Source organism: Cellulomonas sp. KH9 (genome assembly GCF_900114185.1).
In the GTDB taxonomy this organism is placed as follows: domain Bacteria; phylum Actinomycetota; class Actinomycetes; order Actinomycetales; family Cellulomonadaceae; genus Cellulomonas.
Map to the genome: position 1 here is coordinate 57,672 of NZ_FOSE01000004.1, position 55,125 is coordinate 112,796.

Genomic DNA, 55,125 nt, shown 5'->3' on the forward strand with positions numbered 1-55,125 from the left:
CGCTCGCCACGCCCACCCCGCTGGTCCCCGCGCCGTCACGCACCGGCACCACCCCCGCTGTCCGGGGGCCGGCCGCCGAGGCGACGGCCGTCGCGCAGACCCGGGTCCCCGCTCCGGGGTACCCGGGGCTCGACCTGGTCGTGGGCGTCGAGGACGTCCGCGTGCGGGGGGCCGTCACCGAGCTGTCGCTCCTCGTCGAGCTCGCGGGTCCGGGCGTCGCCGCGATCGACAGGCCGGGGCTGTTCGGTGCGCTCGACCAGACGTCGTGGGACGTGACCCTCGTCGACCGCGCCGGGCTCCTCCAGTACCCCGCGCTGACCCTCGTGTGGGGCGTCATCGAGTGGGAGGGCGAGGGGGACGTCGTCAGCTCCGACATCTCCTCCGTCCACCGGTTCGTCGTCACCTTCCCGCGCCTGCTCGCGGAGGAGGGGACCGTGGACGTCGTCCTCGACCCCGCCCTGCCGGTGATCGCGGACGTCCCCGTCACACGCGAGTGAGCGCGTCCGGCCCCCGGGACGCACCGGCGCGCACCGGGCGATCTCGGGCAGAGTGACCCGATGGCACAGGTGCACGAGCAGATCACCGACCGGATGCGCGCCTGGCTGCTGGCGCAGCACGTGTTCTTCGTCGCGACCGCGCCGAGCGGGCCCGACGGGCACGTCAACGTGTCGCCCAAGGGCGTCGGCGGCACGTTCGCGGTGCTCGACGACCGCACGGTCGCGTACCTCGACCTCACCGCTTCGGGGTCGGAGACCATCGCGCACCTGCGCCAGAACGGCCGCATCACGCTGATGTTCTGCGCGTTCGACGGCCCGCCGGACATCGTGCGGCTGCACGGCCGCGGCCGGTTCGTCACGCTGTACGACGAGGGGTTCGACGACCTGCTCGCGCGGTTCGACGGCGGGCTGGACGAGTCGCGCGGGGTGCGCGCCGTCGTCGTGGTGGACGTCGACCGCGTCTCCGACTCGTGCGGGTACGGCGTGCCCCTCATGGACTACCGGGGCGAGCGCGACCTGCTGCCGCCGTACATGGCCCGCAAGGGCGCCGACGGGCGCGCGGCGTACCGCCGGCTGAAGAACCGCACCAGCATCGACGGGCTGCCGGCGTTCGACATGGACCCGGAGCCGGACCTGGCCTGACCCTCGCCGACCCGCCCGCGCGCCGGGTCAGCGTGCCAACCGCTCGACGACGGCCCCGAAGACGCCGGGCAGGCGCCGCGCCGTCGGCACGAGCGCCCCGCGCAGCGGCGACGACGCCCACGCGACCAGGCCCGACGTCAGCACCCGGTAGTCACGGGTCGCCGCCCACCAGGCGCGCTCGTACCCCGCGGGGTCGTCCAGCGTCGCGACGGCCGCGCGCGCCTGCGCGAACCCCACGCGCAGGCCCTCGCCGGTGAGGGCGTCGACGTAGCCCGACGCGTCGCCGACCAGCCGGACCGGTCCGGCCGTGCGGCGCGTGCTGCGCTGCCGCAGCGGGCCCGCCCCCCGGACGGGGCCGGCGGTCGCACCGTCGAGCCGCTCGGCGAGCTCGGGCAGCGCGGCGAGCGCCGCGGTCAGGTCCGCCCCGCGCGGCCCCAGCAGCGCCACCCCGACGAGGTCCGGCGCCACGGGCGTCACGTACGCCTCCGCCACGGGCGACCAGTGCACCTCCACCAGGTCGGTCCACGGCGCGAGCCGGTAGTGCCGACGCAGCCCGTACCGGCGGCGGCCGGGGCGTGCCGTCGCCGGCGCCTCCAGGCCGAGGCGCCGCCGCACCGTCGAGTGCAGGCCGTCGCACGCGAGCAGGTACCGCGCCGAGACGCCGCCGGCGACGACGCCCCCGGGCACGGTGCGGACGTCCTCCACGCGCCGCGCGACCGTCACCGCACCCAGGTCGGCAGCGCGCTCGCGCAGGGCGTCGTGCAACGTCGTGCGACGCACGCCGCGCCCGGCCGTGCCGCGGAACCGGTGGTCGACGTGCCCGGCGGGGGAGCGGTAGCTGATGCCGGTGATCGGGTGCCCCGCGGGGTCGACGTCCCACTCCCGCAGCAGCGCCATCGCACCGGGCATGAGGCCCTCGCCGCACGCCTTGTCGACGGTCCCCGGGCGGGGCTCGACGACGACGACGTCGAGCCCGTGGCGCCGCGCCTCGATCGCCGCCGCCAGCCCCACCGGGCCGCCGCCGACGACGAGGACGTCGGTGTCGGCCACGTGTCAGGCGGTCACGGTCGCCGCCTGCAGCGCGCGCTCCTCCGCCGGGATGCGGAAGCGCAGCAGGAGGACGGCGTTGAGCACCGTGAACACCAGGGCCGTGACCCATGCGGTGTGGACGAGCGGCAACGCGATGCCCTCGACGACGACCGCCACGTAGTTGGGGTGCCGGAACCAGCGGTACGGGCCGCGGTCCACCAGGGACAGGCCCGGGACCACGATGACGCGGGTGTTCCAGCGCGGCCCGAGCGTCGCGATGCACCACCAGCGCAGCGCCTGGCTGGCGACGACCAGCGCGAGGGCCGGCCAGCCGAGCCACGGCAGGAACGGCCGGTCGGCCACGAGCACCTCGACCACGCACGCGACGAGCAGCGCCGTGTGCAGGGCGACCATCGCCGGGAAGTGTCCCAGCCCGCTCTCGACGCCGCCGCGCTCGATCGACCACCGCGCGTTGCGCTGCGAGACCACGAGCTCGAGGAGACGTTCCACGGCCGTCAGGCCGACGACCACGAAGTAGAGGGTGAGCACGTCGTCAGCCTTCCGTCGAGGACCATCGCAGGAGCACCGTCTCGGCACTCACACCGGGACCGAACGACACCAGCACACCCGCCGACCCGGGCGGGGCGCCGTCGCGCAGCGTGCGGTCGAGCACGTCCAGCACCGACGCGGACGACAGGTTGCCGACCGCGGCCAGGGACGCGCGGCTGGCGTCGAGCGCCTCGGGCGCCAGGCCCAGCGCGTCGCCCACCGCGTCGAGGATGCGCGGCCCGCCCGCGTGCACGACCCAGCGCGTCACGTCGTCGACCTTCAGGCCGTGGGCCGCGAGCAGGCCCTCCACGTCCGCGCCGACCTCCGTGCGGATGACGTCCGGCAGCGCGGACGACAGCACGATGCGGAATCCCGACGACCCGATCTGCCAGCCGAGCGCACCCTCCGTGCCGGCGTACAGGCGGCTGCGGGTCGCCACGACCTGCGGTCCGGCGGCCGTCGGGGCGGCGGGGTGCGCCTCGCCGACGACCACGGCGGCGGCTGCGCCGTCGCCGAACAGGCCGCTCGCGACGAGCGACGCGGGGCCGCGGTCGCCGTGCTGCAGCGTCAGGGAGCACAGCTCGAGGCACACGAGCAGCGCGGTGTCGTGCGGGTGGCCCGCGAGGTAGTCGTGGACGCGGGCGAGGCCCGCGGCGCCGCCGCCGCAGCCCCAGCCGAACGACGGCATCCGGCGGACGTCGGTCCGCATGCCGAGCCGCCGGACGAGCGACACGTCCACGGACGGCGCGCCGATACCCGTCACGGACGTGAACAGGATGAGGTCGACCTCGTGCGCGGCGACGCCCGCGCGGGCGAGCGCGTCGGCGGCCGCACGCTCGGCGAGGTCGGTGCCGACACGCAGGTACAGGTCGTTCGCGTGGCCGAAGTCGCGGATCCCGGCGTACTCCTCCGGGGCCAGCGCCAGGTGCCGCGTCGCGACGCCGCTCGCCGCGTGCACGCGCCGCAGCAGGCGGGCGGCGGCCGCGTCCGAGCCCGTGACCAGCGGGGCGACGATCTCGCTGATCGTGCCCTGGTCGTGCGCCGGTCCCGGCAGAGCGGGGGCGACGGCCACGACACGCGACATGTCCGGAATCGTGCCACGCCCTCCGGCCGACGGCGCGGGGAGGCTACCGTCGCCCCGTGCCCGACACCTCGACCGACCCCGGCCGTGCCGCGGGACGGCCGCGCGCCGGGCGCCGTCTCACCGCCCTGCTGCTCGCGTCCCACCTCGGCCCGACGGTCGTCGTCACGGCACTGTGCACGGCGCTCGCCGTCGCCGTGGGTGCGCCCGCCGGCACGGTGCTGCTGGTGCTCGGCACCGTCCTGGCGGGCCAGCTGTCGATCGGCTGGTCGAACGACTGGCTGGACGCCGCGCGGGACGTCGCCGTGGGCCGTGCGGACAAGCCGGTCGTGTCCGGTGGTGTGACCGCGAGCGGGCTGCGGACCGCCGCGTTCGTCGCCGTCGCGGCGAGCGTCGCGCTGTCCGTGCCGGCCGGCGCCGCGGCCGTCGTCGCGCACCTGGTGGTCGTCGCGATGGGCTGGGCCTACAACCTGGGGCTCAAGTCGACCGTCGCCTCGTGGCTGCCCTACGCGGTGGCCTTCGGTGCCCTGCCCGCGTTCGTCGTGCTCACGCTGCCCGGCGACGCACGGCCGGCGGGCTGGCTGGTGGCGGTCGGCGCGCTGCTGGGCATCGGTGCGCACCTGGCCAACGTCCTGCCGGACCTGGACGACGACGCCGCCACCGGGGTGAGCGGGCTGCCGCACCGGATGGGGCGCCGCGCGACCGCCGTCCTGGCACCGGCGACCCTCGCGGTGGCCGTCGGTGTGGCGGTCGTCGGTCCGCCCGGGCCACCCCGCGGCGCGACCGTCGTCGTGGGCGTGCTCGCGGTGGCGGTGGCGTGCGTGGCGGGCGTGGTCGCCGTGGTGCGGCCGCGCAGCCGCGCGCCGTTCCCGCTCGTCATGCTCGTCGCCGCGCTGTGCGTGGGCGCGCTCGTCACCACCGGGCTCGAGGGGGCGGTGGTCCACCCCTGATCGGGTGGCGCCGTCGCCCGGCCGGGTGACGGGTCCGTCGGCCGCGGGGGTCGGCGTGTAGCGTGACCGCCGCGATCCCGGCGAAAGGTGCGTGCGTGAGGCGGAGTGTCGTGCGGGGCGCGGGGCTGGGTGCCCTGCTGCTGCTCGCCGGGTGCACGGGCGGTACCCCCGCGGACGTGGGGGACCCCGTCGTGGAGTTCACGGCGCCCCAGGGTCGCCGGTACGACGGCGAGGTGCGTGTCGCCGTGCACCCGCTGCACGTCGAGGGCGACGCGATGGAGCTGCGGCTGACGCTGACGCCGCTCGGCGGCGACGAGGCGCTCGACCACCGGCCGATCCGCGTCGACCAGCTGCTCGACCGCACCCCGGTCCTGAGCGACGTCCGCACGCTCACGACGTACGACGTGCTCGGGGCGCCGTCCGAGCCGCGGCACACCGCGATCCTGGATGCGGAGACGGTCGTGGGCGAGCCGGTCGTCTACCAGGCGTGGTTCGCCGCGCCCGGCGACCAGGTGCAGACCCTGGACCTCGTCGTCGACCCGTCCTGGGGGTCGGTCGCGCGCGTGCCGGTGGTGCGACGGTGAGGCGCCGGCACCTGGTCGCGGCCCCGCTGTGCCTGCTGCTGGTCGCGGCAGCGCCGACACCGCCGGGGCCCATGAGCCTCGGTGAGCTGCCCGCCGTCACGGCGAAGGTGCGCGAGAAGTCCGTGCGGGTCGGCGACCCGGAGAGGTTCCGCTTCTCCGCGGACGACTACAGCGGTCTCTCCCTGCGCGTCACCCCTCTGGCGACGCGGGACGAGGAGGACGGGGAGACGGTCGTGGCGCTCGCGGCCGACCTGCTGTTCGCCGGCGACGACGCGTCGCTCTCCGACGCCGCGCGGGCGGAGATCGGCCGCCTGGTGTCCGACGTCCCTGACGGCGCCGAGGTCGCCGTCGAGGGGCACACCGACTCCGTCGGCACGCCGGAGCGCAACCAGGCGCTGTCGGAGAGCCGTGCCGCGGCCGTCGCCGACGCCGTGCGCTCCGTGCGCCCCGACCTCGCCCTGACGGTCGTCGGGTACGGCGAGGCGCGCCCCGCGGTCGAGGAGCTCGGCGACGACGCCCCCGAGCAGCGCGCGACCAACCGGCGCGTCGAGCTGCGGTACCGGTCCGTCGCCGGTGCCACGCCGACGCCCACGCCCGAGCCGGTGCGCGCGCCGCCGCCGCGCCCGGCGACGTCGGCCCACGTCCTGCCGCTGCCGACGGACGCCGTCACGAGCGACGAGGTCCGCTTCCCGGCCGTCACGGTCGCAGGTGCCGAGGTCGTGGTCGGCGTCGAGGAGCTGGTCGTGCGCGGTGCCGTCACGCAGCTGTCGCTCATCGTCCGGCTCGAGGGCGCCGAACGCCCCGCCGCGGACCTGCCCGACCTGCACGAGGCCCTCGACGAGGGCTCGGGGAGCGCCGCTGTCGCGTGGGACCCCGTCCTGGTCGACCGCGAGGGGCTGCTGCGGTACGGCGAGGTCCGCGTCCGGCGGCTCGCGGACGCGTGGGCGGGGGAGGGGCAGCAGGTGGGGACGCGGTTGTCCGCCCCGCGGCGGTTCACGATCAGCTACCCGCGGCTGGTGGGCGATCCCTCCGCGGTGGACGTGGTGCTGGGCGACGGGCTGCCCGTCATCACCGGGGTCGACGTGGAGGTGGAGCGATGAGGCGCGGCGGCCGGATCGTGCGCCTCGTCGCCGCGGTGGTGCTCGTCGCCGGGTGCACGGGCGCCGAGCGCGACGAGCCGGCCGTCCCGGTGGCGTTCGACGGTGAGGTCGTCACGGCGGGCGACGGCGGCGGGGTCGCCGAGCTCACGGTGCCGGGGTCGGGCCGCTACCCGGGTCGCACGCGGATCGCGGTGCAGGCGCTCGTCGTCGACGGACCGGTGATGGAGCTGCGTGTCGCGTTCACGCCGCTCGGCGGCGCGGGCGCCGACCCGGACGAGCGGATCCCGCTGGACGCCATGCTCGACCGCGACCCGGTGGTCGGCGACGTCACGTCGCTGGTGCGGTACGAGGTGCTGGACGACTGGCACACGGACGCGGTGCGGGCCGAGACCGTGAAGGGTCGGCCCGTGCTGTACCAGGCGTGGTACACCGCGCCCGAGGTGCGCGTCGAGGCGCTCGACGTCGTCATGGGGCCCGAGGGCCCGACGTTCCGCGACGTGCCCGTCACCTACCGCTGACGCCGGCTCAGTCCTGGACGTCGACGACGACCCGGACGGGGTCCTGCAGGAGCGTGACGCGGACCGGCCGCGGCCCGTCGTCCACGCCGACGAACGACTGGGTCATGCCCTCGAAGGTCAGCGGGCGCACGACCTGCTCGATGTGGCCGTCGTCGGGGCGCACGTCGCCGGCGTGCTCCTGCGCGCCGCCGTCGACCGGGTAGGTGGTCCCGATCAGCCGGACCTGCAGGATCCCGTCCCCGTCGACCTGGCGGACCGCGCCGCTCGGGTCCTCGACGGCCCGGTCGACCCAGCCGACGCGGTAACCGGGCGTGCCCTCGCCGCCCGCCAGCTCGTAGACGACGCGGTCGTACCCGGGGTGCTCGCCGACGCGGACCTGCGTGACGACGTAGCCGGTGGCGTCCCCCTCGTGCGTGAGCTCGGTGCCCGGGGGTGCGAAGGCCGTCCCGGCGGGATCGGTCGTCGGCGGCGCCACGGTGGTCGGTACGGGGGTCGACGGGGGCGCCGGCGTGGTGCCGGCGCCGGGTGCGGCGGTCGCGGACGGCGGCGTCGCGGAGGGCCTGGGCGCGACGTCGCGGGCGCACGCCGTCAGCGTCACGAGCGTCGCGACGACGGTGGCGACGACCAGGCGGCGGTCCGGTGCGACCATCGGGTGCTCCTCGTCGTGGGGGCCGTGGGCTGCCCTCACCGTAGGACGGGGCCCTGCCGCGACGCCCAGGAGCAGGTCAGGACACGCCGACGGCCATGACGCGTCCATGAAGCGGACACGTGAACCAGCATGTGAGACGCACGGAGAGGGATGTGACACGGGCGGGCGGCGGGCGTATGGTCGCCCGTGTGCAGACGATCCTCGTAGTACTTCCTGAGCGCGCCGGCTGACGCCACCCGCACAGGTCGCTCGTCGCGCGCGCTCGCCCCTCGTCCATCCCGGTGCCCGGGTCGAGGGGCTTTTTCGTGCCCGGCGTCCGCCCGGCGCAGCACCCGCACCGGACGACCCCACCCGCACTCGACCCGCAGGAGACGACGATGGTCCAGGGTCCGCACCCCGCACCCCCGCGCACAGCCGTGCGCCCCGTGCGCCCCGCCACCGAGGCCGCGCCCCGCGCCGCCGAGGCGGCGGCCGCCGCACCCCGGCAGGTCGGGCCCGAGCGGGTCACGGGGGCGCAGTCGATCGTCCGCTCGCTGGAGGAGGCGGGGGCCGAGGTCGTCTTCGGCATCCCCGGTGGCGCGATCCTGCCGACGTACGACCCGCTCATGGACTCGAGCCGCGTCCGGCACATCCTCGTGCGCCACGAGCAGGGCGGCGGGCACGCCGCGGCCGGCTACGCCTACGCGAGCGGCAAGGTCGGCGTGACCATGGCGACGTCGGGACCGGGGGCGACCAACCTGGTCACCGCCATCGCGGACGCCAACATGGACTCCGTGCCGATGGTCGCGATCACCGGTCAGGTCGGCGCCTCGATGATCGGCACGGACGCGTTCCAGGAGGCCGACATCGTCGGCATCACGCTGCCGATCACCAAGCACAACTACCTCGTCACCGACCCGGACGACATCCCGCGCACGATCGCCGAGGCCTTCCACATCGCCTCGACCGGCCGTCCGGGCCCCGTGCTGGTCGACATCGCCAAGTCCGCGATGCAGGCGACGACGACCTTCTCGTGGCCGCAGGACATCTCGCTGCCCGGGTACCACCCGGTCACCAAGCCGCACGTCAAGCAGATCCGTGAGGCGGCCCGGCTGCTCGCGACGTCGCGCCGGCCCGTGCTGTACGTCGGCGGCGGCGTCATCCGCGCGGGCGCGTCCGACCTGCTGCGGCGCCTGACCGACCTGTCCGGCGCCCCCGTCGTCACCACGCTCATGGCGCGTGGCGCGCTGCCCGACTCCCATCCGCAGCACCTGGGCATGCCCGGGATGCACGGCACCGTCGCGGCCGTCGCGGCACTGCAGAAGGCCGACCTCGTGGTGGCCCTCGGCGCCCGCTTCGACGACCGGGTCACCGGTCTGCTGTCGTCGTTCGCGCCGAACGCCACGGTCGTCCACGCGGACATCGACCCGGCCGAGATCGGCAAGAACAAGCGAGCCGACGTGCCGATCGTCGGTGACCTGCGCGAGGTGATCGCCGACCTGCTGCCCGAGCTCGAGCGCGAGCAGGCCCAGCACGGACGCCCCGACCTCGAGGCGTGGTGGCAGCAGCTCGACGCGTGGCGGGAGACCTTCCCGCTCGGGTTCGACGAGCCGTCGGACGGCCACCTGGCCCCGCAGCACGTCATCTCGCGGATCGGCGAGATCTCGGGCCCCGAGTCGATCTACGTCGCGGGCGTCGGTCAGCACCAGATGTGGGCGGCGCAGTTCATCAAGTACGAGCGGCCGGGCGCCTGGGTGAACTCCGGCGGGCTGGGCACGATGGGCTTCTCGGTGCCGGCGGCCATGGGGGCGAAGGTGGGCGACCCGTCGCGCACCGTCTGGGCCATCGACGGCGACGGCTGCTTCCAGATGACCAACCAGGAGCTGGCCACCTGCACGATCAACGAGATCCCGATCAAGGTCGCGGTGATCAACAACAGCTCGCTGGGCATGGTCCGCCAGTGGCAGACGCTGTTCTACGAGTCGCGCTACTCCAACACCGACCTGCACACGGGCCACGGCACGGTGCGCGTCCCGGACTTCGTCAAGCTCGCGGACGCCTACGGGGCCGTGGGGCTGCGGTGCGAGACGAGGGCGGACGTGGACGCCACCATCCAGCGCGCCATGGAGATCGACGACCGTCCCGTGGTCGTGGACTTCACGGTGTCGCGCGACGCGATGGTGTGGCCGATGGTGGCCGCCGGTGTCAGCAACGACGCCATCCAGTACGCGCGGGGCATCAGCCCCGCGTGGGACCGCGAGGACTGAGGAAGGTAGAAGAGCGATGACCCGCCACACCCTGTCCGTCCTCGTCGAGAACAAGCCCGGCGTGCTCACGCGCGTCGCCGGCCTGTTCGCCCGGCGCTCGTTCAACATCCACTCGCTCGCCGTGGGCCCCACCGAGCACACGGAGATCAGCCGCATCACGGTCGTCGTCGACGTCGACGCGCTCCCGCTGGAGCAGGTGACCAAGCAGCTCAACAAGCTGGTCAACGTCATCAAGATCGTCGAGCTCGAGGACGCCGCGTCCGTCCAGCGCGAGCTGCTGCTCGTCAAGGTCAAGGCCGACGTCACCCAGCGCACCGGCGTCCTCGAGGTCGTCCAGCTGTTCCGTGCCCACGTCGTCGACGTGGTGCCGGACACGGTCGTCATCGAGGCGACCGGCGGCCCGGGCAAGCTCGACGCGCTGCTCGCCGCCCTGGAGCCGTTCGGCATCCGTGAGATCGTGCAGTCCGGCACCGTGGCCATCGGTCGCGGCTCCCGCTCGATCACGGACCGCGCGCTCGAGCGCGTGAGCCGCTCGGCCTGACGGCCCCCACCCGCTCGCACCATCCGCACGCTTCACCCCCCACACCGAGGAGAGTCCACCGTGGCTGAGCTGTTCTACGACGACGACGCCGACCTGTCGATCATCCAGTCCAAGAAGGTCGCCGTCATCGGCTACGGCAGCCAGGGGCACGCGCACGCCCTCAACCTGCGCGACTCCGGCGTCGACGTCACCGTCGGCCTGCGCGAGGGCTCCTCGTCGCGGGCGAAGGCCGAGAACGAGGGCCTGAAGGTCGCCTCCGTGACCGAGGCCGTCGCGGGTGCCGACGTCGTCGTGATCCTCGCGCCGGACCAGGTCCAGCGCATCGTCTACCGCGACGAGATCGAGCCGAACCTCAAGGACGGCGCGGCCCTGGTCTTCGGCCACGGCTTCAACATCCGCTTCGGCTACATCAAGCCCGCTGCGGACCACGACGTGCTCATGGTCGCCCCCAAGGGCCCGGGCCACCTCGTCCGTCGCGAGTACGCCGACGGGCGGGGCGTCCCGGTCATCGTGGCGGTCGAGCAGGACGCGTCCGGCGCGGCGTGGGACCTCGCGCTGTCGTACGCCAAGGCGATCGGCGGCCTGCGCGCCGCCGGCATCAAGACGACGTTCACCGAGGAGACCGAGACCGACCTGTTCGGTGAGCAGGCCGTCCTCTGCGGCGGTGTCTCGCAGCTGATCCAGTACGGCTTCGAGACGCTGACCGAGGCGGGCTACCAGCCCGAGGTCGCGTACTTCGAGGTGCTGCACGAGCTCAAGCTGATCGTCGACCTCATCTTCGAGGGCGGCATCACCAAGCAGCGCTGGTCGGTCTCGGACACGGCCGAGTACGGCGACTACGTCTCCGGTCCGCGGGTCATCACGCCCGAGGTGAAGGAGAACATGAAGGCAGTCCTCGCGGACATCCAGAACGGTGCCTTCGCCGAGCGCTTCATCGCGGACCAGGACAACGACGGCGTGGAGTTCGCGGAGCTGCGCGAGAAGGGCCAGAACCACCCGATCGAGCCCGTCGGCCGCGAGCTGCGCAAGCTCTTCGCGTGGGTCAAGCCCTCGGACTCGGACTACCAGGAGGGCTCGGCGGCGCGCTGACTCCTCGACACGGTCGTGAGAGGTCGATCCAGCCCCGTGCTGGATCGACCTCTCGCGTTCCGGGGGTCGACGGGCCGCTCGGCTGCGTGGCGCTCACCGTGGCGTGCGGGCCGATCGGGCCGGCGCCGGGGCGGTGTCCCGTCGTGTGGGTGCGGCGGGACGGGACATGGGGGAGGATCGCCGCGCGGGTGCGGTGAGCGACGCCCGACGACGAGAGGTGGACGATGACCGAGCAGCAGCCCACGGCGCGTGCCGAGGCCGGCACGCAGGACACGCGGATCACGGACTTCTGGGACGCGGCGCGCGGCCACCTCGGCTGGGGCAAGCTCGACGCGGTCATGGGGGAGTCGGTGGACGGCGCCGTCGCACCGCCGGCGTGGTCGTTCGGCGACGACGCCCGCCTCGCGGACGAGCTGCTGGCACAGGTGCTCGACGGCCGCAAGACGGCCACGTCCACCGCGATGGCGGAGCTGACCGCGTCCGGTGAGCCCCTGCCGCGCGTCGGCGACGTGTCGATCGTGCTCGACTCCGCGGGTGACCCGCGTGCGCTGCTGCGGACGACGGACGTCGAGGTCGTGCCCTTCGACCAGGTGAGCGCCGAGCACGCCGCGGCCGAGGGTGAGGATGACCTGTCGCTGGAGTCGTGGCGGCGGGAGCACGAGGTCTACTGGCGTCGCGTGCTGGGCGACGCAGGGTTCTCCCCGGCGATGGACGTGGTGACCGAGCGGTTCGAGCTCGTCTACCCTCGGACCGGACCCACGCCGCCGGTCGACTGATCGCCAGGTGAGACGCGCATCCCGAGGCGTGGACGCGACGCTAGGGTGAGCGCATGACCGACACCACCCCGTCCTCCACCCTGAACCTGGCCGTCGTGGCCGGCGACGGCATCGGGACGGAGGTGGTCGAGCAGGGCCTGCTCGTGCTGGAGCAGGCGCTGCACGGCACGGGCACCACCGTGCGCACCACGGACTTCGACCTCGGGGCGCGCCGCTGGCACGCCACGGGTGAGACGCTGACCGACCAGGACCTCGCCGCCATCCGCACCCACGACGCGATCCTGCTCGGCGCGATCGGCGACCCGAGCGTCCCGTCCGGCGTCCTCGAACGCGGTCTGCTGCTCACGCTGCGCTTCGCGCTCGACCACTACGTGAACCTGCGTCCGGGCAAGCTGTTCCCCGGTGTGACGAGCCCGCTGGCGAACCCGGGCGACGTCGACTTCGTCGTCGTCCGTGAGGGCACCGAAGGTCCCTACGTCGGCAACGGCGGCGCCATCCGCGTCGGCACGCCGCACGAGGTGGCGAACGAGGTCAGCGTGAACACCGCGTTCGGTGTGGAGCGGGTGGTGCGCGACGCGTTCGCGCGTGCCACGGCCCGCCCGCGCAAGAAGCTCACGCTGGTGCACAAGCACAACGTCCTCGTGCACGCGGGGCACCTGTGGCGGCGCACGGTCGAGGCGGTCAACGCCGAGTTCCCCGACGTCACCGTCGACTACCTGCACGTCGACGCCGCGACGATCTTCCTGGTGACGGACCCCGCGCGGTTCGACGTCATCGTCACTGACAACCTCTTCGGCGACATCCTCACGGACCTCGCCGCGGCGATCACCGGCGGCATCGGCCTGGCCGCCTCGGCCAACATCAACCCCGACCGCACGGCGCCGAGCATGTTCGAGCCCGTCCACGGCTCCGCACCGGACATCGCGGGCCAGGGCAAGGCCGACCCCACGGCCACGGTGCTGTCGGTCGCGATGCTGCTGGACCACGTCGGGCAGGCCGACGCCGCCCGGCGGGTCGAGGCCGCGGTGGCCGCCGACCTCGCCGAGCGCGGCGCGAGCGAGCGAGTACGGTCGACGGCCGAGGTGGGCAAGGACCTCGCCGCCCGCGTCGCCGGCTGACGCCCTGCGGGGCCCGGGCCGGCCGGCGCGTCCGGCGGTCCGCAGGCGGCGCCTGCACCTGTCCTCCCGGCCGTCCGCACCGGTACCGTCGACGTCGACCCTGGTGAAAGGCCCCCTGATGAGCACCCTGACGACCCCTTCGTCCGAGATCTTCCAGCTCCACCGCACCGACACGCCCGTCCCCGACGAGCAGCGCGCGGCCGCGCTCGCGTCGCCGCGGTTCGGCACGGTCTTCACCGACCACATGGCGCGCATCTCCTGGACCCACACCGACGGGTGGACCGGACGCCGCGTGGAGAAGTACGGGCCGCTGCAGCTCGACCCCGCGACCGCGGTCCTGCACTACGGCCAGGAGATCTTCGAGGGCCTCAAGGCGTACGCGCACCCGGACGGCAGCGTGTGGTCCTTCCGTCCGGAGGCCAACGCCGCACGCTTCGCGCGGTCGGCGCGGCGGCTCGCCCTGCCGGAGCTGTCCGAGGCGGACTTCCTCGGGGCGATCCGCGCCCTGGTCGAGGTGGACCGCGCCTGGGTGCCGACGGGGGAGGAGGCGAGCCTCTACCTGCGTCCCTTCATGTACGCCTCCGAGCCGTTCCTCGGTGTGCGGGCCTCGCTGCAGGCGGAGTTCCTCGTCATCGCCTCGCCCGTCGGACCGTACTTCCCGGGCGGCGTGAAGCCGGTGTCGATCTGGGTGTCGCGCGACTACCACCGTGCCGGTGCCGGTGGCACGGGCGCGGCCAAGTGCGGCGGCAACTACGCCGCCAGCCTGCTGCCGCAGCAGGAGGCGTACGCCAAGGGCTTCGAGCAGGTCTGCTTCCTCGACGACCGGACCGGTACCCAGCTCGAGGAGCTGGGCGGCATGAACGTCGTCGTGGTCCACGCGGACGGCTCCGTGGTGACCCCCGCGGTGTCCGGCACGATCCTCGAGGGCGTGACGCGCTCGTCGATCCTCACGCTGCTGCAGGAGGCGGGGCACGAGGTCGCCGAGCGGCCCGTGCTGCTCGACGAGCTGCGCCAGGGCCTCGCTGACGGCAGCGTCACCGAGGTGTTCGCGTGCGGGACGGCGGCCGTCATGACGCCGATCGGGCGGCTCGCGAGCGACGACTTCGACCTCGTCGTGGGCGACGGCCAGGCCGGGCCGGTGACGATGCGCATCCGTCAGCAGCTCACCGACGTCCAGTACGGGCGTGCCGCCGACACGCACGGCTGGATGCACCGCCTGGTCTGACGGACCCGGACCCGCACGAGGGGTGCGCACCCGCCCGGGTGCGCACCCCTCGTCGTCCGCGGCTGCCGCGCGTCAGGCGGCGACGCGCCGCACGGTCCAGCCGAGCACGCCGTTGAGCAGCGACCAGACGGCCACCCCGGTGAGCAGGTTGACGATCCCGGAGGCCAGGGCGGACCCGACCTGGTCCGTCCACGTCAGGGGCAGGAGCGTCGCTACGACCGTGGCCAGCCCGACGATCCAGCCGAAGAACGCCCGCGGCCGCGGTGTGGTCAGCACGAGCAGCTGGAGCAGGGCGGCCGCGGCGACCGCGCTGAGCACGCCACCGAGCACGTAGGCGCTCATGGCCGACCCGGTGCCGAACGGGTCGCGGAACACCAGGTCGATGCGCAGGATCTGCTCCAGCACGATCACACCGACCACACCGACGAGCGCCGCGACCAGCGCCGTGGCGGCGGCGCCGGCCCAGAAGCGACCCGTCTCGACCGTCAGGCGCGTCTCGACGCGCGTCCCGCCCGCCGCACCGGCCACGGGGCCCCCGGCCGCGGGTACCGTCCCCGCGGGCACCGTCCCCGCGGGCACGGCTGCCGGGGCCACGCCGGGCGGCGGGGCGGTGGCAGCGGGGGGCACTGCCGGGTAGCGGCGGGTCGGCTCGTCCTGCGGCCGTTCCGGAGGGGGGATCGACATCGTCGGCTCCTGTCTCGCACGGGACGTCGGGACGCGCGGGCGCGTGACGTCCCGGCACACGCTAGCGATGCGCTGCCCGTTCGGCACCGGATCGTCCCGGTTCGGGGTCCCCGGGGCCTGCGGACCACTCGTCCGCATGATGGACGGGGTGCCGCGCGCCACCCGGCTGTGCCACCATCACCCTGTGACCCGCTTCACGCTCATCATCGCCTAGCGCGTCGGCCCACCCGCCGACGCGCAGACCTCCCGTACCCCGGGGGGTCTTTTTGTTGGTCCACACGTGCACGGGCACCACCCCGGCCCGCACGAGACGACGACCAGGCACCGGCACCACCCCCGCCGGCACCTCCCGCCGTCGCCCGCCCGCCCCGCACCGAGGAGCCCACGTGACCCAGTCCACGGCACCCGCGCCGCAGCCGTCGGCCGCGCCCGCGACGTTCCACGTCTACGACACGACCCTGCGCGACGGCGCCCAGCAGGAGGGGATCAACCTCTCGGTCGCCGACAAGCTCGCGATCGCCCCGATGCTGGACGAGCTGGGCGTCGGGTTCATCGAGGGCGGCTGGCCGGGCGCGGTGCCCAAGGACACCGAGTTCTTCAAGCGTGCCGCCAAGGACCTCGTCCTGCGCCACGCCGAGCTCGCCGCGTTCGGCGCCACCCGCAAGGTGGGCGTGCGGGCGAGCGACGACCCGCTGGTGCGTGCGCTGCTCGACTCGGAGGCGCCCGTCGTCACGCTCGTCGCCAAGAGCGACGTCCGGCACGTCGAGCGTGCGCTGCGCACGACCCCCGACGAGGGCCTGGCGATGATCCGCGACACCGTGACGTTCCTGGCGCGGGAGGGGCGCCGCGTCTTCGTCGACGCCGAGCACTTCTTCGACGGGTACCGGTACGACGCGGAGTTCTCGCGGCAGGCGGTGCTCGCCGCGTTCGAGGCGGGCGCCGAGGTCGTCGCGCTGTGCGACACCAACGGCGGCATGCTGCCCGACTGGGTGCGTGAGGTCGTCGCGGACCTCCGGGCCGCGGCCGGGCCGGACGCCGTCCTGGGGATGCACGCCCACAACGACTCGGGATGCGCCGTGGCGAACACGCTCGCCGCGGTCGACGCGGGCTGCGCGCACGTGCAGGGCACGGTCAACGGGTACGGCGAGCGCACCGGCAACGCGGACCTGCTGTCGGTGGTCGCGAACCTCGAGCTCAAGCTCGGTCGGTCGGTGCTGGCCCGCTCCGAGGGCACCTCCGGCGGGCTCGCGGAGCTGACCCGCATCGCGCACGCCATCAGCGAGCTGACGAACATCTCGCCGTTCGCGCGCCAGCCCTACGTGGGGGCGAGCGCGTTCGCGCACAAGGCCGGCCTGCACGCGTCCGCGATCAAGGTCGACCCCGACCTCTACCAGCACACCGACCCCCTGCTCGTCGGCAACGACATGCGCATGCTCGTCTCCGACATGGCGGGCCGGGCCTCCATCGAGCTCAAGGGCCGCCAGCTGGGCATCGACCTCGCCGCGCACCCCGACGTGCTCTCGCGCGTGACGCAGCGCGTCAAGGACGCCGAGGCCAACGGCTACACGTACGAGGCCGCGGACGCGTCGTTCGAGCTGCTGCTGGTCGAGGAGCTCGAGGGGGCGCGGCCCGCGTACTTCCGCGTCGAGTCGTGGCGCGCCATCGTCGAGCGCAACGGCAGCCGCGGTGCGGCCGCGACGGCGGAGGCGACCGTCAAGCTGCACGCGGGCGGCGAGCGCGTCGTGCGCACGGGCGAGGGCAACGGGCCGGTCAACGCGCTCGACCACGCGCTGCGCCTCGCGCTGGCGCGGGTGTACCCCGAGCTCGAGGACTTCGAGCTCATCGACTTCAAGGTCCGCATCCTCGACCAGATGCAGGGCACGGACGCGGTGACGCGCGTGCTCATCGAGAGCACCGACGGCCAGACGTCCTGGAGCACGGTGGGCGTGGGGCCCAACCTCATCGAGGCGTCGTGGGAGGCGCTGACCGACTCCGCCATCTGGGGCCTGCGCAACCGCGGTGTCGCCCCGCGCTGACAGGTCGCCCACCAGCGGGTCGTCGCGCAGGGGGCGCGCGCACCGCCTAGCCTCGGGGATGGCATCGAGGCCCGAGCAACGAAAGGAGCCCCCGCGTGTCCGGCACCGCCCCCGAGTCGTCCGACGCCCCGAGGACGCCCGCGGACGCGCCGAGCGGGGGTGACGAGCCGGCGAGTCCGACGGGACGCGGCATCGGCCGCTGGTGGTGGCTCGGTGCCGTCGCCGTCGTGGTGGTGGTCGTGCTGGCCTGGCGTCCGTGGGCCGCCGAGACCCCGACCGTGCCGGTGACGCCGTCGCCCACGTCGTCGGCGGCCCCCACGCCGCCGCCGAGCGCGTCCGACGCGCCGACGGTGATCACGCCGGCGCCCGTCCCGGGTGCCGACGCCGTGTTCGACGAGACCACGGCGGCCACCCTCCTGGCGACGTCCGCGGACCTGGAGAGCAGCGTCCCCGCGGCCGTGGACGGCGTCACGCGGCGGGTCGAGCCCGGCACCGTGCCGTGGGGCCTGCCGGAGGGGTCGCGCGTCGACCCGGAGTCGTGCACGACCGCCGTCACCGTGGTCGGGACGCCCCCGACGCACCACGACGCCACGGCATGGGGCAACGAGGAGATGACGTTCGTCGAGGACGTCGTCGTGCTGCTCGACGCGGCCGCGGCACGGGCGTCGTTCCGTGCGCTCGTCACGGTGGTCGACGAGTGCCCGCGGTACACGCTGGTCGACGCGGCCGGCGGCCGCACCACGTGGACCGCCGAGCCCGCCCTCGAGGGGCAGGGCGTGTTCCCCGCGATCGTCCAGGAGATCACCGTGCAGACGGGCGACGACGACACCCGGCAGCAGACGACCGGGCACGTCCTGGTGGGCAACGCGATCGTCACCTGGACGGCGACCGCCCTGCGCGCCGAGGCGCGGGACGACGCGCAGGCCGCGCTCGGGACCCCCGCCGACCTCAGCGAGATGGTGGAGCAGCGGGCGCTGTCGGCGGTCCGCGCACTGCTCTGAGCGCTGGGGAGCGGCCCGCGGGACGGGGTGCGCCCGTCCGCGCCTAGGGTGGACGCGTGCACGGTGAGTACAAGGTCCCCGGTGGCAAGCTCGTGGTCGTCGACCTGGACGTCGTCGACGGTCTGCTGCGGGACGTGAGCCTGTCGGGAGACTTCTTCCTCGAGCCGGACGAGGCGCTGGGGGTGATGGCCGCCGCGCTGGACGGCACGCCGCGGGACGCCCCGGTCGCCCGGCTCGTCGGCGTCGTCGACGAGGCCCTGCGCCTGGCCGTCGACGAGGGCCGCATCGCCGGCCCCGTCGCGATGGTCGGCTTCGACACGCGCGCCGTCGCACTGGCCGTGCGCCGCGCGCTGGGGCTGTCCACCGCGTGGTCCGACCACGAGTTCGCGCTGCTGCACCCCGGCCCGCTGCCCCCGGCCCTGCACACGGCGCTGGACCAGGTGCTCACGGAGGAGCTCGCGGCCGGGCGCCGTGGCCCGACCCTGCGGTTCTGGGAGTGGGAGGAGCCGGCCGTCGTCATCGGCTCGTTCCAGTCGCTGCGCAACGAGGTGGACTCCGAGGCGGCCGCACGGCACGGCGTGACGGTCGTGCGGCGCATCTCGGGGGGCGGCGCCATGTTCATGGAGGCCGGCAACTGCATCACGTTCTCGCTGGTGGTGCCCGGCTCGCTGGTGGACGGGATGTCGTTCGAGGACTCGTACGCGTTCCTCAACGACTGGGTGCTGGGGGCGCTGGCCGACGTCGGCGTGGTCGCCACGACGAGCGGTCTGAACGACATCGCCTCACCGGCGGGCAAGATCGCCGGGTCGGCGCAGAAGCGACTGGCGAGCGGTGCGGTGCTGCACCACGTGACCATGGCCTACGACATCGACGCGGACAAGATGCTCGAGGTGCTGCGGGTCGGGCGCGAGAAGCTCTCCGACAAGGGCACCCGCTCCGCCAACAAGCGCGTGGACCCGGTGCGCTCGCAGACCCGGCTGCCGCGCGAGCAGGTGATCGACGCGTTCGTCGCGCACTTCCGGTCCCGGTACCGCACCGTCGACGACGAGCTGCGTCCCGACGAGCTGGCCCGGGCGCGCGAGCTCATGGTCAGCAAGTTCTCCGACCCCGCGTGGACCGCCCGCGTGCCCTGACCGGGCGCACCTGCGACGGCGCTCACGCGCCCCAGGTCAGGACGACGACGAGCGCCGCGCCGCCCAGCAGCACCAGGGCGGCGGCGCAGGTGGTGACGAGACGCCCCCCGGGGTCGCGCCCGACGGACCGTGCCGCGGCCGCTCGGGCGGTCCGCGGCGCGGCGTGCACGCCGGTGCGGCGGCGCCGCGCCGCCCGCAGCAGCACCACCGCCAGCGCGGTGCCGGCCGCGGCGACGCCCCACGCGGGCACGCCCCACGCCTCGGAGAGGAGCCGCCCGGCCGCGACGGAGCCCGCCACGAGCCCGAGGGCGGTGCGCCGCCAGGCCAGCGCCGTGCGCTCGGCGGCGAGCGAGGAGGTCATGCCCGCAGCAGGCCGACGAGCACGAGCACGCCGGCCACGGCCACGCCCGCGACGAGCAGCCCGAAGCCCACGGGCGCGGGCAGCGGGTCACCCCGGCGCATCGCCCGCTCCGTGCGGGACCACCCCCACCAGGCCACGGCGGGCGCCAGCGTGCCCAGGGCGATGAGCACGACGGCGGCCGCCAGCCGCAGGTGCGGCTCCACGGGCAGGTCGAGCGCCTCGAGCGCGACACCGCCCGCGAGCAGTGCGAGCCCGGTGCGCGCCCAGGCCAGGAAGGTGCGCTCGTTGGCCAGCGAGAAGCGGGCGTCGGGCTCGGCGCCCACGGCGTAGACCCACCGGGGGAACCGGCGGTCGGACGTGCGCGTCCCGCTGCGCTGCGCCGCGGCAGCGTCGTCCGCAGCGGCAGCGTCGTCCGCACCGGGTGTCGCTGGCGTCACGCGGCGGCCCCGCCGGCCGGGCGCCGCGCCCCGAACACCGCGGTGCCGAGGCGCACGAGGGTCGATCCTTCCGCGACGGCGGCCTCCAGGTCCCCGCTCATGCCCATCGAGAGGCCGTGCGCGTCGGCCGTCCCCGGTGCACCGCCCGCGAGCACCTCGTCGCGCAGGGCCCGCAGCCGCGCGAACCCGTCACGGACCACGCGCTCGTCGTCGCTGCGCGCGCCGATGGTCATGAGGCCGACGAGCCGCAGGCCGGGCAGGGCGGCGACCCGCGCCGCCAGGTCCGGTGCGGCCTCCGGCGTGACGCCGTGCTTGGTGGCCTCACCCGACACGTTGACCTGGACCCATACCTCGAGCGGTTCCGGACGGTCCCGGACCCGGTCGGACAGGCGGCGGGCGAGGGCCTCGTCGGCCACCGACTCGACGGCCGACGCCCACCGCAGCGCCGCCGTCACCTTGTTCGACTGCAGCGGCCCGATGACGTGCCACGTGGGGGAGAGGTCCGCCAGGGCCGGAGCCTTGGCGGTGAGCTCCTGGACCCGGTTCTCGCCCAGCAGCACCGGTGGCGTCCCCGCGCCGCCGGCCCGCGCCGCCGCATCGGCCGCCAGGGCCGCCCGGACCGTGGTGACGTCCATCGTCTTCGACGCGAGCAGCACCTGCACCGCGCCCGGGGGTCGTCCGGCCGCGGCACACGCGGCGGCGACCCGCTCCTGCACCTGCGCCAGCCGGCGCGCGACGTCCTCGCTGCTCACGACCCCCGACGGTACCCGCCCCCGGCGCCGGCGCGGAGTCAGGGGCTCCCCGGCGCCGGCCCGGCGGGCGAAACCCGCCGCCGCGCCCCGCCCGTGTGGCGGACCCGACCCACCCCGTCGCATGCTGACGGGATGGAGGGGTGCACGGGAAGACTGCTCGTCGCGGCGCCCGGACTGCGCGACCGCAGCTTCCGGCGCAGCGTCGTGCTCGTGCTCGAGCACGCCGGGGAGGGGGCGTTGGGGGTGGTGCTCGACCACCCGCTGGAGGTCGACGCGACCTCGGTCCTGCCGCAGTGGCAGCCGCACCTGAGCATGCCGAGCCGGCTGTTCCAGGGCGGGCCCGTGGCGCGGGACACCGCGCTGGCGCTGGCCGACGTCGCGGACGGTGAGACGCCGCCCGGTGTGCGGCACCTGGGTGACCGCCTCGCCGTGGTCGACCTGGACGCGCCGCCGGTCCTCGTCGTCGACGCGGTCCGGGCGCTGCGCGTCTTCATCGGGTACGCCGGCTGGTCCGCCGGGCAGCTCGACGAGGAGATCGAGGCGGGCGGCTGGTTCGTCGTCGAGCACGTGCCGGGGGACGTCTTCACGCCGGATCCCGGCGGTCTCTGGCGGCGGGTGCTGCGCCGCCAGCCGGGGGACCTCGCGCTGCTGTCCACCGCCCCGGACGACGCGTCGCTGAACTGAGGGACCAGGGTCGGGTCCGGGACCTTCCGGATGCCCTGCGGGGCCGTCGCCGTGGCACGGTAGGACCGTGAAGACCCTGCTGAACGTGATCTGGCTGGTGTTCGCCGGCGCCTGGCTCGCCCTGGGCTACGTGGCCGCCGGCATCGTGTGCTGCCTGCTGGTCGTGACCATCCCGTTCGGCATCGCGTCGTTCCGCATCGCCAGCTACGTGCTGTGGCCGTTCGGGCGGACCGTCGTCGAGAAGCCGACAGCGGGCGCCTGGTCGACGATCGGGAACGTGATCTGGGTGCTGGTGGCCGGCATCTGGCTGGCCGTCGGGCACGTGGCGACGGCGATCCCGCTGTTCGTCTCGATCATCGGCATCCCCATGGGTATCGCCAACCTCAAGCTCATCCCGGTGTCCCTGGTGCCGCTGGGCAAGGAGATCGTGCCGACGGACCGCGCGTTCGCGGCCTACGGGCGCTGACGGCCGTCAGCCGCGGGCGACGTCCGCCACGACCGCGTCGGTGAGCCGCACGAGGGCGTCGGGGGTCAGCTCGACGTCCAGGCCGCGCCGACCGCCCGACACCAGGACCGTGTCGACGAGCCAGACGGTCTCGTCGACGACCGTGCGCAGCCGGGTGCGCTGCCCGAGCGGCGAGATGCCACCGACGACGTAGCCCGTCGCGCGCTCGGCGGCGTGCGGGTCGGCCATCGCGGCCCGCTTGCCGCCGACGGCCGCGGCCAGGGCCTTGAGGTCGAGCCGGCCGGTCACGGGGACGACCGCGACGGTGAGCGCACCGTCGACCTCGGCGACGAGGGTCTTGAAGACCTGCTCGGGCGGCACGCCCAGGACGTGCGCTGCCTCCAGGCCGTACCCGAGGTCGTTCGCGGGGTCGTGCTCGTACGCGTGCGGGGTGTGCGGCACGCCCGCTGCGGTGAGCGCGACGAGGGCGGGCGTCCCGGCGCCCGTGCGCGCGTCCTTCCTGGCCACCCACCCAGGGTAGGCGTCAGAGCCGGACGCCCACGACGGCCCCCACGCCGTAGGTCACGGCCATCGCCAGGGACCCGCCGACGACGTTGCGCAGGATCGAGCGCGTGCGGGAGGCGCCGGTGAACCGGGACGACGCCCACCCGGTCAGGACCAGCGCCACGACGACGGACCCGAACGTCACCGGGACGCGGGTGGCGACCGACCACGGCGCGAGGACCACGAGCAGCGGCACGAGCCCGCCGACGGTGAACGCGACGAGGGACGCGAGCGCCGCGTGCCACGGGTTGGTGAAGTCGTCGGGCTCGCCGATCGGGGTCCCGGCGGACGCCGCGACGCGCTCCGCGTCCCGCTGGCTGCTCACCGACACGTACTCGCCCGACGCCATCGACAGTGCGCCGGCGACGAGCGCCGCCCCGCCGGCCAGCGCGATGGTCCGCGTGGACGCGGCCGCCCCGGCGACCCCGACGACGGTGGCGGCGACGGACACGATCCCGTCGTTCGCGCCGAGCACGCCCGCGCGCAGCCAGTTGAGGCCCGCGCTCGAGACGTGCGGCGAGGACGTGGCGCGCTGCCGGTCGCGGCGCTGCGCGCCGCGCCACATCACCAGACCCGCGAGGCGGGTCGCCGTCGTCGACATCTCCCCACGGTGGCACGGGAACCCGGGGATGTCACCGCAGGAGAGGCTGGCCTGACCTGCGCGGACACGGCACCGGACCGGTCCGCTGCCCGGTCCTCAGAGCGGCCCGACGTCCAGGACGCGCAGGCGGGCCTCGCCCGCCTCGTCGGACGCGGCGAGGTCGACGAGGGCGTCGATCCGCCAGTCGTGGTCCCCGGCCGGGTCGTCGAGGAGCTGGCGGACGAACCACGTCCCCGCGGCGGGCCCGTGGGCGTCGGCGGGGGAGCCCGGCGTGACCTGGAACAGGCCCGGTCCGCGCGCGGCGGGGCCGGTGCCGATCTCGTCGTGGTCGTCGAAGTAGGGCTCGATCGCGTCGGCCCAGCGGTCGGCGTCCCACGGCACGCCCTCGGCGTCCACGTCACCGAGGGCCGCCAGGGCGCCCCAGCGCTCGCGGGCGGCGAGCTCGACGCGCCGGAACAGCGCGCCACGCACGAGCGCCCGGAACACCCGCGGGTCGGCGGTGACGGGAGGCGGCGGGGCGTCCTCGGAGTCCGCGTCGTCCTCCTCCAGCACGGCGTCCGGGTCGGACAGCCGCTCCCACTCGTCGAGCAGGCTGGAGTCCGTGCGGCGCACCAGGTCACCGAGCCACGCGACGATCTCCTCGAGCTCCTCGGTGCGGCGGTCCTCCGGGACCGTGCGCCGCAGCGCGCGGTACGCGTCGGCCAGGTAGCGCAGCAGCACGCCCTCGGTGCGGTCCAGCGAGTACAGCTGCACGTACTCGGCGAACGTCGCGGCGCGCTCGTGCATCTCGCGGACCACGGACTTGGGGGACAGCGTGAGGTCGGCGACCCACGGGTTGGTGCGCCGGTAGGTGGCGAACGTGGCCTCGAGCAGCTCGGCCAGCGGACGGGGGTAGGTGACCCCCTCGAGCAGCGCCATGCGCTCGTCGTAGTCGAGTCCCTCGGCCTTCATGGCCGCCACGGCCTCGCCGCGGGCCTTGTTCTCCTGCGCGGCCAGCACCTGGCGCGGGTCGTCCAGGGTGGCCTCGATGACCGAGACGACGTCGTGCGCGTAGCCCGGGTCCTGCGGGTCGAGCAGGTCGAGCGCGGCGTACGCGAACGGCGAGAGCGCCTGGTCGAGCGCGAAGCTCGCGGGCAGGTCCGCGACGAGCTGCACGGTCCGGCGCCGTCCCTTCGGGGCTGCCGGGTCGTCCACCCAGGGCCGCTCGACGACGCCCCCGGCGCGCAGCGAGCGGTACACGTCGACGGCGCGGCGCACGTGGCGCGACCGTGCCCCGGCCGGCTCGTGGTTGTCGGTGAGCAGGTGCGTCATGACGGCCACGGGGTCGCCGCGGCCGTCGCGGCCGCGCTGCAGCACGTGCAGGACCATGGCGTGCGACACCTGGAAGCTCGACGTGAGCGGCTCGGGCGGGGCGTCGCGCAGCCGCTCGAACGTCTTGTCGGTCCAGTTCACGTGCCCGCTGGGCGCCTGCTTGCGGACGATCTTCTTCTGCTTGCGCGGGTCGTCCCCGGCCTTGGCCAGCGCCTTGCGGTTCTCGATGACGTGGTCGGGCGCCTGCACGACGACCTCGCCGACGGTGTCGAACCCCGCGCGCCCCGCGCGTCCGGCGATCTGGTGGAACTCGCGTGCCGTGAGGTGCCGCATGCGGACGCCGTCGTACTTCACCAGGCTCGTGAGCACCACGGTGCGGATGGGGACGTTGATGCCGACGCCGAGGGTGTCGGTGCCGCACACGACGGGCAGCAGGCCCTTCTGCGTGAGCCGCTCGACCACCCGGCGGTACTTGGGCAGCATCCCCGCGTGGTGCACGCCGACGCCGTGGCGCAGCAGCCGCGACAGCGTCTTGCCGAAGCCGGGGCCGAACCGGAAGCCGCCGAGCTCGGCGGCGATCGTGTCGCGCTGCTCGCGGCTCGCCAGGGGCGTCGACAGCAGCGACTGCGCGCGCTCGACGGCCTCCCGCTGCGTGAAGTGCACGACGTACACCGGCGAGCGCCGGGTGGTGACCAGCTCGTCGAGCAGCTCGTGCAGCGGCTCCACGGAGTAGGCGAACGTCAGGGGCACCGGCCGCTCGGTGTTCGCGACCACCGCCACCTCGCGCCCGGTGCGCCGGGTGAGGTCCTCGACGAAGAACGAGACGTCGCCGAGCGTCGCGGACATCAGCAGGAACTGGGTGCGCGTCAGCTCCAGGAGCGGGACCTGCCACGCCCATCCGCGCTGCGGGTCGGCGTAGTAGTGGAACTCGTCCATGACGACGAGGCCGACGTCGGCGTCCGGTCCGTCGCGCAGGGCCTGGTTGGCGAGGATCTCGGCGGTGCAGCACACGATGGGTGCGTCGGCGTTGATGGCGGAGTCGCCGGTGACCATGCCGACGTTCTGCGACCCGAACACGTCGACCAGCGCGAAGAACTTCTCGCTGACCAGGGCCTTGATCGGCGCCGTGTAGTACGAGCGGCGGCCCTGGGCGAGCGCGACCGCGTGGGCGGCGACGCCCGCGAGGGACTTCCCGGATCCGGTCGGCGTCGACAGGATGACGTGGGCGCCCGTGAGGAGCTCGAGCAGCGCCTCCTCCTGGTGCGGGTACAGCGCGAGACCCTGCTCGGCGGCCCACGTGGTGAACACCTCGTACAGCGCGTCGGGGTCGTGCGCGGCGTCACCGGTGGGCAGGCGGTCGGTCAGGGTGACGGCAGGGGAGGGCACCGGGCGATCCTCGCACGCCGGCCGTGCGCCGCGCCGTGCGTCAGGAGGCGTCCCAGAGCAGCCGGTAGTAGGCGATCCGCTCGTCGTCCGGCTCGACGCCGTAGGCCTCGTACACCGTGGTGTCGTACCCGGCGCCGTAGTTCCACCCGGTGCTCCACGCGGCGACGGCGAGGTCGGCCCAGCGGTCGGCGACGCCGAGGCGGCCCAGGTCGACGTGCGCGGCCCAGCGGCCGTCGTCGCCGATCAGGGTGTTCGGTGCGCAGGCGTCGGCGTGGCAGACGACGAGCCGGTCGACCGGCGGGACGTCGAGGAGTCGCGCCCGCGCCTCGGTCGCGGTCAGTCCTCGGTGCTCGGGTGACCACCCGGAGGGGGTGTCACCGGCCGCGAGGTGCTCGAGGGCGACCTCGACGCGGGAGCGTGCGGACCAGTCGAACGGGCAGTCGCCCACGGGCAGGGCGTCGTGCAGGGCACGCAGGCCGGCGCCGATGGCCGCGGCGGCCTGCGCGGGTCGTGAGGACCACGGCGGCACGACGGCGCTGCGGGCGTCGATCGCCGCGGTGACGAGCCAGGTCCCCTCGGCGTCGGCGCCGAGGTCGAGGACCTCGGGCACGGGGGTGAACTGCCGTGCCCACGTCAGGCGCACGGCCTCGGCGGCGAGGTCGAGCCCGGTCGCCGCGGTCGGCACCCACTTCACGTACCGGTCATGCCCGACGCGGAACGTCACGCCGCCCGCGACGTTGACCCACACCGCCTCGACGGGCGCGCCCGCCGCCACCTGTGCCACGGCGTCGGGGACGGGCACCTCCTCGCCGGGCAGGCCGCTCGGGATCTCGGGAGGGACGACCGGGCCGGTGGCGATGTCGGGCACGCGCTGCATCCTGCCACCGGGGGCCGACCTAGATGCCGAGCACCGCCTTGGCGATGGAGAAGTAGACGACGAGCCCGGTGGTGTCGACGAACGTCGAGATGAACGGGGCCGACACGATCGCGGGGTCGATGCCCACCCGCTTGGCGAGCAGCGGGACGCTCGAGCCGACCGTCGTGGCGAGCGTGCACACGGCCACGACGGTGAGCGCGAGCACCAGTCCGATGCCGGGTCCGGCCACCAGCACCGCCGGGCCCACGCCCACGGCGGCGAGCGTGAGGCCGAGCAGGAGGCCGGTGAGCATCTCGCGGCCGACGACGCGCGCGACGTCGCCCGTGCGCACGTCGCCCACGGCGCTCGCGCGCACGACGGTGGTGGCGGCCTGCGAGCCGGCGTTCCCCCCGGTGCCGATGAGCAGCGGGACGAACAGCGCGAGGGCCACGACCTGCGCGATCTCGTCCTCGAAGTAGGACTGCACACCGACGGTCAGCGAGGCGGCGACGATCAGCATGAGCAGCCACACCACGCGCGAGCGGACCAGGCCGAGGACGGAGACCGACAGGTACGGCCGGCGCAGCGGCTCGGTGCCGCCGGTGCGTGCGGAGTCCTCGTCGTCCTCCGCCTCGAGGACCCGCATCGCGTCGTCCACCGTGAGGACGCCGACGAGGCGGTCCTCGCCGTCGACCACGGGCACGCCGACGAACCCGCCGTCACGGACGACGTTCGCGGCGTCCTCCGCGTCGTCGGTGGCGCGCACGGTGGTGGCGGGGGACATGACGGCGTCGACGGGGGTGGCCGGGTCGGTCAGGACGAGTCGGCGCAGCGAGACGACCCCGCGCACGTGGCGCCCGTCCCCGACGACCGGGACGACGTACACGGTCTCGGCGTCGTCACCGGCGGCACGCACCAGGTCGATCGTGTCGCCGACCGTGGTGCCGCCCGGGACGGCGACGACCTCCGGGGACATGCGACGGCCCGCACTGGCCTCGGGGTAGCCGAGCAGCGCGGTGGTGGCGGCGTGCTCGTCGGCCGGCAGGGTCGCGAGCAGGCGCCGGGCGACGCCGGCGGGCACCTCGTCCAGCAGGGCGGCGCGGTCGTCGGGGTCCAGCGCGGCGAAGATCGTCGCCGCCTGGCCGTGCAGGGAGGCGACGAGCTCGGCCTGCAGCGCGGGGTCGAGGTCCTCGAAGACCTCGACCGCGCGGTCCTTGGACAGCAGCCGGAAGGCGACGGCGCGGTCCGTGGCCCCGAGCCGGCCCAGCTCGTGCACGACGTCCGGCACGTCGAGCCCGGCCAGCCGCGTCCGCAGGCGCCGCAGCGCGGGGGACCGTTCGGCGGTCGCCGTGGCGGCGGGCCGCTCGGCCTCGGGCATGGTGCCTCCTCGCGTCGTGCGGGTGGGGTCCGCGCCGGGCGTGGACGGCCTGACGAGCGGGCCATGGCAGCGTACGTGGCCACGTGATCTTCGTCGTCCAGGGACGTACGGTCCGGTAACCTACGGTCACGTAAGTTACGCTGACGTAGTGACGTACCCCTCCGCGCCCACCGAACTTCCCGCAGCCTGGCCGCAGGGCGTTCCGCGCGACATCGAGATCCCCGACGAGCCGCTGACCGCGACGCTCGACCGCGCCGTGATGGACCACCCGGACCGCGTCGCCGTCGACTTCCTGGGCCAGGCCACCACGTACCGCGAGCTCGGTGCCCGCGTCGAGCGCGGCACCCGGGTCCTGCACGACCTCGGCGTGCGCGCCGGCGACCGCGTCGCGCTCGTCATGCCGAACTGCACGTCGCACCTCGTCGCCTTCTGGTCCGTGCTGCGCCTCGGTGCGGTCGTCGTCGAGCACAACCCGACGTACACGTCCGACGAGCTCGCCCACCAGCTGACCGACTCCGGTGCGACCGTCGCGATCGTCTGGGAGCAGGCCGTGCCGCGCGTCCTGGCGGCCAAGGACCGCACCGAGCTGCGGCACGTCGTGGCCGTCGACCTGTCCGCCGACCTGCCGCGCACGTCGCGCTGGGCGCTGAAGCTCCCCGTGCCCGCCGCGCGCGCGACGCGTGCGGCGATGCGCGGGCCCGTGCCCGCCGGCGTCCCGCACTGGCACGAGCTGCTCGGCGCCGCCGAGCCCATGCGGCCGTCGGACGCGCCCGACGCGTCGGACACGGCGCTCCTGCAGTACACCGGCGGCACCACGGGGACGCCCAAGGCGGCCGTGCTGAGCCACCGCAACCTCCTCGCGAACGCCCTGCAGGGGCACGCCTGGACGCAGCACGGGTACGGCACCGAGGTCGTCTACGGCGTGCTGCCGTTCTTCCACGCCTTCGGCCTGACGCTGTGCCTCACCTACTCCGTGCGGATCGCCGCGACGCTCGTCGTGCTGCCGTCGTTCGACCCGGCCCGCGTGCTGGCGGCCCAGCGCCGCCGCCCCGGCACCTTCATCCCGGCTGTGCCGCCGATGCTCGACCGCCTGGCCGCCGCGGCCGAGGAGGCCGGGGCCGACCTGACCTCGTTCAAGTACGCGATCAGCGGCGCCATGGCGCTGCCGCGCGCGACGGCCGAGCGCTGGGAGCGGGTCACCGGTGGCTACGTCTCCGAGGGCTACGGCATGACCGAGACCTCGCCCGTCGCCCTCGGGAACCCGCTGAGCCCCGACCGCCGACCCGGCTCCCTCGGCCTGCCGTTCCCCTCCACGCGGATCCGCGTCGTCGACCAGGAGGACCCGACGCGCGACGTCCCGACGGGTGAGCAGGGCGAGCTGCTGATCTCCGGACCGCAGGTCTTCCAGGGCTACTGGAAGCGCCCGGAGGAGACGGCGCACCAGCTGCTCGAGGGCGGCTGGCTGCGCACCGGTGACGTGGTGCGTGTCGACGACGACGGCATGGTCGTCCTCCTCGACCGCATGAAGGAGATGATCGTCACCGGCGGCTTCAAGGTGTACCCCTCGCAGGTCGAGGACCACCTGCGCGGCATGCCGGGCGTGTTCGACGTCGCCGTCGTGGGGGAGCCCGCGGGCGACATGGGCGAGCACGTCGTGGCCGCGGTCGTGCTCGACGAGGACGGGTCCGGTGCCGCCATCGACCTGGCCGCGGTGCGCGAGTGGTGCGAGACGCGCCTTGCGCGGTACGCCCTGCCCCGCCGGCTCGTGGTGCTCAAGGACCTGCCGCGCTCGCAGGTCGGCAAGGTGCTGCGCCGGGTCGTCCGCGAGCAGGTCACCGACCGGTCCCACCGGGAGGGCTGAGCGCCGCACCGCCGCGCGGCGAAGTACCGTGTCCGCGTGAGCGAGACCGACGACCTGCCCCGCGTGGAGATGTGGACCGACGGCGCCTGCAAGGGCAACCCCGGCGTCGGGGGGTGGGGGGCCTGGATGCGCTTCGGCGACCAGGAGAAGGAGCTGTGGGGCGGCGAGGCCGCGACCACGAACAACCGCATGGAGCTCTCGGCCGTCATCGAGGGCCTGCGGGCCCTCAAGCGGCCCTGCCTGATCACCCTGCACGTCGACTCGACGTACGTGATGAACGGGCTCACCAAGTGGCTGCCGGGCTGGAAGCGCAACGGCTGGCTCACGGGGGACAAGAAGCCCGTCAAGAACAAGGAGCTGTGGCAGGCGCTCGACACCGAGGTGCAGCGCCACCACGTCACCTGGGTGTGGGTGAAGGGGCACGCGGGTGACCCGGGCAACGAGCGCGCGGACGCGCTGGCCAACCGGGGCGTCGACGACGTGCGGGCCGGGGCGGCGGCCGGTCGCTGACCGGCCGCCGCGCCCGCTCCGCGGGCGTCAGGCCGTCGCGGGCGCCGGGACCGGCGTCCACCGGCAGTCGTCCGCAGCCGACCGCTCCACCGCGTCGAGGACACGCTGCACCTGCAGGCCGTCCGCGAACGTCGGGGTCGGGTGCGTGCCGGCCGCGACGGCCTCGACGAGGTCGACCACCTGGTGCGTGAACGCGTGCTCGTAACCCAGGCCGTGCCCGGTGGGCCACCAGCTGCCCGTGTACGGGTGCTCCGGCTCCGTGACGTACACGCGCCGGAAGCCCTGCAGGCCGGCCGGGTCGTGCGCGTCGTACACGTGCAGGACGTTCATGTCCTCGAAGTCGAACGCGAGCGACCCGTCGGTCCCGTTGATCTCGACGCGGATCGCGTTGCGCCGCCCCAGCGCGAACCGGGTCGCCTCGAACAGCGCGAGCCCGCCGCCGGACAGCCGTGAGGTGAACACCGCGGCGTCGTCGACCGTCACCGGGCCCGTCGCGCCGCCCGCGTCCCCGACGCCCGAGAGGCCGTCGAACGCCGCCGCGACCGGCCGCTCCTCGACGAACGTCGCGAGCTGCGCGGACACCCCGGTCAGGGTCTCGCCGGTGATGAACTGCACGAGGTCGATGACGTGCGCGCCGATGTCGCCGAGCGAGCCCGACCCGGCCTTCTCCTTGTCGAGGCGCCACGACAGCGGCGTCGCGGGGTCCGACAGCCAGTCCTGCAGGTACAGGCCGCGCGCGTGCCGCACCGTGCCGATGCGGCCCTCGGCGACCAGCCGGCGCGCCAGCGCGATCGCCGGGACCCGCCGGTAGGAGTACCCGACCATCGCGACCCGGTCCGGCGCGGCCGCGGCGGCCGCCACCATCGCCTCGGCCTCCGCGACGGTGTTGGCCAGCGGCTTCTCGCACAGCACGTGCTTGCCGGCCTGCAGCGCCGCGATCGCGATCTCGGCGTGCGTGTCGCCCGGCGTGCAGATGTCGACCAGGTCGACGTCGTCGCGGTCGAGCAGCTCGCGCCAGTCGGTCGTCGACGAGCGCCAGCCGAGCCGCTCGGCCGCCGCCGCGGTGCGCTGCGCGTCGCGCCCGGCGACCACCGCGAGGTCGGGTCGCAGCGGCAGGTCGAAGAAGCGCGGCGCGGTCTGCCACGCGTGCGAGTGGGCCAGGCCCATGAAGGCGTGGCCGACCATGCCGACGCCGAGCCTGCCGGCGCTCACGACGCCGCCCGGGCGCTGGGTGCGGGTGCGGTCATGTCGGGGCTCCCCGGGGTGGTCAGGTCCGCGAGCGGGACGAGGGACGGGATCGCGCACGTGCTGGTGACGGGCAGGCGCGTGCCCGTGTCGGCGGCACGCAGCACCGTCTGCATGGTGTCGAGCACGTGCAGCGCGACGTCGGCCGACGCGCGCGTGGTGCGGCGGTCGGCGCTGCGGGCGGCGTCCACGAGCCCGGCGCCGCGTCCGGCGTTCGCGTAGCCGGCCGACGGCGGCACCGTGCGCCACTCGTCGCCGCGTGCGTGCACCTGCACGTCACCGTCGAACCGGTTGGGGTCGGGCACCAGCAGCGAGCCCTCCTCGCCGTGCACCTCGATCGGCCGCGCGAGGGACGCCGGGGCGTCGAAGCTCATGACGAGCGTGGTGACGGCACCCGACGCGTGCTCGACGAGCGCGGTCACGTGCGTCGCGACGTCCACGGGCACCCGCTCGCCGGCGCGGGGCCCCTGGCCGATGGTGCGGTGGCTGCGCGGCCGGGTCGCCACGCCCTGCACCGCGGTGACGGGGCCGAGCAGGTGCACGAGCGTCGTCAGGTAGTACGGGCCCATGTCGAGCAGCGGCCCGCCGCCGGGTGCGTAGTAGAAGTCCGGCTGCGGGTGCCACGCCTCGTGACCGCCGCAGGCCATGGTGGCCGTGGCGGCGACGGGGCGACCGATGGCACCCGACTCGACCACGGCGCGTGCGGTCTGCACGCCCGTGCCGAGCACGGTGTCCGGCGCCCCACCCAGGGCGACGCCGGCGGCCGTGGCGGCGTCGAGGACGCGGTGAGCCGCGTCGACCGTCGCGCAGAACGGCTTCTCGTTGTAGACGGACCGGCCGTGCGCGACCGCAGCCAGCGCGACCTCCTCGTGCGCGGCGGGGGTCGTCAGGTCGAGGACCCACTCGACGTCGTCGTGCGCGAGCAGGTCCGGCAGGTCGAGCGCGCGGACGCCGTGGTGCTCCGCGACGGCGTCGGCGCGTCCGCGGTCCAGGTCGGCGACGGCGACGATCTGCAGGTCCGGCGTGGTCGCGGCGGTCGTCAGGTAGGCGTTCGAGATGACGCCGCAGCCGACGACGCCGACCCTCAGCGGCTCGCCCACACCATGCTCCTCTCGATCATGGTGCGGACGCTGGGGTGCTCGAGCACGTCGACGCTGTGGCCGGGCGTGACGACGCAGATGCGGCCCTCGCCCCACTGCCGCGTCCAGACGGCCGGGCAGGTGATCGTGCGGTGCCACGGGTGCCAGGGCGGCGCGGGGTGCGTCGTGGTGGCCAGGACGTCGTTGAGGTCGTCGGTGAGCACCCAGTACTGCTCGGTGGTCAGCTCGAACGACCCGATCCCCGCGGTGACCGGGTGATCCGCCGCGGCGGGGAGCATGTCGACCGTGTAGGGCAGGTAGTTGTCGGACTGGTCGCCGTGGCACTCGTCGGGGTGCTTGGAGGGGTGCGTGGCGAACTGCCCGCCGATGAGCTGCAGGTAGTCGGAGCTGTTGCGGAACGAGTCGGCGATGCCGCCGTGCCAGCCGACCAGGCCGGTGCCGGCCGCGACGGCCTTGCGCAGCCCGGCGACGGCCGCGCCGGACGCCTCGCCCATCGTGTAGCACTGCACGATCAGGTCGACGTCCGCCATCGCGTCGTCGGCGTACACCTCGGGGGTGTCGACGACGCGGACCGTGTGGCCGGTCGCCTCGAGGTGGGGGAGGAACATGTCCGTCGCGGCGACGGGCGCGTGCCCGTCCCAGCCGCCCCGGACCACCAGAGCCTGCTTCACGTGGAGCCTTCCGTGGGGATCTCGCATCGGTGAGAGATCGATCTCTCGGGACGCTACCCGGTGCGGTCGCCCCTGGCCAGGGGGTCAGACGGACTCGCGCACCGTGAGCGTCGTGGGCAGCAGGACGTGCTGCGCGGGCGCGGTCGGGTCGTCCAGCGTGTCGAGCACCAGCTCGGCCGCACGCGCACCGAGCTCGCGCAGCGGCTGGCGCACCGACGTCAGGGGCGGGTCGCAGGTCCGGGCCACCACGGTGTCGTCGAACCCGACGACCGAGACGTCGTCCGGCACCCGGCGCCCGCCCGCCTCCAGCACCCGCAGCGCACCGAGCGCCATGAGGTCGGAGCCGGCGAACACGCCGTCCACGTGCGGGTCGCGGCGCAGCACCGACGCCGCGGCCGACGCCCCCGACGACATCGAGAACGACCCGTGGACGACCGGCCCGGGCGTGACGTCCCACGCGGCCAGCTCGTCGCGGAAGCCCCGCGTGCGGTCGTCCGCCGGGGCGTACCCCGCAGGCCCGGCGATCGTCGCGACGCGGCGCCGGCCCGCCTCGAGCAGCGCCCGGGCCGCCAGGCGACCGCCCCCGTAGTTGTCGCTGTCCACCGAGGTCAGGGCGTCGTCCATGGCCGCGGTGGGGCGTCCGACGAACACCACGGGCACGGGCAGCGGGCCCAGCTCCGCGAACAGGGGCTCCGACTCGCGCTGGAGCACGACCACCGCCGCGTCGACGTGCCCGCCCGCCAGGTAGCGCAGCAGGGGTGCGCGCTCACGCCCGTCGTCGAGGAGCAGGACCGGCTGCACCGACCGCGCGAAGAGGACGGCCGTGGCACCGCGCAGGGGCGCGCCGACGAACGGCCCACCCTGGCCCTCGAGCTCGCTGCTCGGCGCCACCAGCGCCACCGAGCCGGTCGCGCCGCTGCGCAGCGCGCGGGCCGCGCTGTTGGTGCGGTAGTCGAGCGCGTCCGCCGCGTCCCGCACGCGCTGCACGAGCACCGGGTCGACGCTCGACCGCCCGGCGAGCGCGCGCGACGCCGTCGCGCGCGAGACGCCGGCGGCGTGCGCCACGTCCAGCAGCGTCGGGCGGGCGTGCGGGCTCATGGGGGCATGCTGCCACGGGGGGGCCGCGGGGGAGGCCGGTCGTGGGATCGATCTCCCGGACCCGCCGGGCACGCGGGTGCGTCCGGGGCGCCGCGTCCCGGCCCCGGCTGCCGGGCGGGGTGCGTCGGGGACGACGGCAGCCGCCCGCGCTGCCGCTCACGGCAGCCGTCCGGGTCAGCCCGCGGGCGTGAGGACGGCGGCGACCGAGCCGAGGAGCCGGTGCCGCAGCGTGTTCGCCCGTTCCGCGTAGCCCCGCTGGCGGCGCACGTACTCCGCCTTGCCCTCGGGCGTCTCGACGGCGACGGGCGCCAGCCCGTACGGCGTCACGTCGTAGGGGCTGGCCTGCATGTCGGTGGTGCGGATCTCGCGGGCCAGCTCGAAGCAGTCCAGCAGCAGCTCACCGGGGACCAGCGGGCCGAGCTTCAACGACCACTTGTAGAGGTCCATGTTGGCGTGCAGGCAGCCGGGCTGCTCCATCGCCGTCTGCGTCTCACGTGTCGGGACGAGCGTGTTGCGCCCGACGGCGTCGGGGGTGAAGAACCGGAACGCGTCGACGTGCGTGCAGCGGATGCGGTGCGCCTCGACGACCGCGTCCGTCCCCGCCTCGCCGAGCCGCAGCGGCAGCGGGTGCCGGTGGGCGCCCGCGGGCTCGCGGTAGACCATCGCCCACTCGTGCAGGCCGAAGCAGCCCGTCGCCGCGGGCCGGGACGCGGTGGCGTCCAGCAGGCCGGTCACGAACCGCACGGTGTCCCCGCGCGCGTCGAGGAGGGCCTCGAGGTCGAGGCGCACCGTGCCGTCGTCGTCGGTGCGGTACCAGCGCCAGGCGCCCTGGGGTGCGGGTCCGTCGGGCCCCGGCGCGAGCGCCACGCCCGCACCGGGGTGCCAGCGCCGCAGCTGCCCGGGGGTGGCCGGGTAGTACTCGAACAGGAAGTCCTCGACCGCGTGCTTCTCGTGCCGGGAGCGCCGCGCGCGGTGGCCCGCGGTGAGCGCGTCGGCGCGGGCGGCGTGCGCCTCGGCGCGGGCACGCCACCGAGCCGCGTCGAGCACGGGGACGGTCGGCTGGGGTCGGGGGGCCACCGCACCAGGGTAGGTCGTGTGCATTTGCCCTCGTCGGGGACGCCCGGCAGGGTGTCGCTGTGCGTGAGCTGCTGCGGTCCCTGCCCGCTCTGTCCGGCACCGCGCCGACGTTCGACGCGGAAGCGGTTCCCGACGACCCGCTGGAGCTGTTCGTCGACTGGTTCTCCACCGCCCTGAGCCGCGGCGTCCCGGAGCCGCACGCCGCGACGCTGTCCACCGCGGACGTCGCCGGGCAGCCGTCCGCGCGCGTGCTGGTGCTCAAGGACGTCGGGCCCGAGGGGTTCGCGTTCGCGACCGACGCGCGCAGCGCCAAGGTCGAGGACCTCGAGGTGAACCCGCAGGCGGCGCTGACCTTCTGGTGGCAGCCCGTGGTGCGGCAGGTGCGCATCTCGGGTGCCGCACGGTTCCTCGGCGAGGAGGCGTCGGCCGAGGACTACCTGGCGCGCTCGCCGCGCTCCCGCGCGGCCGCCGCGAGCGTGCGTCCGGGGCGCGAGCTGGCCTCGGTCACCGACCTGCGCGACGCGATGGCCCGGTCCCGCGCCCGGATCGACGAGGACCCCGGCTTCGTGCTCCCGACGTGGCAGGCGTGGCTCGTGGTGCCGGACGTCATCGAGTTCTGGCAGGGGAGCCTGGACCGCGCCCACGTCCGGGTCGTCTACCGCAGCCGCGAGGGCGGCTGGTCGCGCGGTCTGGTCTGGCCGTGACGTCGGGTGTCGGGGCCGGTGCTAGGGTCGCCGGCATGACCACGGCCCCGCGCTCCGCGCTCGCTGCCGCGTGTCGTCGTTGTCGTTGTCGCTGTCGCTGAGCCCCGCCTCGCCAGCCGGACCCCTGGTCCCTCCCGACCGCTCCGCGGTCGCCCAGACGCCCGCGCGTCCACCCCTCGCCGGTCTCCCGGCCCGCCGCGCAGCCCCCGCCCCGCCGTCACGGCCACCGGGCGCTGCATCCGCCCGAAAGGTCACCTCATGTCCCGCCCCCTGCGTCGCCTGCTCGTGCTGCCCGTCGTCCTCGCCGTCGGGGCGCTGGCCGCCTGCTCGTCGGGGGACCAGCCGGGTGAGGGCACCTCGGGCGCGGGCGTCCTGCGCGTGGGCACCGAGGGCACGTACTCGCCGTTCAGCTTCCACGGCGCGGACGGCGACCTGACCGGCTACGACGTCGAGGTCGTCACGGCGGTCGCCGACGAGCTCGGGATGGAGGTCGAGTTCTCCGAGACGACGTGGGACTCGATCTTCGCGGGCCTGGAGGCGGAGCGGTACGACGTCATCGCCAACCAGGTCACGGTCAACGACGAGCGCCGCGCCACGTACGACTTCAGCGAGCCGTACACCGTGTCGACCGGCGTCGCCGTGGTCGCGGCCGACAACGACGCGGTCACCTCGCTCGCCGACGTCTCGGGGCTCACGGCCGCGCAGTCCGCGACCTCCAACTGGTCCCAGATCGCGACGGACGCCGGTGCGAAGGTCGAGGCGGTCGAGGGCCTGACCCAGGCGGTCGCGCTGCTGCAGCAGGGACGGGTCGACGTGACGTTCAACGACGACCTGGCCGTGCTGGACTACCTGAAGCAGTCGGGCGACGAGTCGGTGAGGATCGCGTTCGAGACGGGGGACACCGTCGAGCAGGCGCTCGCGCTGCGCAAGGGCTCCGACCTCACCGCGCGGATCGACGAGGCGCTCGCGACGCTGCGCGCGGACGGCACGCTCGCGCAGATCTCGGAGAAGTGGTTCGGCGAGGACGTCTCGCAGTGAGCGCGTCGCGTCCGGTGGCGGCGGCGTGAACGGCGACACCTGGGACCTCGTCGTCTCGTCGATCGGCCCGCTGCTGTCCGGCGCGGTCCGCGGGACGATCCCGCTGACGCTGATCTCGTTCGTCCTCGGGCTGGCGCTGGCGCTGGTCGTCGCGCTGGCCCGGCTGTCGCGGCACCGGCTGGTGTCCGGGGCCGCGCGCGCCTACATCTCGCTGATCCGTGGCACCCCGCTGCTCGTGCAGCTGTTCATCATCTTCTACGCGCTGCCGTCGCTCGGCCTGGTCATCGACCCGTTCCCGTCGGCGGTCGTCGCGTTCTCGCTGAACGTGGGCGGCTACGCGGCCGAGACGATCCGTGCCGCGATCCTGTCCGTGCCGAAGGGGCAGTGGGAGGCGGCGGCGACCGTCGGGCTGGACCACCGGCTGACCCTGCAGCGCGTCGTCCTGCCGCAGGCGGTGCGCGTCGCGGTCCCGCCGCTGTCCAACACGTTCATCTCGCTGGTCAAGGACACGTCCCTGGCCTCGACGATCATGGTCACCGAGCTGCTGCGCAAGGCGCAGGAGATCGCGGCACCGACGTACGAGTTCATGACGCTGTACTCGCTGGCGGCGGTGATCTACTGGCTGATCTGCCTGGTGCTGTCGACGGCGCAGTCCCGGTTGGAGCGTCGCCTCGACCGGTTCGTGGCGCACTGACGTGGGAGACGCGATGACGAGTGACGACCGCCCGCTGGTGGACGTGCACGGGCTGACGAAGTCGTTCGGCACCCTGCACGTGCTGCAGGGCATCGACCTGCGCGTCGGCCGCGGCAGCGTCACGGTGCTGCTCGGCCCGTCCGGCTCCGGGAAGACGACGTTGCTGCGGTGCCTGAACTCCCTCGAGGTCCCCGAGGCCGGCACGGTGCGGATCGACGACGTCGAGGTCGACTTCGCGCGACGACCCTCCCGCGCGGAGCTGCGCCGGCTGCGTGGCACGTCCGGCATGGTGTTCCAGTCCCACGAGCTGTTCCCGCACCGCACCGCCCTGCAGAACGTCACCGAGGGCCCGCTGTACGCGCAGCGCCGGCCCGCGGCGCAGGTGACGGCCGAGGCGACGGCCCTGCTCGCGAAGGTCGGGCTCGCCGACAAGGCGGACGCCTACCCGCACGAGCTGTCCGGCGGGCAGCAGCAGCGCGTCGGGATCGCGCGGGCGCTCGCCCTGCGGCCCCGGCTGCTGCTGTTCGACGAGCCCACGTCGGCGCTCGACCCCGAGACGGTGGGGGAGGTGCTCGCCGTGATGCGGGACCTGGCCGCCGAGGGCTGGACGATGGTCGTCGTCACGCACGAGATCCGGTTCGCGCGGCAGGTTGCCGACCACGTCGTCTTCATGGACGGCGGGGTCGTGGTCGAGGAGGGGCGGCCGGACGACGTGCTGGTCGACCCGCGTCAGGAGCGGACGCGCCGGTTCCTGCAGCGGATCCTCGACCCGCTCTGACCCGGTCCGCCGCGACCCGCTCCACCCCGCAGGTCGGGCCCGTGCCTCAGTCGGGCAGGGGCGCGGGCACGACCGGCGCCGCGTCCGTCGGGGTGGGCGCCGCGGGGGCCGTGCCCTGCGACGTGGTGCGTCGCGGCGGCAGCGCGTCCGGCGAGACGTCGGCCGCGCGCACCGACACCACGTGCAGCAGCAGCTCCAGCGGCCCGCGGCCCAGCGTCGCCCGCCACAGCCAGCACAGCCCGACCGTGACGAGCAGGAAGGCGACCCAGCCGGCCGTGGTCGCCTGCCACACGACCTCGTCGCCCAGCACAGCGATGGCCAGCAGCTGCCCGGTGTACGCGGTGAGGGCCAGCGCGCCCGTCGCCGACACCGGGGCCAGCGCCCGCGGCCACCGCACGCCGACGGCCAGGCACGCCGCGAGCACGAGCAGCGACGTGCCGGTGTTGCCGGCCACCTCGAACAGGGTCGAGGAGTGCGGCTCGGCCGTGGTCAGCTCGGTGACGCGGCCCAGCAGCAGGCGCGCGGCCCAGGCGCCGCCGTGGCCGAGCAGCACGAGGGCCGCGCCCCACAGCGCCAGCGCGGCGTGCGTCCGCCCGGACCGCAGGTCGCACCGGCCCACCGCGAGGCCCACCAGCACGTACGCGATCCAGACTACCGCGGGGTAGTAGTGCCCGACGAGCACGGCGGCCAGGTCGAGCGGCCGCTCGTCGACCACCTCCACCCAGCCGGCGAGGCCCTGCCGCAGCGGGGGCCCGACGAGGGCGACGAGCACGGCGGTGACCACGAGCGCCCACCGCGGCCACCGCAGCGCGACGACGCCGGCCGCGAAGAGCCCGGCGTACACGACGAGGATCACGACGACCGGCGTCTCGAGCAGCACCAGGGCGGTCCCCAGGGCGACGAGCAGCACCGCGCGCACGAGGATGCGGAGCCGCGCCTGCACCAGGCGCGTGCCGTCGACCGGGTCGGCACCGCCCGACAGCAGGGCGAGGCCCACGCCCGCGAGCAGGACGAACAGCGCGGACGGGCGCCCGTCGGCGAGCTGCGCCCAGCCCCCGGGCGGCAGGGTGCGCCACGCGTCCCCCGGACCGACGTGCGCCGTCACCATGCCGAGCACGGCGACCCCCCGAGCGGTGTCCACGCCCACGATGCGTCGCATCTGCGCATGCTAGACGTGCTGGGGCCGCGCGGCCGGGCGGGATTTCTCAGGATGTGACCTCATCCGTCCCGGCTGTTGGTCGAATCGGTACGACCGCGCCTACAGTGCCGGTGTGACCACGCGGACCCAGGACGTCTACACGCACGGCCACCACGAGAGCGTGCTGCGCTCGCACCGGTGGCGCACGGCGGAGAACTCCGCCGGGTACCTGCTGCCCGCGCTCGCCCCCGGGCAGCGGCTGCTGGACGTCGGCTGCGGTCCGGGCACCGTGACGGTCGACCTCGCCTCCCGCGTGGCGCCCGGCGAGGTCGTGGGCGTCGACCGGTCGGCCGCCGTGCTGGCCGTCGCCACGGAGCACGCCGCCGAGAAGGGCGCGACGAACGCGCGCTTCCAGGTCGGTGACGCGTACGCGCTGGAGTTCGACGACGACACCTTCGACGTCGTGCACGCCCACCAGGTGCTGCAGCACCTCACCGACCCCGTCGCCGCGCTCCGCGAGATGAAGCGGGTGACGCGCCCCGGCGGCGTGGTCGCCGTCCGTGACGCCGACTACGCCGGCATGACCTGGTACCCCGCCCACCCGGGCCTCGACGAGTGGCAGGCGCTCTACCACGAGGTGACGCAGGCCAACGGCGCCGAGGCGGACGCGGGGCGCCGGCTCCTGTCGTGGGTGCGCCAGGCCGGCTTCGACGCCGCGGGGATCGCGCCCGGCGCGGGCGTGTGGTGCTACGCCACCCCGGAGGACCGGACGTGGTGGGCGACGCTGTGGGCCGACCGCTGCGTGACGTCGGACTTCGCGGTGCAGGCGATGGACCACCGCCTCGCCGACGAGGTCGCCCTGGAGCTGCTCGCCGAGGCGTGGCGCGAGTGGGGCACGTCGCCCGACGGCTGGTTCATGGTGCCGCACGGCGAGGTGCTGGCCCGCGCCTGAGCGGGCACGGGTCGCGCGCCCGGAGCACCTAGGCTGGGCCCGTGCGCATCGCCAGGTTCACCAACGGTTCCGACCCCCGCTACGCGCTCGTCGAGGGCGAGCCCGGCCACGAGGAGCTCGTCGTCATCACGGGCGACCCCATCTACACGCCGGTGCAGCCGACGGGGGAGCGCGTCAGGCTCGACGACGACGGGGTGCGGCTGCTCGCGCCCGTCATCCCGCGCTCCAAGATCGTCGGCGTCGGGCGCAACTACGCGGCGCACGCCGCCGAGCACGGCAACGACGTCCCGGCGTCGCCGCTGCTCTTCCTCAAGCCCAACACCTCCGTGATCGGCCCGGACGACCCGATCGTGCTGCCGGACTGGACCGAGCACGTCGAGCACGAGGCCGAGCTGGCCGTCGTCATCGGCAAGGTCACCAAGGACGTCACGCCCGAGCGCGCCCTGCACCACGTGTTCGGCTACACCGTGGCCAACGACGTCACGGCGCGCGACATCCAGCGGTCCGACGACCAGTGGACCCGCGCCAAGGGCTTCGACACGTCCTGCCCCCTGGGGCCGTGGGTCGTGCCCGGCCTCGACGTCGACGACCTGGCCGTCACCGCCCGCGTCAACGGCGAGGCCCGCCAGGACGGGCGCACGTCGCAGATGGTGTTCGACGTGGCCTACCTCGTGTCCTACGTCTCCGAGGTGTTCACGCTGCTGCCCGGCGACGTCATCCTCACCGGCACGCCCGCCGGTGTGGGTCGCATCGAGCACCGCGACGTCGTCGAGGTCGAGGTCGAGGAGATCGGCGTGCTGCGCAACCCGGTGCTGCGCCGCAACCCGTAGCCCTGCCGCCGCCCTCAGCCCTCGCCGCCCCCGCCGGACCGACCTAGCCTCGGCTGAGGGGCGACGGACGGGGGCAGGGATGGACCTGCAGGTCGGCATCGACTGGCTCACCGACGCCCTGTACTCCTCCTGGCTCGTGTACCTGCTCGTCGGCGTCGGGCTGTGGTTCTCGGTCCGCACCGGGTTCGTGCAGGTGCGGATGTTCCCGGCGATGGTCCGCCAGCTGTTCGCGTCCCGGACCGGCTCCGCGGGTGGCATCTCGTCGTTCCAGGCGTTCGCCGTCGGGCTGGCGTCGCGCGTCGGCACGGGCAACATCGCGGGCGTCGCGGTCGCGCTCACCCTCGGCGGACCGGGCGCGGTGTTCTGGATGTGGCTGGTCGCGGCCGTGGGGATGGCCACGGCCCTGGTCGAGGCGACGCTGGCGCAGGTGTTCAAGGTGCGCCAGCCCGACGGCTCGTACCGCGGTGGACCCGCGTACTACATCCAGCGGGGGCTGGGGTCGTACCGCTGGGGCGCGGTGTTCGCCGTGCTGCTGGTCGTGACGTTCGGGTTCGCGTTCAACATGGTGCAGGCCAACACCATCGCCGACACGCTGGCCTCGAACCACCAGCTCCCCGCCCCGTGGACGGCCGTCGGGCTCATGGTCGTCGCGGCGCCCGTGCTGTTCGGCGGCGTGCGTCGGGTGGCGCGCGTGGCCGAGGTGGTCGTGCCGCTCATGGCGGGGCTCTACCTGCTGCTGGCCGTGGTGGTCGTCGCCCTGAACATCTCGACCCTGCCCGACGTGTTCCGGCAGATCCTGCAGGGCGCGTTCGGGCTGGACAGCGCGCTCGCGGGCACCGGCGGCGGGATCCTCGCCGCCGTCCTCAACGGGACCAAGCGCGGCCTGTTCTCCAACGAGGCGGGCATGGGCTCGGTGCCCAACACGGCCGCGACGGCCACGGTGTCGCACCCGGTCAAGCAGGGCCTGGTGCAGTCGCTGGGGGTGTTCGTCGACACCATGCTGGTGTGCTCCGCGACGGCGTTCGTCGTGCTGTCGGCGGGGCCGGCGGTCTACGTCCCGGGGCAGACCGGCGCCAGCGCCGGTGCCGCGCTGACGTCCGACGCGGTCACCCACGAGCTCGGCGACTGGGCGGCGCTGCCCATGACGGTCCTGATCTTCACGTTCGCGTTCAGCTCGGTCCTCGGCAACTACGCGTACGCCGAGGTGAACCTCACGTTCCTCGGCGTCCACGGGCGGGCCCTGACGGCGCTGCGCACGCTCGTCCTGGCGGCGGTCGGCATCGGGTCGCTGCTCACGCTCACGACGGTCTGGGCGCTCGCCGACATCGCCATGGCGTTCATGGCCACGGTCAACCTGGTCGCGATCGTGCTGCTGTCCCGCTGGGCGCTCGGGGCGTTGGCCGACTACGGCGCGGCGCGGCGCGCCGGGGGTGACGACCGGTTCGTCGGGGAGGGCAACCCCCTGCTGCCCGGGGACGTGCCGGGTGACGTCTGGGCCGCGGGGGTGCGCGACGGGGCACCCGCCGGTTGAGAGGCGCGTGCCGGCGCGGGGCCGTGGCGCACGGTCAGAGCGGGGCGTCCCGGTCCGCCGCGCCCTCGGTGCCCAGGTCCCGTACCTCGTCGCGCAGCCGCCCCATGCGCGCGTCGAGCTCGGCCGCCGTCGCGGCGGCGTCCAGCAGCTCGTCACGCAGGTGCGGCGGCAGCGCGTCGCGGTACTTGTACGACAGCTTGTGCTCGACGCTCGCCCAGAAGTCCATGGCGATCGTGCGGATCTGCACCTCGACGAACACGTGCTCGGTGCGGTCGGACAGGAACACCGGGATGCGCACGATGAGGTGCAGCGACCGGTACCCGTTGGCCTTGGGTGCGGCGATGTAGTCCTTGCGCTGCACGACCTCGACGTCGGGCTGCCGCGAGAGCATGTCCGCGACCCAGTAGGCGTCGGACTCGAAGCTGCAGGTGATGCGGATGCCCGCGATGTCGCGGATGCGCTCGCGCACCGTCGGCAGGTCGCTCGTGCAGCCGTACCGCATCGTCTTGTCGAGGATCGAGTCCATCGACTTCAGCCGCGACGTGACGTGCTCGATCGGGTTGTGGTCGTGCGTCTGGCGGAACTCGGAGCGCAGGATGCGGATCTTCGTCAGCATCTCCTCGATGCCGAACTCGTAGACCATCCGGAACCGCGCCATGTCGCGCTGCGCGTCGCGCACCCGGTCGACGACGCGCCCGGGGTCGACGTCCTCGGTGACCAGCGCCGCGGCCCGCCGGCGCACCACCTCGGCGACGCTGTGCGCCGACCCGCCCGGTGCGTCGCCGTCCGGGACCGCTGCTGCTGCTGCGGGCTGGGCGTGACGAGGTGACGGGGGTGCTGCGGTCGAGCCGGGCATGCCTCCTCCAACGACCGGGGGCGTCGTGGGGTTCCGGCCGCTCGGTACGCTGGACCCGATCCCACTCCTGCCATCCCCGAGGTGCTCCGTGTCCGCCAGCAGCCCTGTGCGCGTCCGCTTCTGCCCGTCCCCGACGGGCACGCCCCATGTCGGTCTCATCCGCACCGCGCTGTTCAACTGGGCCTACGCGCGCCACGTCGGCGGCACGTTCGTCTTCCGCATCGAGGACACCGACCCGGCGCGCGACTCGCAGGAGTCGTACCTGCAGCTGCTCGACGCGCTGCGCTGGCTGGGCCTGGACTGGGACGAGGGCGTCGAGGTCGGCGGTCCGCACGAGCCGTACCGGCAGTCGCAGCGCATGGACCTGTACCGCGACGTCGTCGCGCGCCTCGTCGAGGGGGGCTACGCGTACGAGTCCTTCTCGACGCCCGAGGAGGTCGAGGCGCGCCACCGCGCGGCCGGGCGCGACCCGAAGCTGGGCTACGACGGCTTCGACCGCGACCTGACCGAGGAGCAGAAGGCGGCCTACCGCGCCGAGGGGCGCGAGGCCGTCATCCGCATGCGGATGCCCGACGAGGACGTGACGTTCACGGACCTCGTGCGCGGCGAGATCACGTTCAAGGCCGGGTCCGTGCCGGACTACGTCATCGTGCGCGGCAACGGCCACCCCCTGTACACGCTGGTCAACCCCGTCGACGACGCGCTCATGGGCATCACGCACGTGCTGCGCGGCGAGGACCTGCTGTCCTCCACCCCGCGCCAGGTCGTGCTCTACCGCGCGCTGCTGGACCTCGGCGTCGGGACCGTCGTGCCGCAGTTCGGCCACATGCCGTACGTCATGGGCGAGGGCAACAAGAAGCTGTCGAAGCGCGACCCCGAGTCCAACCTGTTCCTGCACCGCGAGCGGGGTTTCGTCCCCGAGGGCCTGCTCAACTACCTCGCGCTGCTCGGCTGGTCCATCGCGCCCGACCGGGACGTGTTCACCCTCGAGGAGATGGTCGCGGCGTTCGACGTCGCCGACGTCAACCCGAACCCCGCCCGGTTCGACCTGAAGAAGGCCGAGGCGATCAACGGCGCGCACGTGCGGATGCTCGCGCCCGAGGACTTCCGCGGGCGCCTCGTGCCGTACCTGCACCACGCGGGCCTCGTGCCGGCGGACTCCTACGCGGACCTGTCCGCGGAGCACCGCGCGCTGCTCGACGCGGGCGCACCGCTCGTGCAGGAGCGCATGACGCTGCTGGGCGAGGCCGTCGGCATGCTCGGCTTCCTCTTCGTCGCCGACGACGCCCTCGAGGTCGTCGAGGACGCGCGCGCCGCGCTGCGCCCCGAGTCGGCCGACGTGCTGGACCGTGCCGCGCAGGTGCTGGGAGAGCTCCCCGCCGACGGCTTCACGACCGACGCCGTGCAGACGGCGCTCTCGGCCGCGCTCGTGTCCCCGGCGGAGGAGGGCGGCCTGGGCATCAAGCCCCGGTTCGCGTACACGCCGCTGCGCGTGGCGCTGACCGGGCGGCGCGTCTCGCCCCCGCTGTTCGAGTCGATGGAGATCCTCGGCAAGGACGCGACGCTGGCGCGGATCGCCGCCCTGCGCGCGACCCTGTGAGGGCCGTCGACGGCGTCCTGTTCGACATCGACGACACGCTCGTCGAGACGCGTGCGGCGTTCCGGGTCGCGCTCGCGGCCGTGCTGGCGCAGTACGCGCCGGGCGCCGACGTCGACCAGGCGCTCGCGCTGTGGCGTGCCGACACCGGCGAGCACTACCGCGCGTACACGCGTGGCGAGCTGACGTTCCACGAGCAGCGCCGGACGCGTGCGAACGAGCTGCACGCGGAGCTCGGCGGGCCGGTGCTCGACGAGGACGGGTACCGCGGGTGGTCCGAGCTGTTCGACCGGGCCTTCGCGGCCGCCTGGACCGCCCACGCCGACGCGGACCCGGTGCTGGCGCGGCTGCTGGACGCGGGCCTCCGCATCGGCGCGCTGAGCAACGCCCGCCAGGACCTGCAGACCGTCAAGCTCGCCCGCGCGGGTCTGGGGGACCGCCTCGAGGTGCTGGTCGGCGTCGACACCCTGGGCTTCGGCAAGCCGGACCCGCGCGTGTTCCTCGAGGCGTGCCGCCGCCTGGGCGCCGCGCCCGCACGCACGGCGTACGTCGGAGACGAGCTCGACGTCGACGCGGTCGCGGCACGGCAGGCGGGGCTCGTGGGCGTCTGGCTGGACAGGCCGGGGCCACGGCGGGTCGTCGTCGACGACGCCGAGGTGGCCGCCGCGCGTGCCACGGGCGTCCACGTCATCGCCTCCCTCGACGAGCTGCCGGCGGCCCTCGGGGTCGTGCGGTAGCGGGACCGGGAGCCGCCCGACGGCGGGCTCAGCGGCGGCGGGCGGTGTACACGCGGGTGACGTAGGGCACGGGGACGCTCGCACGCCCGGCGAGGTCCGGGTGGGTCGTCACGAGCTCGCGCACCCGGTCCAGCAGGGCGGCGCGCTCGTCGGCGGGCAGGATCAGCGCGTACGAGCGGGTCCCGGCCAGCCGCACCAGGTCCTCGGGCGTCAGGACGTGGTCCCACCGCACGTCCGTGCGCAGGACGTCCGTGAACGCGGGGCCGGGCGTCGGGTGCGTGCCCCGCGCCAGCTGCGGCCCGGCGGCCTCGTGCAGCAGCGCACCGTAGGCGCCGACCCACGGCACGTCCTCGTCGCGGTCGTTCCAGACGATGCCGAGGGTCCCGCCCGGGCGGAGCACGCGGGCGACCTCGGCGGCGGCCGCGGGCTCGTCGAACCAGTGCCACGCCTGGGCGACCGTGACCGCGTCGACGGACGCGTCGGGCAGCGGGACGGACTCCGCGGTGCCGTCGTGCACCTCGACCTGCGGCAGCCGCGCGACGAGCTCGCGGCGCATGCCGTCGGCGGGCTCCACCGCGACGACGTGCAGGCCGCGCGCCACGAGCGCGGCCGTCAGCTTGCCCGTGCCGGCGGCCAGGTCCAGGACGTCGTGGGCGTCCGGGGGCACCAGCAGGTCCACGGCCGCGTCGGGGTAGCCCGGACGCACCGCGGCGTACTCGTCGGCGTTCTGCGTGAACGCCGCGGCGTGCTCGGCGTGACGGTCGGGGTCCACGCTCACCTCCGGGGCCGGACGGACGGGCTCGTCGGACGCACGGCTCGTCGGACGCACGGCTCGTCAGACGGACAGGATGTCGAGGACCTCGTCGTGCAGCCGCCCGTTGGTGACCACCGCGCTGCCGCCGTGCGGGCCGTCGACGCCCGCCAGCGACGTGAAGCGGCCGCCGGCCTCGGTGACGACGGGCACGAGGGCCGCCATGTCGTACAGCTCGAGCTCGGGCTCGGCCGCGACGTCCACGGCACCCTCGGCCACGAGCACGTACGACCAGAAGTCGCCGTAGGCCCGCGTGCGCCACACCCGGCGCTGCAGGTCCAGGAACTGGTCGAACCGGCCGTGCTGCTCCCACTCGGCCAGGTCGGAGTACGACAGCGACGCGTCCTCCAGGCGCTCGACGCCCGACACCTGCAGCCGCGTCGCGGCCGACAGCGACCGGCCCGTCCAGGCTCCGGTGCCCTTGGCGGCCCACCAGCGCCGGCCGAGGGCAGGGGCGGACACGACGCCGAGCACGACCTCGTCGCCGTCCATCAGCGCCAGCAGGGTCGCCCACACGGGCACGCCGCGGACGAAGTTCTTCGTGCCGTCGATCGGGTCCACGACCCACCGGCGCGGTCCGTGCCCGGTGTCGGAGCGCTCCTCGCCGTGCACGGCGTCCCGCGGACGGGCCCGGGACAGCTGCGAGCGCACCAGGTCCTCGGCGGCGCGGTCCGCGTCGGACACCGGTGTCAGGTCGGGCTTCGTCTCGACCTGCAGGTCCTGCGCCTTGAACCGCGACATCGTCAGCGAGTCGACCTGGTCGGCGACCACGTGGGCCAGCCGGAGGTCGTCGTCGTAGGCCATCAGGGGCTCCTCGTCGCAGGTGCGGTCGTCGCGTGCGGTCCCCGCTGCGCCGTCGTCGGCGGGCGGTCCGCGCCGTCAACCTACCGAACGGGCCGCCGGCTCACGGGACGCGCGCGCCGTCGCCGTCCGGCTCGGGGTCCTCGACGCCCAGGCGGCTGACCAGCAGCCGGCGGAACGAGTCGAGCCGTGCCGCGCGTGCCGCGCGGGTGACGTCGTCCGGTGCGTCGGCGACCCAGTCGTCGAGCGTGCAGTCCGGGGACCCGGCCAGGTGCGTGCAGCCGCGCGGGCACTCGCGCGCGACGTCGTCGAGGTCGGGGAACGCGCCGAGCAGGTGCGTGGGGTCGACGTGCGCGAGCCCGAACGACCGGACGCCCGGCGTGTCGATGACCCACGTCGGGGCGCCCGTGCCCGGCACCTCGAGCGCGACCGCGGACGTCGAGGTGTGCCGCCCGCGGCCCGTGACGTCGTTGACCACGCCGACGGCGCGGTGCGCGTCGGGCACGAGGGCGTTGACCAGGGTCGACTTGCCGACGCCCGAGTGGCCGACGAGGACCGACACCTCACCCGACAGGATCCGGCGCAGCTCGTCCAAGCCGTCGATGGTCCGCTCGCCCGTCGTGGGGTCGACGCCGCGGCGCGTCACCACGACGTCCACGCCGATCGGGGCGTACATGGCCGTCAGCTCCGACGGGTCCGCGAGGTCCGCCTTCGTCAGGGCGAGGAGCACCTCCATGCCCGCGTCGTACGCCGCGGCCACGCAGCGGTCGATCATGCGGGTGCGCGGCTCCGGGTCGGCCAGCGCGGTGACGACGACCAGCCGGTCGGCGTTGGCGACGATGACGCGCTCGACGGGGTCGGTGTCGTCGGCGGTGCGGCGCAGCACCGTGCGGCGCTCACCGATCCGCACGATGCGCGCCAGCGAGCCCTCGGCACCGGACGTGTCCCCGACGACGTCGACCCGGTCGCCCGGGACGACGCGGTCGCGTCCCAGCTCACGGGCCTTCATCGCCAGGATCCGGGTCTCGTCCGGGCCGCCGGGGTCGACCAGCACCGTGTACCGCCCGCGGTCGACGGCCACGACCATCGCCGTGCGGGCGTCGGCGTGCTCGGGACGCTGCTTGGTGCGGGGGCGCGAGCCTCGACCGGGACGGATCCGCACGTCCCGCTCGTCGTAGCGCCGCGTGGGCATCAGGCCGTCGGCCCGGCCGTCAGGCCGTCGCGCACGACGCGCCCGTCGTGCGCGGACGCGGCGAGCATCCCGGTCCACAGGTCGACGAACCCGGGCAGCGTCTTGGCGGTGGTGTCGACGTCCTCGACCTCCACCCCGGGCACCCGCAGGCCGACCAGCGCACCGGCGGTGGCCATGCGGTGGTCGGCGTACGTGCGCCAGACCCCCGGGTGCAGCGGGCGCGGGGTGATGACCAGGCCGTCGGACGTCTGCTCCGCCTGCCCGCCGAGGCGCGTGATCTCCGCGGCGAGCGCTGCGAGCCGGTCGGTCTCGTGACCGCGCAGGTGCGCGATGCCGCGCAGCCGCGTGGGGGAGTCGCCCAGGGCTGCCAGCGCAGCGATCGTCGGGGCGAGCTCGCCCGCCGCACGCAGGTCAAGGTCGACGCCGTGCACCGCACCCGTGCCGGTGACGGTGAGCACGTCGCCCTCCAGGGACGCGGACGCGCCCATGCGCGTGAGGATGTCCGGCAGCAGCCCGCCCGGCTGTGTCGTGCGCGCGGGCCAGCCCGGCACGCTCACGGACCCCCCGGCGACCATCGCGGCGCACAGGAAGGGCGCGGCGTTGGACAGGTCAGGCTCGACGTGGACGTCACGACCGGCGACGGCGCCCGGCTCGACGTGCCAGATCTCCGGGCGCGAGTCGTCGACGACGACGCCGGCGGCGCGCAGCACGGCCACGGTCATCTCGATGTGGGGCAGGCTCGGCAGCGTCGGCCCGGTGTGCCGGACCGTGAGGCCCTGGTCGAACCGGGCGGCGGCGAGCAGCAGGCCGGAGACGAACTGGCTGGAGCCGGAGGCGTCGACGTCGACGTGCCCGCCGCGCACGGCACCGCGCCCGTGCACGGTGAACGGCAGGCGACCGGGCTCGCCCTCCTCGTCCACGCGGACGTCGAGCGCGCGCAGCGCCTGCAGCAGCGGACCCATGGGCCGCGCGAGGGCCTCGGGATCGCCCGTGAAGCGGACCGGCCCGTCGGCGAGCGCGGCGACGGCGGGCAGGAACCGCATCACCGTCCCGGCCAGCCCGCAGTCGACGGTCACGTCCCCGTGCAGGGCCCCCGGGGTCACCTGCACGGCGTCGCCGCCCAGGTCGACCTGCACGCCGAGGGCCTCGAGCGCGGCGGCCATGAGCCGGGTGTCCCGGGAGACGAGCAGCGAGCGCAGGGTGCTCGGCCCGCCCGCGAGGGCGGCGAGGACGAGGTAGCGGTTGCTCAGCGACTTGGAGCCCGGCACCGCGACCGTCGCGTCGAGCGCCCCGTCGGCGACGGGGGCGGTCCACAGGTCCACGTGCTGGCTCGTCATACGGCCAGGCTAGCGGCGTCGCCGGCCGGTCACGTCAGTCGTCCACGTGCCTGGCAGCCTCGGCGGCGCGGGCCGCCTTCACCGCGGCGCGGTCCACCATGGCGTGCTGCACGCGCCACGAGACCCCGGGCCGGCCCTCGAGGTCCACGCCCGCGAGGACGGCGCCGCCGGTGAACGACAGCGCCTGCACCAGGCGCTCCGTGCGCGCCTTCTTCTGGGCGGCCGTCAGCGCGCCCCGGCGTGACACGGGCAGGTTGACGAGCACCAGGGGGACCGTGAGGCCGGCCAGCGCGAGCGCGGCCGTGCGCGGTGCGCGGCCCACCGCGAGCATCGTGCCGGCGACGAGCATCGCGGCGCCGTGCGCCTGCGCGACCGTGGCGAGCTGCTTGTCGCTGACCTCGCCGTCCAGCGCCTTGCCGACCGGGGCGGGAGCCGAGGCGCGGGCGGTGCTCGGCACCCGGCTGCGCAGCGCGTCGAGGCCGTCGCGCATCACCTGCGCGTGGCTGCCGGGGTGGCGCAGCGCGTCGAGCCCCTGGCTGACGAACCACGACGCGAACAGGGGGCGGGCGATGCGGCGCAGCAGCACGGGTTCCTCCAGGAAGACGTCACCGCGGGTGGACGGTGGTCCCACGCTAGTGTCGTCCGCCCGAGGTGGCGCGCCCACGGGCGGGAATGCCTGCAGGTGCCCCCCGTGTTGGACGGGTCATGAGCTGTGCCCTCGCAAGCCCCCCGGCGACCCTGGCCGTGCCCGGGCCCGTCGACGTGGTCGACGTCCCCGGCGCGGCGACCGTCGTGCACCCGCTGCGACCCGGCCCGGCGTACGGCGTCGCACCCTGGGGCGCGCCCCCGCGCGCGGGTGGTGCTGCCCGCGGCGCACTAGGCTCGGTGGTGATGAGTGAGCACCCCGAGGCAGTCGACGACGGCGAGGGCACGACCCGTGCCCCTGCGGGCGAGGACGACGCCGCCCGCAGCGAGCGGTTCGAGGCCGAGGCGCTGGTCTACCTCGACCAGCTGTACGGCGCCGCGCTGCGGATGACGCGCAACCCGGCCGACGCCGAGGACCTGGTCCAGGAGGCGTTCACCAAGGCGTTCGCCGCGTTCCACCAGTACCGTCCGGGCACCAACCTCAAGGCGTGGCTGTACCGGATCCTCACCAACACGTACATCAACACGTACCGCAAGAAGCAGCGTGAGCCGCAGCAGTCCCGGTCGGAGGAGATCGAGGACTGGCAGCTGGCGCGGGCGGAGTCGCACACCTCGCGCGGGCTGCGCTCGGCCGAGGCCGAGGCGCTGGACCACCTGCCGGACTCCGACGTCAAGGACGCCCTGCAGCAGATCCCCGAGGACTTCCGCATCGCGGTGTACCTCGCGGACGTCGAGGGCTTCGCCTACAAGGAGATCGCCGAGATCATGGGCACGCCGATCGGGACGGTGATGTCCCGCCTGCACCGGGGCCGCGCCCAGCTGCGCGAGCTCCTCGCCGACTACGCCCGGGGCCGCGGCCTGGCGGGTGCGGCGCCGAGCACGCCGGACGGTGCCCGGTGAGCGCGCGCGAGGACGAGCCCGTCGTGGCCGACACGTCGGCCGGCCTGCCGGCGACCGGCGCCTGCGGGTGCGACGAGGCCGTCGAGCGGCTGTGGGAGTACGTCGACGCCGAGCTGGGCGCGCTGGACCGTGACCGCGTCGAGGCGCACCTGCACGAGTGCAGGGACTGCCTCGAGGAGGAGCAGATCGAGCTCGTCATGAAGCAGCTGGTGCGGCGGTGCTGCCAGGAGGAGGCCCCGGCGACGCTGCGCCTGCGGATCCGTGAGCAGCTCACCGTCCTGCGGCTGCGCCCCGCGGCGGACACGGAGGCCTGAGGCCCCACGGCCGCAGACCCCACCCCTGGGGCCCCATGACACGGCGACGGGCCCGGAGCGGTGCTCCGGGCCCGTCGCGACGTCACGGCGTCGAACGCTCAGGCGTTGGGACGCTTGCCGTGGTTGGCGGCGTTCCCCTTGCGGGAGCGACGCTTGCGGCCACGCTTGCTCATCGTGGTTCTCCTCGGGTCGCGGCGCGCGCGCACGACGCACGCACGCTGGATGTCGTCCCATGGTCCCACACCTGCAGGGTGGTGCGCGCCGCCGCGTCGGCGCTCAAGTGCGGGGGCAGGGCTCCCGATACCCCAGACGTGAGCCAGCAGCCGCAGTCCGTGATCCCGTTCCTCCACGCCCTGGCCAGCACGGGCGGCTCCGACCTGCACTGCAAGGTCGGGTCGTCGCCGCGCGTGCGGGTGGACGGCCGGCTGCGCAAGCTCCAGGCACCGGAGCTGCGACCCGCTGACACCGAGCGGATGCTCGAGGAGGTCCTGCCCGACGACCTCGTGGAGACCTTCCGCGAGACCAAGGAGGCGGACTTCGCGTACTCCCTGTCGGGCGTCGGGCGGTTCCGGGTCAACGCGTACCAGGCGCGCGGGACGTTCGGGATGGTGTTCCGGCGCGTCGCCGTGGGCGCGCAGTCGCTGGGGGAGCTGGGTCTGCCGGAGGTCGTCGGCGAGCTCGCGCTGGAGCCCCGCGGTCTGGTCCTGGTGACCGGGCCCACCGGATCGGGCAAGACGACGACCCTGGCCTCGATGGTCGACCTCATCAACTCGTACCGCGAGGTCAACATCGTGACGATCGAGGACCCGATCGAGATCCTGCACGCGGACAAGAAGGCGATCGTCTCCCAGCGCGAGGTGCGCCAGGACACCGCGGACTTCACCGTGGCGCTGCGCGCGGCGATGCGTCAGGACCCGGACGTCATCCTCGTCGGTGAGATGCGGGACACCGAGACGGTGCGCGCGGCGCTGTCCGCGGCCGAGACCGGCCACCTGGTGCTCTCGACGCTGCACACCATCGACGCGGCCGAGACCATCAACCGCATCGTCGACTTCTTCCCGCCCCACGAGCAGAAGCAGGTCCGCATCGCGCTGGCCCAGGCGCTGCGCGGCATCGTGTCGCAGCGACTGGTGCGCAAGGCCGACGGCAGCGGTCGGCAGGCGGCGATCGAGGTCATGGTCAACACCGGCCGCACGGCCGAGGCCATCATCGAGCCGCAGGAGAACCCCCCGCTGACCGACCTCATCAAGGAGGGGGACTTCTACAAGATGCAGACGTTCGACCAGCACCTGTTCACGCTGGTCCGCGACGCGGTGGTGACCTTCGAGGAGGCGCTGGCCGTCGCGTCCAACCCGCACGACCTGACGGTGGAGCTGCGCGGCGCGGGCATCGTCGTGTAGTCCCACCCTCCCCGTGACGACGGCCGACGACCTCACGGAGGTCGTCGGCCGTCGTCGTCCGCAGGGCCGCGCGGAGGGTTGTGCACGGCGATCTCGCGATATAGCGTGTCCGCACAACACGACATATCGCGATGGAGGCATCATGTCGACGGAGTCCTGGGTCGTTGCCGGCCCGCAGGTGATCGAGGTCGAGGAGCTGCGCGCGCTGCGCGTCGGGCTGGTGGGCGGTCGCGTCGACGTGGTGGCCCACGACGACCCGGAGCAGCGCGGTGCGCGGCTCGAGGTGCACGAGGTCGACGGCCGTCCGCTGGAGGTGACGTTGTCCGACGGCGAGCTGCGCGTCGGCTACAGCTTCACGCTCGGTGGGTGGGAGGGCTTCGTCGAGCGGTTCCGCAACTTCCAGGACAAGGACCGGGCCGACGTCCACGTCGCGGTCCCGCGCGACGTGCTGGCCAAGGTCGGCACGGTCAGTGCCGACGAGCTCGTCGCCGGCCTGCGGCAGGACGTCTCGGTCTCGACCGTCTCCGGCTCCGTCGTCGTGGACGACGTGCACGGACGCCTGTCGACCAACAGCGTCTCGGGGGAGACGGTCGTGCGCCGCCACCAGGGCGACGTGCGCTTCAACACCGTGTCGGGGGAGTTCGCCGCCTCCGGCGAGCTGACGCTCGTGCAGGGCAACTCGGTGTCGGGGGCGGTCTCGCTCGACGTCGGTCCCGGCACGTCCTCGCTCACGGTCACGACCGTCGCCGGTGACCTCACGGTCCGCGTCCCCGAGGGTGCCGGGCTGCGCGTGCGGGCCCAGTCGGTCTCCGGGCGCCTCGTCGTCGACGGGCAGGAGCACAAGGGCACCGGTCCCGGGCACCGGACCGTCGACCTGGACTCCGGCGACGGCGGCACCTTCCTCTCCGCGACCACGGTGACGGGGCACGTGACCGTGCTGCGCGCGCCGGTGGGCGACGCGGTCGTCGACGCGGTGCCGGGCGACGCGGTGCCGGGCGACGTGGTGTGGGGCGACGCCGTCGACGGGCGCGCCTGATGGTCCAGGTCTTCGCGCACGGCCGGCTGCGGCTGTACCTGCTCTCCCT

General features: G+C 74.6%; 59 protein-coding genes (2 of these 59 running past the window's edge). 33 read left to right on the forward strand and 26 right to left on the reverse strand.

What is annotated here, in order from left to right:
• On the forward strand, positions 1 to 497 hold the final stretch of the coding sequence (locus BMZ16_RS13060; RefSeq protein WP_089801226.1) for an OmpA family protein. 598 nt of this gene lie to the left of the window's left edge; the window shows 497 of its 1,095 coding nt (coding positions 599-1,095); its start codon lies off the left edge, out of view; its stop codon occupies positions 495 to 497.
• 60 nt (positions 498 to 557) lie between these two features.
• Entirely contained in the window at positions 558 to 1,139 is a 582-nt protein-coding gene (locus tag BMZ16_RS13065; protein WP_089801228.1) for a pyridoxamine 5'-phosphate oxidase family protein, read from the forward strand.
• Between the two features lie 27 nt (positions 1,140 to 1,166).
• On the opposite strand, the gene BMZ16_RS13070 is transcribed toward BMZ16_RS13065, so the two are convergent.
• Genes BMZ16_RS13070 through BMZ16_RS13080 form a run of 3 tightly spaced genes read right to left on the reverse strand, consistent with a single transcriptional unit; the run spans position 1,167 to position 3,801 of the window.
• Positions 1,167 to 2,189, reverse strand: a complete 1,023-nt coding sequence (locus tag BMZ16_RS13070; RefSeq protein WP_089801230.1) for an NAD(P)/FAD-dependent oxidoreductase — start codon at positions 2,187 to 2,189, stop codon at positions 1,167 to 1,169.
• A 3-nt stretch (positions 2,190 to 2,192) separates the two neighbouring features.
• Positions 2,193 to 2,717: an isoprenylcysteine carboxyl methyltransferase family protein gene (locus BMZ16_RS13075; RefSeq protein ID WP_089801232.1), complete on the reverse strand. Its 525-nt coding sequence runs from the start codon at positions 2,715 to 2,717 to the stop codon at positions 2,193 to 2,195.
• A gap of 4 nt (positions 2,718 to 2,721) precedes the next feature.
• Positions 2,722 to 3,801: a type III polyketide synthase gene (locus BMZ16_RS13080; RefSeq protein ID WP_089801234.1), complete on the reverse strand. Its 1,080-nt coding sequence runs from the start codon at positions 3,799 to 3,801 to the stop codon at positions 2,722 to 2,724.
• Positions 3,802 to 3,857: 56 nt separating this feature from the next.
• On the opposite strand from BMZ16_RS13080, the gene BMZ16_RS13085 reads away from it, so the two are divergent.
• From BMZ16_RS13085 to BMZ16_RS13100, 4 genes are all read left to right on the forward strand, one after another.
• The gene (locus tag BMZ16_RS13085) at positions 3,858 to 4,748 is read left to right on the forward strand and encodes a UbiA family prenyltransferase (RefSeq protein WP_089801237.1); all 891 of its coding nucleotides are present in this window, start codon (positions 3,858 to 3,860) and stop codon (positions 4,746 to 4,748) included.
• Positions 4,749 to 4,843: 95 nt separating this feature from the next.
• Positions 4,844 to 5,332, forward strand: a complete 489-nt coding sequence (locus BMZ16_RS13090; protein WP_143082836.1) for a hypothetical protein — start codon at positions 4,844 to 4,846, stop codon at positions 5,330 to 5,332.
• Positions 5,329 to 6,432: an OmpA family protein gene (locus BMZ16_RS19815; protein ID WP_089801240.1), complete on the forward strand. Its 1,104-nt coding sequence runs from the start codon at positions 5,329 to 5,331 to the stop codon at positions 6,430 to 6,432. The genes BMZ16_RS13090 and BMZ16_RS19815 overlap by 4 nt, the downstream gene beginning before the upstream one ends.
• Entirely contained in the window at positions 6,429 to 6,950 is a 522-nt protein-coding gene (locus tag BMZ16_RS13100; RefSeq protein WP_089801242.1) for a hypothetical protein, read from the forward strand. The genes BMZ16_RS19815 and BMZ16_RS13100 overlap by 4 nt, the downstream gene beginning before the upstream one ends.
• Before the next feature lie 7 nt (positions 6,951 to 6,957).
• On the opposite strand, the gene BMZ16_RS13105 is transcribed toward BMZ16_RS13100, so the two are convergent.
• Positions 6,958 to 7,599 (reverse strand): AMIN-like domain-containing (lipo)protein, encoded by a 642-nt coding sequence (locus tag BMZ16_RS13105; RefSeq protein WP_089801245.1) that lies wholly within the window; start codon positions 7,597 to 7,599, stop codon positions 6,958 to 6,960.
• A gap of 377 nt (positions 7,600 to 7,976) precedes the next feature.
• Between BMZ16_RS13105 and BMZ16_RS13110 the strand changes: the two genes are divergently transcribed.
• From BMZ16_RS13110 to BMZ16_RS13135, 6 genes are all read left to right on the forward strand, one after another.
• Positions 7,977 to 9,845 (forward strand): acetolactate synthase large subunit, encoded by a 1,869-nt coding sequence (locus tag BMZ16_RS13110; protein WP_089802052.1) that lies wholly within the window; start codon positions 7,977 to 7,979, stop codon positions 9,843 to 9,845.
• Positions 9,846 to 9,861: 16 nt separating this feature from the next.
• Positions 9,862 to 10,386, forward strand: coding sequence for an acetolactate synthase small subunit (gene ilvN, locus BMZ16_RS13115; RefSeq protein WP_089801247.1), 525 nt, complete (start codon positions 9,862 to 9,864; stop codon positions 10,384 to 10,386).
• A 60-nt stretch (positions 10,387 to 10,446) separates the two neighbouring features.
• The gene (gene ilvC, locus BMZ16_RS13120) at positions 10,447 to 11,475 is read left to right on the forward strand and encodes a ketol-acid reductoisomerase (protein WP_089801249.1); all 1,029 of its coding nucleotides are present in this window, start codon (positions 10,447 to 10,449) and stop codon (positions 11,473 to 11,475) included.
• Between the two features lie 224 nt (positions 11,476 to 11,699).
• Positions 11,700 to 12,251, forward strand: coding sequence for an ASCH domain-containing protein (locus BMZ16_RS13125; RefSeq protein WP_089801251.1), 552 nt, complete (start codon positions 11,700 to 11,702; stop codon positions 12,249 to 12,251).
• Between the two features lie 53 nt (positions 12,252 to 12,304).
• The gene (locus tag BMZ16_RS13130) at positions 12,305 to 13,369 is read left to right on the forward strand and encodes a 3-isopropylmalate dehydrogenase (RefSeq protein WP_089801253.1); all 1,065 of its coding nucleotides are present in this window, start codon (positions 12,305 to 12,307) and stop codon (positions 13,367 to 13,369) included.
• A 118-nt stretch (positions 13,370 to 13,487) separates the two neighbouring features.
• Positions 13,488 to 14,594, forward strand: coding sequence for a branched-chain amino acid aminotransferase (locus BMZ16_RS13135; RefSeq protein ID WP_089801255.1), 1,107 nt, complete (start codon positions 13,488 to 13,490; stop codon positions 14,592 to 14,594).
• Between the two features lie 72 nt (positions 14,595 to 14,666).
• On the opposite strand, the gene BMZ16_RS13140 is transcribed toward BMZ16_RS13135, so the two are convergent.
• Positions 14,667 to 15,278 (reverse strand): DUF6069 family protein, encoded by a 612-nt coding sequence (locus BMZ16_RS13140; protein ID WP_089801257.1) that lies wholly within the window; start codon positions 15,276 to 15,278, stop codon positions 14,667 to 14,669.
• Positions 15,279 to 15,664: 386 nt separating this feature from the next.
• Here BMZ16_RS13140 and cimA point away from each other — a divergent pair, with 386 nt between their 5' ends.
• The 3 genes from cimA to BMZ16_RS13155 all read left to right on the forward strand — a co-directional run bounded on the left by cimA (position 15,665) and on the right by BMZ16_RS13155 (position 19,448).
• Entirely contained in the window at positions 15,665 to 17,314 is a 1,650-nt protein-coding gene (gene cimA / locus BMZ16_RS13145; protein ID WP_089801259.1) for a citramalate synthase, read from the forward strand.
• A gap of 95 nt (positions 17,315 to 17,409) precedes the next feature.
• Positions 17,410 to 18,315, forward strand: coding sequence for a hypothetical protein (locus BMZ16_RS13150; protein WP_089801261.1), 906 nt, complete (start codon positions 17,410 to 17,412; stop codon positions 18,313 to 18,315).
• 56 nt (positions 18,316 to 18,371) lie between these two features.
• Positions 18,372 to 19,448 carry a lipoate--protein ligase family protein gene (locus BMZ16_RS13155; protein WP_089801263.1) on the forward strand — a complete coding sequence of 359 codons (1,077 nt, stop codon included), beginning with the start codon at positions 18,372 to 18,374 and terminating at the stop codon, positions 19,446 to 19,448.
• A 22-nt stretch (positions 19,449 to 19,470) separates the two neighbouring features.
• Here BMZ16_RS13155 and BMZ16_RS13160 read toward each other — a convergent pair whose 3' ends face one another.
• From BMZ16_RS13160 to BMZ16_RS13170, 3 genes are all read right to left on the reverse strand, one after another.
• Complete coding sequence (locus tag BMZ16_RS13160) at positions 19,471 to 19,809, reverse strand: DUF202 domain-containing protein (protein ID WP_089801265.1); 339 nt, start codon at positions 19,807 to 19,809, stop codon at positions 19,471 to 19,473.
• Entirely contained in the window at positions 19,806 to 20,132 is a 327-nt protein-coding gene (locus BMZ16_RS13165; protein WP_089802054.1) for a YidH family protein, read from the reverse strand. The genes BMZ16_RS13160 and BMZ16_RS13165 overlap by 4 nt, the downstream gene beginning before the upstream one ends.
• A gap of 110 nt (positions 20,133 to 20,242) precedes the next feature.
• Positions 20,243 to 20,998 (reverse strand): YggS family pyridoxal phosphate-dependent enzyme, encoded by a 756-nt coding sequence (locus BMZ16_RS13170; protein WP_255366644.1) that lies wholly within the window; start codon positions 20,996 to 20,998, stop codon positions 20,243 to 20,245.
• A 132-nt stretch (positions 20,999 to 21,130) separates the two neighbouring features.
• Between BMZ16_RS13170 and BMZ16_RS13175 the strand changes: the two genes are divergently transcribed.
• Together BMZ16_RS13175 and BMZ16_RS13180 are read left to right on the forward strand one after the other, a co-directional pair.
• Positions 21,131 to 21,682: a YqgE/AlgH family protein gene (locus BMZ16_RS13175; RefSeq protein WP_089801269.1), complete on the forward strand. Its 552-nt coding sequence runs from the start codon at positions 21,131 to 21,133 to the stop codon at positions 21,680 to 21,682.
• Between the two features lie 67 nt (positions 21,683 to 21,749).
• Entirely contained in the window at positions 21,750 to 22,148 is a 399-nt protein-coding gene (locus tag BMZ16_RS13180; RefSeq protein WP_089801271.1) for a YccF domain-containing protein, read from the forward strand.
• 6 nt (positions 22,149 to 22,154) lie between these two features.
• Here BMZ16_RS13180 and ybaK read toward each other — a convergent pair whose 3' ends face one another.
• The 5 genes from ybaK to mgtE form a co-directional block, all read right to left on the reverse strand.
• Complete coding sequence (gene ybaK / locus BMZ16_RS13185) at positions 22,155 to 22,655, reverse strand: Cys-tRNA(Pro) deacylase (protein ID WP_089801273.1); 501 nt, start codon at positions 22,653 to 22,655, stop codon at positions 22,155 to 22,157.
• Positions 22,656 to 22,671: 16 nt separating this feature from the next.
• Positions 22,672 to 23,292: a VIT1/CCC1 transporter family protein gene (locus BMZ16_RS13190; protein WP_255366645.1), complete on the reverse strand. Its 621-nt coding sequence runs from the start codon at positions 23,290 to 23,292 to the stop codon at positions 22,672 to 22,674.
• Between the two features lie 96 nt (positions 23,293 to 23,388).
• Positions 23,389 to 25,989 (reverse strand): DEAD/DEAH box helicase, encoded by a 2,601-nt coding sequence (locus BMZ16_RS13195; protein ID WP_089801275.1) that lies wholly within the window; start codon positions 25,987 to 25,989, stop codon positions 23,389 to 23,391.
• A gap of 40 nt (positions 25,990 to 26,029) precedes the next feature.
• The gene (locus BMZ16_RS13200; protein WP_089801277.1) at positions 26,030 to 26,866 is read right to left on the reverse strand and encodes an aminoglycoside 3'-phosphotransferase; all 837 of its coding nucleotides are present in this window, start codon (positions 26,864 to 26,866) and stop codon (positions 26,030 to 26,032) included.
• A gap of 19 nt (positions 26,867 to 26,885) precedes the next feature.
• Positions 26,886 to 28,223 (reverse strand): magnesium transporter, encoded by a 1,338-nt coding sequence (gene mgtE / locus BMZ16_RS13205; protein ID WP_089801279.1) that lies wholly within the window; start codon positions 28,221 to 28,223, stop codon positions 26,886 to 26,888.
• A gap of 148 nt (positions 28,224 to 28,371) precedes the next feature.
• Here mgtE and BMZ16_RS13210 point away from each other — a divergent pair, with 148 nt between their 5' ends.
• Together BMZ16_RS13210 and rnhA are read left to right on the forward strand one after the other, a co-directional pair.
• Positions 28,372 to 30,084, forward strand: coding sequence for an AMP-binding protein (locus BMZ16_RS13210; protein ID WP_218143365.1), 1,713 nt, complete (start codon positions 28,372 to 28,374; stop codon positions 30,082 to 30,084).
• Positions 30,085 to 30,153: 69 nt separating this feature from the next.
• A complete protein-coding gene (gene rnhA, locus BMZ16_RS13215) occupies positions 30,154 to 30,594 on the forward strand; it encodes a ribonuclease HI (protein ID WP_089802059.1) in 441 nt (146 codons plus the stop codon).
• A 27-nt stretch (positions 30,595 to 30,621) separates the two neighbouring features.
• Here rnhA and BMZ16_RS13220 read toward each other — a convergent pair whose 3' ends face one another.
• The 5 genes from BMZ16_RS13220 to BMZ16_RS13240 form a co-directional block, all read right to left on the reverse strand.
• Entirely contained in the window at positions 30,622 to 31,779 is a 1,158-nt protein-coding gene (locus tag BMZ16_RS13220) for a Gfo/Idh/MocA family protein (RefSeq protein WP_089802061.1), read from the reverse strand.
• Positions 31,780 to 31,802: 23 nt separating this feature from the next.
• A complete protein-coding gene (locus tag BMZ16_RS13225; RefSeq protein WP_089801281.1) occupies positions 31,803 to 32,939 on the reverse strand; it encodes a Gfo/Idh/MocA family protein in 1,137 nt (378 codons plus the stop codon).
• Positions 32,924 to 33,610 (reverse strand): ThuA domain-containing protein, encoded by a 687-nt coding sequence (locus BMZ16_RS13230; protein ID WP_369822593.1) that lies wholly within the window; start codon positions 33,608 to 33,610, stop codon positions 32,924 to 32,926. Before BMZ16_RS13230 ends, BMZ16_RS13225 begins: the two co-directional genes overlap by 16 nt.
• An 84-nt stretch (positions 33,611 to 33,694) precedes the next feature.
• Positions 33,695 to 34,708, reverse strand: a complete 1,014-nt coding sequence (locus tag BMZ16_RS13235) for a LacI family DNA-binding transcriptional regulator (protein WP_089801285.1) — start codon at positions 34,706 to 34,708, stop codon at positions 33,695 to 33,697.
• 174 nt (positions 34,709 to 34,882) lie between these two features.
• Entirely contained in the window at positions 34,883 to 35,809 is a 927-nt protein-coding gene (locus tag BMZ16_RS13240; protein WP_369822594.1) for a 3-methyladenine DNA glycosylase, read from the reverse strand.
• Positions 35,810 to 35,844: 35 nt separating this feature from the next.
• Here BMZ16_RS13240 and BMZ16_RS13245 point away from each other — a divergent pair, with 35 nt between their 5' ends.
• The 4 genes from BMZ16_RS13245 to BMZ16_RS13260 all read left to right on the forward strand — a co-directional run bounded on the left by BMZ16_RS13245 (position 35,845) and on the right by BMZ16_RS13260 (position 38,999).
• Positions 35,845 to 36,489, forward strand: a complete 645-nt coding sequence (locus tag BMZ16_RS13245; RefSeq protein ID WP_089801287.1) for a pyridoxine/pyridoxamine 5'-phosphate oxidase — start codon at positions 35,845 to 35,847, stop codon at positions 36,487 to 36,489.
• A 258-nt stretch (positions 36,490 to 36,747) separates the two neighbouring features.
• Positions 36,748 to 37,527, forward strand: coding sequence for an amino acid ABC transporter substrate-binding protein (locus tag BMZ16_RS13250; RefSeq protein ID WP_089801289.1), 780 nt, complete (start codon positions 36,748 to 36,750; stop codon positions 37,525 to 37,527).
• A gap of 25 nt (positions 37,528 to 37,552) precedes the next feature.
• Positions 37,553 to 38,221: an amino acid ABC transporter permease gene (locus BMZ16_RS13255; protein WP_089801291.1), complete on the forward strand. Its 669-nt coding sequence runs from the start codon at positions 37,553 to 37,555 to the stop codon at positions 38,219 to 38,221.
• Between the two features lie 13 nt (positions 38,222 to 38,234).
• Positions 38,235 to 38,999: an amino acid ABC transporter ATP-binding protein gene (locus BMZ16_RS13260; RefSeq protein ID WP_089801293.1), complete on the forward strand. Its 765-nt coding sequence runs from the start codon at positions 38,235 to 38,237 to the stop codon at positions 38,997 to 38,999.
• 46 nt (positions 39,000 to 39,045) lie between these two features.
• Here BMZ16_RS13260 and BMZ16_RS13265 read toward each other — a convergent pair whose 3' ends face one another.
• Positions 39,046 to 40,158, reverse strand: a complete 1,113-nt coding sequence (locus tag BMZ16_RS13265; RefSeq protein ID WP_089801295.1) for a heparan-alpha-glucosaminide N-acetyltransferase domain-containing protein — start codon at positions 40,156 to 40,158, stop codon at positions 39,046 to 39,048.
• Positions 40,159 to 40,270: 112 nt separating this feature from the next.
• Between BMZ16_RS13265 and BMZ16_RS13270 the strand changes: the two genes are divergently transcribed.
• The 3 genes from BMZ16_RS13270 (at position 40,271) to BMZ16_RS13280 (ending at position 43,450) form a co-directional block, all read left to right on the forward strand.
• On the forward strand, positions 40,271 to 41,089 hold the full coding sequence (locus tag BMZ16_RS13270) for a methyltransferase domain-containing protein (protein WP_089801297.1): 819 nt from the start codon (positions 40,271 to 40,273) through the stop codon (positions 41,087 to 41,089).
• A gap of 41 nt (positions 41,090 to 41,130) precedes the next feature.
• Positions 41,131 to 41,919, forward strand: a complete 789-nt coding sequence (locus tag BMZ16_RS13275) for a fumarylacetoacetate hydrolase family protein (RefSeq protein WP_089801299.1) — start codon at positions 41,131 to 41,133, stop codon at positions 41,917 to 41,919.
• 79 nt (positions 41,920 to 41,998) lie between these two features.
• Positions 41,999 to 43,450 (forward strand): alanine/glycine:cation symporter family protein, encoded by a 1,452-nt coding sequence (locus BMZ16_RS13280; RefSeq protein ID WP_089801301.1) that lies wholly within the window; start codon positions 41,999 to 42,001, stop codon positions 43,448 to 43,450.
• Between the two features lie 34 nt (positions 43,451 to 43,484).
• On the opposite strand, the gene BMZ16_RS13285 is transcribed toward BMZ16_RS13280, so the two are convergent.
• Complete coding sequence (locus BMZ16_RS13285; RefSeq protein WP_255366647.1) at positions 43,485 to 44,306, reverse strand: GTP pyrophosphokinase; 822 nt, start codon at positions 44,304 to 44,306, stop codon at positions 43,485 to 43,487.
• Positions 44,307 to 44,394: 88 nt separating this feature from the next.
• On the opposite strand from BMZ16_RS13285, the gene gltX reads away from it, so the two are divergent.
• Positions 44,395 to 45,906, forward strand: a complete 1,512-nt coding sequence (gltX, locus tag BMZ16_RS13290; protein WP_255366648.1) for a glutamate--tRNA ligase — start codon at positions 44,395 to 44,397, stop codon at positions 45,904 to 45,906.
• Positions 45,903 to 46,640 carry an HAD family hydrolase gene (locus BMZ16_RS13295; RefSeq protein ID WP_089801303.1) on the forward strand — a complete coding sequence of 246 codons (738 nt, stop codon included), beginning with the start codon at positions 45,903 to 45,905 and terminating at the stop codon, positions 46,638 to 46,640. The genes gltX and BMZ16_RS13295 overlap by 4 nt, the downstream gene beginning before the upstream one ends.
• Positions 46,641 to 46,668: 28 nt before the next feature.
• Here BMZ16_RS13295 and BMZ16_RS13300 read toward each other — a convergent pair whose 3' ends face one another.
• The 5 genes from BMZ16_RS13300 to BMZ16_RS13320 all read right to left on the reverse strand — a co-directional run bounded on the left by BMZ16_RS13300 (position 46,669) and on the right by BMZ16_RS13320 (position 51,412).
• On the reverse strand, positions 46,669 to 47,412 hold the full coding sequence (locus BMZ16_RS13300) for a class I SAM-dependent methyltransferase (RefSeq protein WP_089802069.1): 744 nt from the start codon (positions 47,410 to 47,412) through the stop codon (positions 46,669 to 46,671).
• Between the two features lie 63 nt (positions 47,413 to 47,475).
• The gene (hisN, locus tag BMZ16_RS13305; protein ID WP_089801305.1) at positions 47,476 to 48,255 is read right to left on the reverse strand and encodes a histidinol-phosphatase; all 780 of its coding nucleotides are present in this window, start codon (positions 48,253 to 48,255) and stop codon (positions 47,476 to 47,478) included.
• A 100-nt stretch (positions 48,256 to 48,355) separates the two neighbouring features.
• Positions 48,356 to 49,444, reverse strand: coding sequence for a ribosome small subunit-dependent GTPase A (rsgA, locus tag BMZ16_RS13310; protein ID WP_089801308.1), 1,089 nt, complete (start codon positions 49,442 to 49,444; stop codon positions 48,356 to 48,358).
• Positions 49,444 to 50,781 (reverse strand): 3-phosphoshikimate 1-carboxyvinyltransferase, encoded by a 1,338-nt coding sequence (gene aroA, locus BMZ16_RS13315; protein WP_089801311.1) that lies wholly within the window; start codon positions 50,779 to 50,781, stop codon positions 49,444 to 49,446. Before aroA ends, rsgA begins: the two co-directional genes overlap by 1 nt.
• Positions 50,782 to 50,815: 34 nt before the next feature.
• Positions 50,816 to 51,412 carry a DoxX family membrane protein gene (locus tag BMZ16_RS13320; protein ID WP_255366649.1) on the reverse strand — a complete coding sequence of 199 codons (597 nt, stop codon included), beginning with the start codon at positions 51,410 to 51,412 and terminating at the stop codon, positions 50,816 to 50,818.
• Positions 51,413 to 51,486: 74 nt separating this feature from the next.
• Between BMZ16_RS13320 and BMZ16_RS13325 the strand changes: the two genes are divergently transcribed.
• Both BMZ16_RS13325 and rsrA read left to right on the forward strand, forming a co-directional pair.
• Positions 51,487 to 52,326 (forward strand): sigma-70 family RNA polymerase sigma factor, encoded by an 840-nt coding sequence (locus tag BMZ16_RS13325; protein WP_304441043.1) that lies wholly within the window; start codon positions 51,487 to 51,489, stop codon positions 52,324 to 52,326.
• Positions 52,323 to 52,640: a mycothiol system anti-sigma-R factor gene (gene rsrA, locus BMZ16_RS13330; protein WP_089801313.1), complete on the forward strand. Its 318-nt coding sequence runs from the start codon at positions 52,323 to 52,325 to the stop codon at positions 52,638 to 52,640. The genes BMZ16_RS13325 and rsrA overlap by 4 nt, the downstream gene beginning before the upstream one ends.
• 98 nt (positions 52,641 to 52,738) lie before the next feature.
• On the opposite strand, the gene BMZ16_RS20060 is transcribed toward rsrA, so the two are convergent.
• Positions 52,739 to 52,813 (reverse strand): 50S ribosomal protein bL37, encoded by a 75-nt coding sequence (locus tag BMZ16_RS20060; RefSeq protein ID WP_099052597.1) that lies wholly within the window; start codon positions 52,811 to 52,813, stop codon positions 52,739 to 52,741.
• A gap of 138 nt (positions 52,814 to 52,951) precedes the next feature.
• On the opposite strand from BMZ16_RS20060, the gene BMZ16_RS13335 reads away from it, so the two are divergent.
• The 3 genes from BMZ16_RS13335 to BMZ16_RS13345 all read left to right on the forward strand — a co-directional run.
• On the forward strand, positions 52,952 to 54,040 hold the full coding sequence (locus BMZ16_RS13335; RefSeq protein ID WP_089801315.1) for a type IV pilus twitching motility protein PilT: 1,089 nt from the start codon (positions 52,952 to 52,954) through the stop codon (positions 54,038 to 54,040).
• Positions 54,041 to 54,182: 142 nt separating this feature from the next.
• On the forward strand, positions 54,183 to 55,076 hold the full coding sequence (locus BMZ16_RS13340; RefSeq protein ID WP_255366650.1) for a DUF4097 family beta strand repeat-containing protein: 894 nt from the start codon (positions 54,183 to 54,185) through the stop codon (positions 55,074 to 55,076).
• Positions 55,076 to 55,125, forward strand: partial view of a PadR family transcriptional regulator gene (locus BMZ16_RS13345; RefSeq protein WP_089801317.1) — the beginning only. The gene runs 556 nt beyond the window's last position; only the first 50 of its 606 coding nucleotides appear in the window; the start codon lies at positions 55,076 to 55,078; the stop codon falls past the right edge of the window. The genes BMZ16_RS13340 and BMZ16_RS13345 overlap by 1 nt, the downstream gene beginning before the upstream one ends.

Coding starts and splice junctions, on each gene's coding strand:
- BMZ16_RS13285 (WP_255366647.1), bottom strand. CDS start 44,306: ATGCCCGGCTCGACCGCAGCACCCCCGTCACCTCGTCACGCCCAGCCC.
- BMZ16_RS13130 (WP_089801253.1), top strand. CDS start 12,305: ATGACCGACACCACCCCGTCCTCCACCCTGAACCTGGCCGTCGTGGCC.
- rnhA (WP_089802059.1), top strand. CDS start 30,154: ATGTGGACCGACGGCGCCTGCAAGGGCAACCCCGGCGTCGGGGGGTGG.
- mgtE (WP_089801279.1), bottom strand. CDS start 28,223: ATGCCCGAGGCCGAGCGGCCCGCCGCCACGGCGACCGCCGAACGGTCC.
- BMZ16_RS13200 (WP_089801277.1), bottom strand. CDS start 26,866: ATGCAGCGCGTGCCCGACATCGCCACCGGCCCGGTCGTCCCTCCCGAG.
- BMZ16_RS13250 (WP_089801289.1), top strand. CDS start 36,748: ATGTCCCGCCCCCTGCGTCGCCTGCTCGTGCTGCCCGTCGTCCTCGCC.
- BMZ16_RS13160 (WP_089801265.1), bottom strand. CDS start 19,809: ATGACCTCCTCGCTCGCCGCCGAGCGCACGGCGCTGGCCTGGCGGCGC.
- hisN (WP_089801305.1), bottom strand. CDS start 48,255: ATGGCCTACGACGACGACCTCCGGCTGGCCCACGTGGTCGCCGACCAG.
- BMZ16_RS13240 (WP_369822594.1), bottom strand. CDS start 35,809: ATGCACACGACCTACCCTGGTGCGGTGGCCCCCCGACCCCAGCCGACC.
- BMZ16_RS13140 (WP_089801257.1), bottom strand. CDS start 15,278: ATGTCGATCCCCCCTCCGGAACGGCCGCAGGACGAGCCGACCCGCCGC.
- BMZ16_RS13110 (WP_089802052.1), top strand. CDS start 7,977: ATGGTCCAGGGTCCGCACCCCGCACCCCCGCGCACAGCCGTGCGCCCC.
- BMZ16_RS13260 (WP_089801293.1), top strand. CDS start 38,235: ATGACGAGTGACGACCGCCCGCTGGTGGACGTGCACGGGCTGACGAAG.
- BMZ16_RS13325 (WP_304441043.1), top strand. CDS start 51,487: ATGAGCTGTGCCCTCGCAAGCCCCCCGGCGACCCTGGCCGTGCCCGGG.
- BMZ16_RS13220 (WP_089802061.1), bottom strand. CDS start 31,779: ATGGTCGGCCACGCCTTCATGGGCCTGGCCCACTCGCACGCGTGGCAG.
- BMZ16_RS13190 (WP_255366645.1), bottom strand. CDS start 23,292: ATGTCGACGACGGCGACCCGCCTCGCGGGTCTGGTGATGTGGCGCGGC.
- BMZ16_RS13235 (WP_089801285.1), bottom strand. CDS start 34,708: ATGAGCCCGCACGCCCGCCCGACGCTGCTGGACGTGGCGCACGCCGCC.
- BMZ16_RS13265 (WP_089801295.1), bottom strand. CDS start 40,158: ATGCGACGCATCGTGGGCGTGGACACCGCTCGGGGGGTCGCCGTGCTC.
- aroA (WP_089801311.1), bottom strand. CDS start 50,781: ATGACGAGCCAGCACGTGGACCTGTGGACCGCCCCCGTCGCCGACGGG.
- BMZ16_RS13065 (WP_089801228.1), top strand. CDS start 558: ATGGCACAGGTGCACGAGCAGATCACCGACCGGATGCGCGCCTGGCTG.
- BMZ16_RS13080 (WP_089801234.1), bottom strand. CDS start 3,801: ATGTCGCGTGTCGTGGCCGTCGCCCCCGCTCTGCCGGGACCGGCGCAC.
- BMZ16_RS13105 (WP_089801245.1), bottom strand. CDS start 7,599: ATGGTCGCACCGGACCGCCGCCTGGTCGTCGCCACCGTCGTCGCGACG.
- BMZ16_RS13280 (WP_089801301.1), top strand. CDS start 41,999: ATGGACCTGCAGGTCGGCATCGACTGGCTCACCGACGCCCTGTACTCC.
- BMZ16_RS13125 (WP_089801251.1), top strand. CDS start 11,700: ATGACCGAGCAGCAGCCCACGGCGCGTGCCGAGGCCGGCACGCAGGAC.
- rsgA (WP_089801308.1), bottom strand. CDS start 49,444: ATGCCCACGCGGCGCTACGACGAGCGGGACGTGCGGATCCGTCCCGGT.
- BMZ16_RS13340 (WP_255366650.1), top strand. CDS start 54,183: ATGTCGACGGAGTCCTGGGTCGTTGCCGGCCCGCAGGTGATCGAGGTC.
- BMZ16_RS13135 (WP_089801255.1), top strand. CDS start 13,488: ATGAGCACCCTGACGACCCCTTCGTCCGAGATCTTCCAGCTCCACCGC.
- BMZ16_RS13100 (WP_089801242.1), top strand. CDS start 6,429: ATGAGGCGCGGCGGCCGGATCGTGCGCCTCGTCGCCGCGGTGGTGCTC.
- BMZ16_RS13175 (WP_089801269.1), top strand. CDS start 21,131: ATGGAGGGGTGCACGGGAAGACTGCTCGTCGCGGCGCCCGGACTGCGC.
- ilvN (WP_089801247.1), top strand. CDS start 9,862: ATGACCCGCCACACCCTGTCCGTCCTCGTCGAGAACAAGCCCGGCGTG.